At 43.4% G+C, this 56,341-nt stretch carries 70 protein-coding genes, 2 rRNA genes and 2 other annotated features (2 of these 74 running past the window's edge); all 72 genes read right to left on the bottom strand.

Features of this window, described 5'->3' with window-relative positions; translation table 11 throughout:
- On the bottom strand, positions 1–448 hold the 5' portion of the coding sequence (cwlD, locus tag P8596_RS00910) for an N-acetylmuramoyl-L-alanine amidase CwlD (RefSeq protein ID WP_229597127.1). The gene continues 281 nt to the left of window position 1, outside the view; the window shows 448 of its 729 coding nt (coding positions 1–448); its start codon is at positions 446–448; the stop codon falls past the left edge of the window.
- A gap of 91 nt (positions 449–539) precedes the next feature.
- Positions 540–986 carry a DUF2521 family protein gene (locus P8596_RS00905; RefSeq protein ID WP_034765931.1) on the bottom strand — a complete coding sequence of 149 codons (447 nt, stop codon included), beginning with the start codon at positions 984–986 and terminating at the stop codon, positions 540–542.
- Between the two features lie 235 nt (positions 987–1,221).
- Entirely contained in the window at positions 1,222–1,614 is a 393-nt protein-coding gene (rpsI, locus tag P8596_RS00900) for a 30S ribosomal protein S9 (protein WP_034765933.1), read from the bottom strand.
- Between the two features lie 22 nt (positions 1,615–1,636).
- Positions 1,637–2,074 (bottom strand): 50S ribosomal protein L13, encoded by a 438-nt coding sequence (gene rplM / locus P8596_RS00895; protein WP_034765935.1) that lies wholly within the window; start codon positions 2,072–2,074, stop codon positions 1,637–1,639.
- A 182-nt stretch (positions 2,075–2,256) separates the two neighbouring features.
- Positions 2,257–3,009 (bottom strand): tRNA pseudouridine(38-40) synthase TruA, encoded by a 753-nt coding sequence (gene truA / locus P8596_RS00890; protein WP_279725502.1) that lies wholly within the window; start codon positions 3,007–3,009, stop codon positions 2,257–2,259.
- 14 nt (positions 3,010–3,023) lie between these two features.
- A complete protein-coding gene (locus tag P8596_RS00885) occupies positions 3,024–3,821 on the bottom strand; it encodes an energy-coupling factor transporter transmembrane component T family protein (RefSeq protein ID WP_224522349.1) in 798 nt (265 codons plus the stop codon).
- The gene (locus tag P8596_RS00880; protein ID WP_224522350.1) at positions 3,818–4,687 is read right to left on the bottom strand and encodes an energy-coupling factor ABC transporter ATP-binding protein; all 870 of its coding nucleotides are present in this window, start codon (positions 4,685–4,687) and stop codon (positions 3,818–3,820) included. Before P8596_RS00880 ends, P8596_RS00885 begins: the two co-directional genes overlap by 4 nt.
- The gene (locus P8596_RS00875) at positions 4,663–5,499 is read right to left on the bottom strand and encodes an energy-coupling factor ABC transporter ATP-binding protein (protein ID WP_279725501.1); all 837 of its coding nucleotides are present in this window, start codon (positions 5,497–5,499) and stop codon (positions 4,663–4,665) included. Before P8596_RS00875 ends, P8596_RS00880 begins: the two co-directional genes overlap by 25 nt.
- 279 nt (positions 5,500–5,778) lie before the next feature.
- Positions 5,779–6,141, bottom strand: coding sequence for a 50S ribosomal protein L17 (rplQ, locus tag P8596_RS00870; protein WP_034765940.1), 363 nt, complete (start codon positions 6,139–6,141; stop codon positions 5,779–5,781).
- Positions 6,142–6,187: 46 nt separating this feature from the next.
- A complete protein-coding gene (locus P8596_RS00865; RefSeq protein ID WP_034765941.1) occupies positions 6,188–7,132 on the bottom strand; it encodes a DNA-directed RNA polymerase subunit alpha in 945 nt (314 codons plus the stop codon).
- Positions 7,133–7,302: 170 nt separating this feature from the next.
- Positions 7,303–7,692: a 30S ribosomal protein S11 gene (gene rpsK, locus P8596_RS00860; protein WP_032085294.1), complete on the bottom strand. Its 390-nt coding sequence runs from the start codon at positions 7,690–7,692 to the stop codon at positions 7,303–7,305.
- Positions 7,693–7,717: 25 nt separating this feature from the next.
- A complete protein-coding gene (gene rpsM / locus P8596_RS00855; RefSeq protein WP_034765943.1) occupies positions 7,718–8,083 on the bottom strand; it encodes a 30S ribosomal protein S13 in 366 nt (121 codons plus the stop codon).
- A 24-nt stretch (positions 8,084–8,107) separates the two neighbouring features.
- The gene (rpmJ, locus tag P8596_RS00850) at positions 8,108–8,221 is read right to left on the bottom strand and encodes a 50S ribosomal protein L36 (RefSeq protein ID WP_003156543.1); all 114 of its coding nucleotides are present in this window, start codon (positions 8,219–8,221) and stop codon (positions 8,108–8,110) included.
- A gap of 38 nt (positions 8,222–8,259) precedes the next feature.
- Positions 8,260–8,478 (bottom strand): translation initiation factor IF-1, encoded by a 219-nt coding sequence (infA, locus tag P8596_RS00845; RefSeq protein WP_034765945.1) that lies wholly within the window; start codon positions 8,476–8,478, stop codon positions 8,260–8,262.
- Entirely contained in the window at positions 8,471–8,794 is a 324-nt protein-coding gene (locus P8596_RS00840; RefSeq protein WP_034765947.1) for a KOW domain-containing RNA-binding protein, read from the bottom strand. Before P8596_RS00840 ends, infA begins: the two co-directional genes overlap by 8 nt.
- Positions 8,795–8,809: 15 nt before the next feature.
- Positions 8,810–9,556, bottom strand: coding sequence for a type I methionyl aminopeptidase (gene map, locus P8596_RS00835; RefSeq protein WP_034765949.1), 747 nt, complete (start codon positions 9,554–9,556; stop codon positions 8,810–8,812).
- Positions 9,556–10,206 carry an adenylate kinase gene (locus tag P8596_RS00830; protein WP_034765951.1) on the bottom strand — a complete coding sequence of 217 codons (651 nt, stop codon included), beginning with the start codon at positions 10,204–10,206 and terminating at the stop codon, positions 9,556–9,558. Before P8596_RS00830 ends, map begins: the two co-directional genes overlap by 1 nt.
- Positions 10,207–10,267: 61 nt before the next feature.
- Positions 10,268–11,560: a preprotein translocase subunit SecY gene (secY, locus tag P8596_RS00825; RefSeq protein WP_034765953.1), complete on the bottom strand. Its 1,293-nt coding sequence runs from the start codon at positions 11,558–11,560 to the stop codon at positions 10,268–10,270.
- Positions 11,560–12,000: a 50S ribosomal protein L15 gene (gene rplO / locus P8596_RS00820; RefSeq protein ID WP_034765954.1), complete on the bottom strand. Its 441-nt coding sequence runs from the start codon at positions 11,998–12,000 to the stop codon at positions 11,560–11,562. Before rplO ends, secY begins: the two co-directional genes overlap by 1 nt.
- 32 nt (positions 12,001–12,032) lie before the next feature.
- Positions 12,033–12,215, bottom strand: coding sequence for a 50S ribosomal protein L30 (rpmD, locus tag P8596_RS00815; RefSeq protein WP_034765956.1), 183 nt, complete (start codon positions 12,213–12,215; stop codon positions 12,033–12,035).
- 13 nt (positions 12,216–12,228) lie between these two features.
- A complete protein-coding gene (rpsE, locus tag P8596_RS00810) occupies positions 12,229–12,729 on the bottom strand; it encodes a 30S ribosomal protein S5 (protein WP_034765958.1) in 501 nt (166 codons plus the stop codon).
- Between the two features lie 23 nt (positions 12,730–12,752).
- Entirely contained in the window at positions 12,753–13,115 is a 363-nt protein-coding gene (rplR, locus tag P8596_RS00805; RefSeq protein WP_034765960.1) for a 50S ribosomal protein L18, read from the bottom strand.
- A 33-nt stretch (positions 13,116–13,148) separates the two neighbouring features.
- Positions 13,149–13,688 (bottom strand): 50S ribosomal protein L6, encoded by a 540-nt coding sequence (gene rplF / locus P8596_RS00800; RefSeq protein ID WP_034765962.1) that lies wholly within the window; start codon positions 13,686–13,688, stop codon positions 13,149–13,151.
- A 30-nt stretch (positions 13,689–13,718) separates the two neighbouring features.
- Entirely contained in the window at positions 13,719–14,117 is a 399-nt protein-coding gene (gene rpsH / locus P8596_RS00795; protein ID WP_034765964.1) for a 30S ribosomal protein S8, read from the bottom strand.
- 30 nt (positions 14,118–14,147) lie between these two features.
- A complete protein-coding gene (locus tag P8596_RS00790; RefSeq protein WP_010191505.1) occupies positions 14,148–14,333 on the bottom strand; it encodes a type Z 30S ribosomal protein S14 in 186 nt (61 codons plus the stop codon).
- Positions 14,334–14,357: 24 nt separating this feature from the next.
- Entirely contained in the window at positions 14,358–14,897 is a 540-nt protein-coding gene (gene rplE / locus P8596_RS00785; RefSeq protein WP_034765967.1) for a 50S ribosomal protein L5, read from the bottom strand.
- A 26-nt stretch (positions 14,898–14,923) separates the two neighbouring features.
- Positions 14,924–15,235: a 50S ribosomal protein L24 gene (rplX, locus tag P8596_RS00780; RefSeq protein ID WP_034765969.1), complete on the bottom strand. Its 312-nt coding sequence runs from the start codon at positions 15,233–15,235 to the stop codon at positions 14,924–14,926.
- Positions 15,236–15,274: 39 nt separating this feature from the next.
- Positions 15,275–15,643, bottom strand: coding sequence for a 50S ribosomal protein L14 (rplN, locus tag P8596_RS00775; RefSeq protein ID WP_032085280.1), 369 nt, complete (start codon positions 15,641–15,643; stop codon positions 15,275–15,277).
- 44 nt (positions 15,644–15,687) lie between these two features.
- The gene (gene rpsQ / locus P8596_RS00770) at positions 15,688–15,951 is read right to left on the bottom strand and encodes a 30S ribosomal protein S17 (RefSeq protein WP_032085279.1); all 264 of its coding nucleotides are present in this window, start codon (positions 15,949–15,951) and stop codon (positions 15,688–15,690) included.
- A 20-nt stretch (positions 15,952–15,971) separates the two neighbouring features.
- The gene (rpmC, locus tag P8596_RS00765) at positions 15,972–16,175 is read right to left on the bottom strand and encodes a 50S ribosomal protein L29 (protein ID WP_032085278.1); all 204 of its coding nucleotides are present in this window, start codon (positions 16,173–16,175) and stop codon (positions 15,972–15,974) included.
- Positions 16,165–16,599 (bottom strand): 50S ribosomal protein L16, encoded by a 435-nt coding sequence (rplP, locus tag P8596_RS00760; RefSeq protein WP_034765971.1) that lies wholly within the window; start codon positions 16,597–16,599, stop codon positions 16,165–16,167. Before rplP ends, rpmC begins: the two co-directional genes overlap by 11 nt.
- 2 nt (positions 16,600–16,601) lie before the next feature.
- The gene (rpsC, locus tag P8596_RS00755) at positions 16,602–17,258 is read right to left on the bottom strand and encodes a 30S ribosomal protein S3 (RefSeq protein WP_034765973.1); all 657 of its coding nucleotides are present in this window, start codon (positions 17,256–17,258) and stop codon (positions 16,602–16,604) included.
- 3 nt (positions 17,259–17,261) lie between these two features.
- On the bottom strand, positions 17,262–17,603 hold the full coding sequence (gene rplV, locus P8596_RS00750) for a 50S ribosomal protein L22 (RefSeq protein ID WP_034765976.1): 342 nt from the start codon (positions 17,601–17,603) through the stop codon (positions 17,262–17,264).
- 19 nt (positions 17,604–17,622) lie between these two features.
- Positions 17,623–17,901, bottom strand: a complete 279-nt coding sequence (gene rpsS / locus P8596_RS00745) for a 30S ribosomal protein S19 (RefSeq protein ID WP_034765978.1) — start codon at positions 17,899–17,901, stop codon at positions 17,623–17,625.
- 60 nt (positions 17,902–17,961) lie between these two features.
- On the bottom strand, positions 17,962–18,792 hold the full coding sequence (gene rplB, locus P8596_RS00740) for a 50S ribosomal protein L2 (RefSeq protein WP_034765980.1): 831 nt from the start codon (positions 18,790–18,792) through the stop codon (positions 17,962–17,964).
- Positions 18,793–18,823: 31 nt separating this feature from the next.
- Complete coding sequence (rplW, locus tag P8596_RS00735) at positions 18,824–19,108, bottom strand: 50S ribosomal protein L23 (protein ID WP_034765982.1); 285 nt, start codon at positions 19,106–19,108, stop codon at positions 18,824–18,826.
- Entirely contained in the window at positions 19,108–19,731 is a 624-nt protein-coding gene (rplD, locus tag P8596_RS00730; protein ID WP_034765984.1) for a 50S ribosomal protein L4, read from the bottom strand. The genes rplW and rplD overlap by 1 nt, the downstream gene beginning before the upstream one ends.
- Before the next feature lie 30 nt (positions 19,732–19,761).
- The gene (gene rplC, locus P8596_RS00725) at positions 19,762–20,391 is read right to left on the bottom strand and encodes a 50S ribosomal protein L3 (protein WP_060674124.1); all 630 of its coding nucleotides are present in this window, start codon (positions 20,389–20,391) and stop codon (positions 19,762–19,764) included.
- Between the two features lie 35 nt (positions 20,392–20,426).
- Positions 20,427–20,735 carry a 30S ribosomal protein S10 gene (gene rpsJ / locus P8596_RS00720; RefSeq protein WP_007085291.1) on the bottom strand — a complete coding sequence of 103 codons (309 nt, stop codon included), beginning with the start codon at positions 20,733–20,735 and terminating at the stop codon, positions 20,427–20,429.
- Between the two features lie 1,007 nt (positions 20,736–21,742).
- A complete protein-coding gene (gene tuf, locus P8596_RS00715; RefSeq protein ID WP_034765989.1) occupies positions 21,743–22,933 on the bottom strand; it encodes an elongation factor Tu in 1,191 nt (396 codons plus the stop codon).
- Positions 22,934–23,061: 128 nt separating this feature from the next.
- Complete coding sequence (gene fusA / locus P8596_RS00710) at positions 23,062–25,140, bottom strand: elongation factor G (protein WP_034765991.1); 2,079 nt, start codon at positions 25,138–25,140, stop codon at positions 23,062–23,064.
- A gap of 51 nt (positions 25,141–25,191) precedes the next feature.
- Entirely contained in the window at positions 25,192–25,662 is a 471-nt protein-coding gene (rpsG, locus tag P8596_RS00705) for a 30S ribosomal protein S7 (RefSeq protein ID WP_034765993.1), read from the bottom strand.
- Between the two features lie 44 nt (positions 25,663–25,706).
- Complete coding sequence (gene rpsL / locus P8596_RS00700) at positions 25,707–26,129, bottom strand: 30S ribosomal protein S12 (protein WP_034765995.1); 423 nt, start codon at positions 26,127–26,129, stop codon at positions 25,707–25,709.
- 99 nt (positions 26,130–26,228) lie between these two features.
- Positions 26,229–26,477 carry a 50S ribosomal protein L7ae-like protein gene (locus P8596_RS00695; RefSeq protein WP_279725500.1) on the bottom strand — a complete coding sequence of 83 codons (249 nt, stop codon included), beginning with the start codon at positions 26,475–26,477 and terminating at the stop codon, positions 26,229–26,231.
- A gap of 160 nt (positions 26,478–26,637) precedes the next feature.
- Entirely contained in the window at positions 26,638–30,237 is a 3,600-nt protein-coding gene (rpoC, locus tag P8596_RS00690; RefSeq protein WP_034765999.1) for a DNA-directed RNA polymerase subunit beta', read from the bottom strand.
- A 51-nt stretch (positions 30,238–30,288) separates the two neighbouring features.
- Positions 30,289–33,846, bottom strand: coding sequence for a DNA-directed RNA polymerase subunit beta (rpoB, locus tag P8596_RS00685; RefSeq protein ID WP_034766001.1), 3,558 nt, complete (start codon positions 33,844–33,846; stop codon positions 30,289–30,291).
- Between the two features lie 232 nt (positions 33,847–34,078).
- Positions 34,079–34,687, bottom strand: coding sequence for a class I SAM-dependent methyltransferase (locus P8596_RS00680; RefSeq protein ID WP_061811079.1), 609 nt, complete (start codon positions 34,685–34,687; stop codon positions 34,079–34,081).
- Positions 34,688–34,809: 122 nt separating this feature from the next.
- Positions 34,810–35,169 (bottom strand): 50S ribosomal protein L7/L12, encoded by a 360-nt coding sequence (gene rplL, locus P8596_RS00675; RefSeq protein WP_034766003.1) that lies wholly within the window; start codon positions 35,167–35,169, stop codon positions 34,810–34,812.
- Positions 35,170–35,227: 58 nt separating this feature from the next.
- Complete coding sequence (gene rplJ, locus P8596_RS00670; RefSeq protein WP_034766005.1) at positions 35,228–35,728, bottom strand: 50S ribosomal protein L10; 501 nt, start codon at positions 35,726–35,728, stop codon at positions 35,228–35,230.
- 42 nt (positions 35,729–35,770) lie between these two features.
- Positions 35,771–35,915 (bottom strand) — a sequence feature (ribosomal protein L10 leader region).
- Between the two features lie 51 nt (positions 35,916–35,966).
- Positions 35,967–36,668 carry a 50S ribosomal protein L1 gene (rplA, locus tag P8596_RS00665; RefSeq protein WP_034766007.1) on the bottom strand — a complete coding sequence of 234 codons (702 nt, stop codon included), beginning with the start codon at positions 36,666–36,668 and terminating at the stop codon, positions 35,967–35,969.
- Between the two features lie 125 nt (positions 36,669–36,793).
- A complete protein-coding gene (gene rplK, locus P8596_RS00660; RefSeq protein WP_032085258.1) occupies positions 36,794–37,219 on the bottom strand; it encodes a 50S ribosomal protein L11 in 426 nt (141 codons plus the stop codon).
- Between the two features lie 177 nt (positions 37,220–37,396).
- Positions 37,397–37,930, bottom strand: coding sequence for a transcription termination/antitermination protein NusG (nusG, locus tag P8596_RS00655; RefSeq protein ID WP_034766009.1), 534 nt, complete (start codon positions 37,928–37,930; stop codon positions 37,397–37,399).
- 170 nt (positions 37,931–38,100) lie between these two features.
- On the bottom strand, positions 38,101–38,280 hold the full coding sequence (secE, locus tag P8596_RS00650; RefSeq protein ID WP_044340513.1) for a preprotein translocase subunit SecE: 180 nt from the start codon (positions 38,278–38,280) through the stop codon (positions 38,101–38,103).
- Positions 38,281–38,326: 46 nt separating this feature from the next.
- Complete coding sequence (gene rpmG, locus P8596_RS00645) at positions 38,327–38,473, bottom strand: 50S ribosomal protein L33 (RefSeq protein ID WP_224522353.1); 147 nt, start codon at positions 38,471–38,473, stop codon at positions 38,327–38,329.
- A gap of 72 nt (positions 38,474–38,545) precedes the next feature.
- A complete protein-coding gene (gene sigH / locus P8596_RS00640) occupies positions 38,546–39,205 on the bottom strand; it encodes an RNA polymerase sporulation sigma factor SigH (RefSeq protein ID WP_397545354.1) in 660 nt (219 codons plus the stop codon).
- 62 nt (positions 39,206–39,267) lie between these two features.
- The gene (locus P8596_RS00635) at positions 39,268–39,777 is read right to left on the bottom strand and encodes an NYN domain-containing protein (RefSeq protein WP_224522355.1); all 510 of its coding nucleotides are present in this window, start codon (positions 39,775–39,777) and stop codon (positions 39,268–39,270) included.
- A gap of 5 nt (positions 39,778–39,782) precedes the next feature.
- Complete coding sequence (rlmB, locus tag P8596_RS00630) at positions 39,783–40,526, bottom strand: 23S rRNA (guanosine(2251)-2'-O)-methyltransferase RlmB (protein WP_034766014.1); 744 nt, start codon at positions 40,524–40,526, stop codon at positions 39,783–39,785.
- On the bottom strand, positions 40,523–40,948 hold the full coding sequence (locus P8596_RS00625; protein WP_034766015.1) for a Mini-ribonuclease 3: 426 nt from the start codon (positions 40,946–40,948) through the stop codon (positions 40,523–40,525). The genes rlmB and P8596_RS00625 overlap by 4 nt, the downstream gene beginning before the upstream one ends.
- Positions 40,948–42,348 (bottom strand): cysteine--tRNA ligase, encoded by a 1,401-nt coding sequence (gene cysS / locus P8596_RS00620; RefSeq protein ID WP_279725499.1) that lies wholly within the window; start codon positions 42,346–42,348, stop codon positions 40,948–40,950. The genes P8596_RS00625 and cysS overlap by 1 nt, the downstream gene beginning before the upstream one ends.
- Positions 42,345–42,995 (bottom strand): serine O-acetyltransferase, encoded by a 651-nt coding sequence (gene cysE / locus P8596_RS00615; protein WP_279725497.1) that lies wholly within the window; start codon positions 42,993–42,995, stop codon positions 42,345–42,347. The genes cysS and cysE overlap by 4 nt, the downstream gene beginning before the upstream one ends.
- Positions 42,996–43,062: 67 nt before the next feature.
- Positions 43,063–43,280: a binding site (T-box leader), on the bottom strand.
- A 43-nt stretch (positions 43,281–43,323) separates the two neighbouring features.
- Positions 43,324–44,781, bottom strand: coding sequence for a glutamate--tRNA ligase (gene gltX, locus P8596_RS00610; protein WP_279725495.1), 1,458 nt, complete (start codon positions 44,779–44,781; stop codon positions 43,324–43,326).
- An 85-nt stretch (positions 44,782–44,866) separates the two neighbouring features.
- Positions 44,867–45,343 (bottom strand): 2-C-methyl-D-erythritol 2,4-cyclodiphosphate synthase, encoded by a 477-nt coding sequence (gene ispF / locus P8596_RS00605; RefSeq protein WP_229597117.1) that lies wholly within the window; start codon positions 45,341–45,343, stop codon positions 44,867–44,869.
- Positions 45,336–46,040: a 2-C-methyl-D-erythritol 4-phosphate cytidylyltransferase gene (ispD, locus tag P8596_RS00600; protein ID WP_254652760.1), complete on the bottom strand. Its 705-nt coding sequence runs from the start codon at positions 46,038–46,040 to the stop codon at positions 45,336–45,338. The genes ispF and ispD overlap by 8 nt, the downstream gene beginning before the upstream one ends.
- Positions 46,041–46,120: 80 nt before the next feature.
- On the bottom strand, positions 46,121–47,212 hold the full coding sequence (locus P8596_RS00595; protein WP_279725494.1) for a PIN/TRAM domain-containing protein: 1,092 nt from the start codon (positions 47,210–47,212) through the stop codon (positions 46,121–46,123).
- Positions 47,213–47,425: 213 nt separating this feature from the next.
- Positions 47,426–48,499, bottom strand: coding sequence for a DNA integrity scanning diadenylate cyclase DisA (gene disA / locus P8596_RS00590; RefSeq protein WP_034766024.1), 1,074 nt, complete (start codon positions 48,497–48,499; stop codon positions 47,426–47,428).
- Between the two features lie 3 nt (positions 48,500–48,502).
- Entirely contained in the window at positions 48,503–49,879 is a 1,377-nt protein-coding gene (gene radA / locus P8596_RS00585) for a DNA repair protein RadA (RefSeq protein WP_034766026.1), read from the bottom strand.
- 455 nt (positions 49,880–50,334) lie between these two features.
- Positions 50,335–52,782 carry an ATP-dependent protease ATP-binding subunit ClpC gene (gene clpC, locus P8596_RS00580; RefSeq protein ID WP_254652759.1) on the bottom strand — a complete coding sequence of 816 codons (2,448 nt, stop codon included), beginning with the start codon at positions 52,780–52,782 and terminating at the stop codon, positions 50,335–50,337.
- Position 52,783: 1 nt separating this feature from the next.
- On the bottom strand, positions 52,784–53,866 hold the full coding sequence (gene mcsB, locus P8596_RS00575) for a protein-arginine kinase McsB (RefSeq protein WP_079534447.1): 1,083 nt from the start codon (positions 53,864–53,866) through the stop codon (positions 52,784–52,786).
- Positions 53,863–54,411, bottom strand: a complete 549-nt coding sequence (mcsA, locus tag P8596_RS00570; RefSeq protein ID WP_224522363.1) for a protein-arginine kinase activator protein McsA — start codon at positions 54,409–54,411, stop codon at positions 53,863–53,865. Before mcsA ends, mcsB begins: the two co-directional genes overlap by 4 nt.
- A gap of 20 nt (positions 54,412–54,431) precedes the next feature.
- On the bottom strand, positions 54,432–54,893 hold the full coding sequence (locus tag P8596_RS00565; protein ID WP_034766034.1) for a CtsR family transcriptional regulator: 462 nt from the start codon (positions 54,891–54,893) through the stop codon (positions 54,432–54,434).
- A 309-nt stretch (positions 54,894–55,202) separates the two neighbouring features.
- Positions 55,203–55,319, bottom strand: a 5S ribosomal RNA gene (gene rrf / locus P8596_RS00560).
- A gap of 102 nt (positions 55,320–55,421) precedes the next feature.
- A 23S ribosomal RNA gene (locus P8596_RS00555) occupies positions 55,422–56,341 on the bottom strand; it runs 2,016 nt beyond the window's last position.

The following is a 56,341-nucleotide window of genomic DNA, read 5'->3' as shown; positions in this document are numbered from 1 at the left end:
ACTTTGGATTGTAGAAAGTTTGTGCCCCACTCCATTTCGCAGATGGAATGGAGTTCAAGTGGACACTAAGAAACAGATCTGCTTGGGATTCATTGATCAAGCTCAGCCTTTTCTTTAGATCTTCCACTTTTCTTCGGCTGTATCCTCTCGTCCCTTCATCTGCAAGATCTTCATCCTTCTCACGCGTCAGGATCACGAGGGCCCCTTGTTCCTGAAGATAATCCCTTATCATCAGTGAGACATTCAATGCGATGTCCTTCTCAAGTGCATTCTGATCCCCGGCCCCGCCGTCCGGTCCACCATGTCCCGGATCTATATAGATGATCTTTCCTGATAAGGGAAGGTTCCAGGAATCCCATGTATCTTTGTCTAATATTTTATATTGAATGATGAATAATAAAATAGCCAGTGCAGAAATTATCCCGATAACCTTCAGTTTCTGAACCATTCCAGTCCTCCTATTTCAAGTCTTGGCGACGGAAGAAGCCCCGAGGCCTTTACTAAAAAATATGGGACAAGAATGGGTTTTAGAACTGAAATTAATGCAACCGTAATTTGTGACGCTTAATGCCTTTTTCGTATCCTTCTGACCACCATGTTTCCACAAAGTGCTCACAACAGAAATAAAAGGACTCATCTACTTCATTCGATACACCCATCTCGGACCAATAAAGCCAGAAATTATAAAGTGTATCAATAAAATGCTTCATTTCTTCCTCACAACGCTTTTTCACTAATGTGGTATCTTCACCTGAGTATCCGAATTTGCTGATTTTCCCTCCAAGGAGATAAGCTTCTATGGCAACATCAAAACATGCCTCATCAAATCCCTGCTGCATGAACACGCCGCCTTGAACCTTTATATATCCAAAATGCCGCCGGACACTCTCCTGCAGCATCTTAATTGAAATTTCTTTCAGTAACGTTCTTTCCGTCTTGATCTGCTTCTCTCTTCTCTTTGTATTGAAAGTTGTAATAACGTTCAAAAATCATTCACCCCTTTGAACGTATTTTCCTACTTAACCCACCACTTCATTCGAGTAACTGTTACCAATTTTCTTTGAGGGACGGACCTCCATATCGACCCTTCTGGGAGTTGTCATGTCCTGATATAAAGGGACTCTGCAGCTGAATGATATGCAAAATGGAGGTCCGTCCCTCCAACCCATATAAAAAAAGCCCAGCCGACAGAATCGGCTGAGCTTTTGTGTGAAATAATAATTAACGCTTAGAGAATTGTGGCGCGCGACGTGCACCTTTAAGACCGTATTTTTTACGCTCTTTCATACGAGAGTCACGAGTTAATAATCCAGCGCGTTTTAGAGTTCCACGGTATTCAGGGTCTGCTTGTAGTAAAGCACGAGCGATTCCGTGACGGATCGCACCAGCTTGACCAGCATAGCCTCCACCATTAACGTTAACTAAAACGTCATAGTTACCAAGAGTTTCAGTTGCAACTAGTGGTTGCTTAATTACTTCTCTTAGTGCTGCGAATGGGATATAAACTTCTACTTCACGATCATTGATAACAATGTTTCCGTTACCTGGTACTAAACGTACACGAGCTACTGAGCTCTTACGACGACCAGTTCCGTAATATTGAACTTGAGCCAAGATAATAACCTCCTCTTATTAATTATCCACGAAGTTCGTAAACTTCAGGTTGTTGTGCTTGATGTGGATGCTCTGCTCCAGCATATACATGTAATTTCTTGAACATTTGACGACCTAGAGAACCTTTTGGAAGCATACCTTTGATAGTAAGCTCAAGCATTTTCTCTGAGTAGTTTGTACGCATTTCTAATGCTGTACGTTGTTTTAAACCACCAGGGTGATTAGTGTGACGGTAGTAGATCTTGTCCGTTAACTTCTTCCCAGTAAGTTCAATTTTTGAAGCATTAAGAATGATTACATGATCACCAGTGTCAACATGTGGTGTGAATGTTGGTTTGTGTTTTCCGCGTAGAATTGAAGCAACTTCACTGGATAGACGTCCAAGAGTTTTACCTTCAGCATCTACAACGAACCATTTACGATCGATTTGGTTGGCTTTTGCCATATACGTTGTACGCATGATTTAACCTCCTATTTAATGAATCCGTAGTATTTATTTTCTAATCACAATAAGTTTCCGGGGCTTATCGTGGGGTTAATAACATACCATATGCTATATTATCTTGTTCCCAGTCTATTGTCAAGAGAATGTTACACCAGGATTAGTTGTTTTAATAATTTTTTATTAAATTCCATAACTTCTTATTTCTCATCAGATCCATAATCCACCTTCCACAAATACAATCCATGGGGCGGTGCGGTCTTTCCTGCCTTGTTTCGGTCCCGCGCTTCCAGTATTCCAGGTACCTCATCTACAGGAATATTCCCAGTGCCTACCTCTAACAAAGTACCGACCAATATCCTCACCATATTATATAGAAAACCGTTCCCCACAAAAGAAAAAATGATTTCTTCTTCATGTTCCTGAATGTCAATGCGGTGAATGGTTCTTACTTTGTCTTCGACTTCCGTTTTTGCTGAACAAAAACTTGTGAAGTCATGCTCCCCGATCAGGTGCCGGGCAGCACGCTCCATATCAGGTACGGAAAGCGTATGGGGATAGTGAAGGGCAAAATGCCGGTTGAACGGACTTCTTGCTTCACCTGTATAGATTCGGTAACGGTATTCTTTCTGCTCCACAGAAAACCGCGAGTGGAAGTCCGTTGAAACAAACACGGCTTCTTTCACGGTCACTTCATCCGGTAACCTTGTATTCAGTACGATCGCCCATTTCTCTTCCGGAATGGATAAAGGTGTGTCAAAATGAAAGACTTGACCGTTAGCATGGACACCTGCGTCGGTCCGGCCAGACCCGCTGATCCGGACCGAAACGCCTTTATGGATAGTGGACAGGATGCTTTCTATCAGTCCCTGGACGGTACGCTCTCTAGGTTGTACCTGATAACCATGAAAATATGTTCCATCATATGCGATGGTACACTTCACTCTCTGCATACATGACACTCCCATTATCCTCTGAAAATAATTAATACCGTTGTGAGGAGGGCAAGAACGATTAACGCTCCCGTATCCTTCTTATGCCAGGATAACAGGCGGTATTTAGTCCTGCCCTCCCCTCCTTGATACCCTCTTGCTTCCATGGCCGTTGCCAAGTCTTCGGCGCGTTTAAATGCACTGACGAAGAGAGGAATCAATAGAGGGATGATCGCTTTGATCCGATCTTTGATGGGACCTGATGAAAACTCTGCCCCCCTGGCAATCTGTGCCTTCATGATTTTATCCGTTTCCTCCATCAGCGTTGGTATGAACCGCAGGGAAATCGACATCATGAGTGCGAGTTCATGTACAGGGAATTTCACTTTCTTCAATGGATTCAGAAGCGTTTCAAGCCCGTCTGTTATCGTGATGGGTGAGGTCGTAAGCGTTAATAATGAAGTAACAAGGATTAGATAAAAGAATCGTAATGATATAAAGATCCCCTGTCTCAGCCCTTCCTCATGCACCGACAAGATACCCAGGTCCAAAATGACGGGACCTTCCTTTGTGAAAAACACATGTAAGAAAAATGTAAACAAAATCAGCCATAGAATGGGCTTCAGTCCTCCGATGATAAAACGGATGGAAAGGTTGGATAGTATGAGTGCGCTAAACGTAAAAAGACCGAGCAGTGCGTAAGTGACAGCATTATTGGCCAAAAAGACGACACCTATAAAACCAAAAATAAATAAAAGCTTTGCCCTCGGATCCATTTGGTGAAGAATGGATTTGGCCGGCACATAACGACCGAAGATCATTTTTTCCATCATAGTCCTTCACCTCCGTCCTGTATTGCACGGATGGCTGAAGCCAATTCATCTATTGTCAGACACGTCTTCGGAAGTTTCTTTCCGGTCTTTTTTTCAAACCGGTATTGAAAACGAACCACATCCGGTACGTCCAGCCCCATCTCGAACAGTTCGTCCGTCTGGGAGAAGATTTCAGCAGGGGTCCCTTTCCGTTTTAAACGACCCTTTTGCATGATGACGATCTCTTCTGCATAGTGAGCGGCGTCTTCCATGCTATGAGTGACGAGAATGGTGGTCAGCCCTTTTTCCTTATGAAGGGCATAGAACATGTCCATGATCTCCCTCTGCCCTCTTGGATCAAGTCCTGCTGTAGGCTCGTCCAGGACAATGACGTCTGGATCCATAGCCAATACACCAGCAATGGCAACCCGTCTCATTTGTCCACCTGAAAGATCGAATGGGGATTTCTGCAGTACATCGTGAGACAAACCAACCTTTAGAATCAAGTCTTTCGCTCTTTGTATCGCTTCTTCCTCGGATACACCAAAGTTCATCGGACCATAACAAATATCTTTAAGAACGGTTTCTTCAAACAGTTGATGTTCAGGAAATTGAAAGACAATCCCTACCTTCTGTCTAACAGGCTTTAAATTCTTTGCCTTTTCCTTTGCCTTGATCTGGTGCTCGCCTACTTGCACAAGCCCTTCAGTAGGCTTTAATAATCCATTGAGATGCTGCAACAGTGTAGACTTGCCTGAACCGGTATGACCGATCACCGCGAGAAACTGACCGGTTGGAATTGAAAGGTTGATATCTTGAAGGGCAAGTTTTTCGAATGGAGTGTTGAATGAATATCGGTATTCTACCTGTTGAAATGTGATCTGCATAATTCATCCACCAACTCTTCTTCTGTAAAGTATGTTTTAGACAGGGGAATCCCTGCTTCCTTCAGTGCCCCGGCAAGCTTGATCGTGAAAGGGGAATCCAATCCAAGCTTTATAAGCTCATCCTCTAATAGGAAAATTTCTTCCGGTATCCCTTCCTTAAAAACACTGCCTTGATTCAAGACAATCATACGATCTGCCTTCGTTGCTTCCTCCAGGTCATGGGTGATGGAGATCACCGTCAGGTTCTCTTTTTCTTTCAGTTTCCTGACTGTTTCAAGAACTTCCAGTCTTCCCTTAGGGTCTAGCATCGAAGTGGCTTCATCCAATATGATGATAGATGGCTGCAGTGCTACTACCCCTGCAATCGCCACACGCTGCTTTTGACCCCCTGATAAATGGTGCGGCTCTTGATCAAGAAAATCTTCCATATGGACACTTTTTAAAGCATCATTGACTCTCTGTACCATCGATTCATAAGGTACCCCATGGTTTTCTAACCCAAAAGCCACATCATCCTCTACTGTAGCACCAACAAATTGATTATCGGGATTCTGAAAAACCATACCCAGCTTTGAACGGATGTCCCAGATAGAACTTTCCTCAAGAGTGATCCCGTCCACCGTCACTAGTCCCTTCTCGGGGAAATGAAGCCCATTCAGCATCTTGGCAAGGGTGGATTTACCGGATCCGTTATGTCCGACGATCGCGAGCCACTCACCTTGATTGACCGTCAGGCTGATGCCTTTTAAGGCATACGTATTCTGATCAGGGTATCTGAAGTGCACATCGTCCACTTTAATGATTTCCTTCAATTCTGTAACCTCCTCTACGCTATCCTTACTCAGCTCTGCTAAAACCTTTGCATATAAAAAAAAGCCTGCACCCCGACCAAAGAAAAGAACATCTTTTCTTGTTCATCCATTGAACAGCTTCTATGAACATAGAAGTTGGAAGGGGTGCACGAGCTAGACGAGTCAGACAGCGCTGCTCATCGTAACGCTCTGCTTTTCATCACATGCACTTATACAAAAAGGGCAAAGAAGCAGTTAAGGATTAACTGTCCCGCCCTTAATGTTAGAAGTCACGAATTATTAAACTAATTCGATGATTGCCATTGGAGCACCGTCACCACGGCGAGGACCAACCTTCATAATGCGAGTATATCCGCCTTGACGCTCTGTGTAACGTGGAGCGATGTCAGAGAATAACTTTTGTAAAGCATCTTGGTTGTTTTCAGCGTTTGCAACTTCTTTACGAATGAATGCACCAGCTTGACGACGCGCGTGAATGTCACCACGTTTACCTAGTGTGATCATTTTTTCCACAACTGAACGAAGCTCTTTCGCACGAGTTTCAGTTGTTTCGATGCGCTCGTTAATGATTAGGTCTGTAGCTAAATCACGTAGCATTGCTTTACGTTGAGCACTGGTACGTCCTAACTTTCTGTAAGCCATTAAGGGTTCCCTCCTTTGTTGAATCTATATATGAAAGAAGATGTTATCAGTCGTCTTTACGTAATCCAAGTCCAAGGTCTTCAAGTTTAACTTTAACCTCTTCAAGGGATTTACGTCCTAGGTTACGCACTTTCATCATATCTTCTTCAGTCTTGTTAGCAAGCTCTTGAACAGTATTGATTCCAGCACGCTTCAGGCAGTTATAAGAACGAACAGAAAGATCTAGTTCTTCGATAGTCATCTCAAGAACTTTTTCTTTTTGGTCTTCTTCTTTTTCTACCATGATTTCAGCATTCTGCGCTTCATCTGTAAGGCCAACGAAAATATTTAAGTGTTCTGTTAGAATCTTAGCACCTAAAGAAATCGCTTCTTTCGGTCCAATACTTCCATCAGTCCATACATCAAGAGAAAGTTTATCGTAGTTCGTCATTTGACCAACACGAGTATTTTCTATTTGATAGTTAACGCGTGAAACTGGAGTGTAAATAGAATCGATTGGGATCACGCCAATAGGAAGATCCTCACGTTTGTTTTGGTCTGCTGGTCTGTACCCACGACCACGGGATGCACTTAAACGCACACGGAAATGACCACTCTTGGATAACGTTGCGATGTGTAAATCAGGATTTAACACTTCAACATCACTATCATGAGTAATATCCGCAGCCGTTACGACTCCTTCACCCTGTACATCAATCTCTAGCGTTTTTTCTTCATCAGAGTAGATCTTCAACGCCAGCTTCTTGATATTCAAAATGATGGATGTAACATCCTCTACGACGCCTTCAATTGTTGAAAACTCATGCAGTACTCCATCTATTTGAATAGATGTGACAGCAGCACCTGGGAGTGACGATAATAGGATACGACGTAAGGAGTTACCCAAAGTTGTACCATATCCACGCTCAAGTGGTTCTACGACGAACTTTCCATATGTGGCATCATCGCTGATCTCAACCGTTTCAATTTTTGGCTTTTCAATTTCGATCATTAATATTTACCCTCCTTCAAAACGTCGAAACTCCGGGCTAAATAAGATAAAGTCCGAAATTCCCCATGTTTACGTTCCCTATTGTGCACCAACAACTGGTTACTTTTCTGAATGAACGTATCTTGTATCATATCCCATTATAGACAACGATACAAAATTTATACAGAAAATTAAACGCGGCGACGTTTTGGTGGACGGCATCCATTATGAGGAACTGGAGTAACGTCTCTAATTGCAGTAACTTCTAGACCTGCTGCTTGAAGAGCACGGATAGCTGCTTCACGACCAGCACCAGGACCTTTAACTGTTACTTCAAGAGTTTTTAAACCGTGTTCCTGAGAAGCTTTAGCTGCTGTTTCAGCTGCCATTTGCGCTGCGAATGGAGTGGATTTACGAGAACCTCTGAATCCTAGTGAACCTGCACTTGACCATGCAACAGCGTTTCCGTGAACATCAGTAATAGTTACGATTGTGTTATTGAATGTAGAACGAATGTGTGCAATACCAGCTTCGATATTCTTTTTCACACGACGTTTACGAGTATTAGTTTTACGTGCCATACTAAGAAGTAACCTCCTTTACCTATTATTTTTTCTTGTTAGCTACAGTCTTACGAGGACCTTTACGTGTACGAGCATTGTTCTTTGTATGTTGTCCACGAACAGGTAGTCCACGACGGTGACGAAGACCGCGGTATGAACCGATTTCCATAAGACGTTTGATGTTTAGTGATACTTCACGACGAAGATCACCTTCTACTTTTAATTTATCAACGATATCACGAATCTTTCCTAGTTCGTCGTCAGTTAGATCGCGAACGCGAGTATCCTCAGATACACCAGCTTCAGATAAGATTTTCGCTGCAGTATTTTTACCAATACCGTAGATGTATGTTAATGAAATGACAACACGTTTGTCACGTGGAATGTCTACACCAGCAATACGTGCCATAGTGATAGCGCACCTCCTTTAAGATTAGCCTTGTTTTTGTTTGTGTTTAGGGTTTTCACAGATAACCATGACTTTACCTTTTCTACGAATAACTTTACATTTTTCGCAGATTGGTTTAACAGATGGTCTAACTTTCATCTTATTCTAACCTCCTTAATAGTACGGAGTGCAATAGATTATTTATAACGATAAGTGATTCTACCACGAGTTAAGTCATACGGTGATAATTCCACTGTTACCTTGTCACCAGGTAGGATACGAATGAAATGCATACGGATCTTTCCTGAAACATGTGCCAGTACTGTATGACCATTTTCTAATTCTACCTTAAACATCGCATTGGGCAAAGTCTCGGCGACCTTACCTTCAACTTCAATTACATCATCCTTAGCCATCGAACATGTCTCCCTTCTTCTCATCATTTAATACTTCGTTAACAAACTTTGAAACAGCATAACGCAGTTTACCGTTCGTTACTCTGCCTGATTCTATAATACTGTTTTGAACTTCTGGAGAAACATAGTCACACAAGTGAAGATGAGCGATGTTCTTTCGCTTGGCGCGATCGAACTTTCGTCTATCCCCATCTGCTATCAGTACAAAACGTTCATCCAACTGCTGAATAACGACCGAGTAGCTTCCAGTCTCTCGCCCTTTGAGGGTTTGAACAATCTGGCCTATCCTCGGAACCGTTGATTCTGACTCGATCAATCCAATCACCTTCACTTAGGCTTTCGTCAATATCTCATAGCCGTCTTCAGTAATTGCTATGGTGTGTTCAAAGTGCGCACACATTTTATCATCTACTGTGACGACTGTCCAGTTATCTGATAACGTCCTAACATATCGACTTCCTGCATTAACCATTGGTTCAATAGCCAGTACCATGCCAGGCTTTAAACGCGGACCTTTGTTGGGTGGTCCATAATGAGGGATTTGCGGGTCCTCATGTAAGTCTTGACCAACTCCGTGTCCCACATACTCCCGAACGATTGAAAAGCCATTAGCTTCAACAAAAGTTTGTATACTATGAGAGATATTCGACAGACGCTCGCCTGGTTTCGCTTCTTTGAGGCCCAGAAATAATGATTCTTCCGTTACATCAAGAAGCTTCCGGGTTTCATCATCTATTGTTCCAACTGGATATGTCCAAGCCGAGTCACCGTGATAACCATTATATTTAGCACCGATATCGATGCTGATTATATCGCCATCTTTCAATACCCGATCGCCTGGAATTCCATGTACCAACTCATTGTTGACTGAAGCACAGATGCTGCCACGAAACCCATTATACCCTTTAAAAGATGGAATTGCATCATGTTTACGAATGAATTTTTCAGCAATTGCATCCAATTCCTTCGTCGATATTCCCGGAGAAATATACTTTTGCAATTCCGCATGAGTCAATGCAACAATCTTACCAGCATGCCGCATAATCTCAATCTCTCTCGGAGTTTTAGAAATGATCATTATGAAAGGCCTCCAAGTAGTTCATCAATGTCATCAAACACTCTATGGATGTCTTGTTGACCGTCAATGTTTTTCAGATAGCCTTTATCTTCGTAGTAAGCCAATAGTGGTTGGGTTTGTTTGATGTTTACGTCCAAACGGTTTTGAACCGTTTCTTCGTTATCATCTGCGCGTTGATATAACTCGCCGCCGCAGCGATCACAAACGCCCTCTTCTGTTGGCGGATTAAAGACAAGATGATAAGTAGCGCCGCACTCTTTACAGATCCTGCGACCTGTCAAGCGCTCCATCAGGATGTCCTTATCTACATTTATATTAATGACATAATTCATTTTTTTACCAAGATCAGCTAGGATGTTTTCAAGTGCTTCTGCCTGAGCAACCGTTCTTGGAAACCCATCCAGTAAGAAGCCTTTTTCACAGTCCTCTTTGCTTAATCGCTCACGGACGATACCGATTGTCACTTCATCAGGAACAAGGTCGCCATTATCCATGAATGATTTAGCCTTCAAGCCTAGTTCAGTACCTTCTTTGATAGCTGCACGGAACATATCACCAGTAGAGATATGGGGGATACCATATTTATCTACGATTTTTTCAGCTTGAGTGCCTTTTCCTGCGCCTGGTAAGCCCATAAGAACTATATTCACTCGTACTCCCCCTAATTGTCTATAAAATGGTTTCAGGAACAAGATGTTCCCGAAAACCCTCTTATTTAATAAATCCTTTGTAGTGACGTTTCACTAACTGTGCCTCTAGTTGCTTCATTGTCTCTAGTGCAACCCCTACTACGATCAGTAAGCTTGTTCCACCGATTTGAGCTGCAGGTGGTAATCCTGCAAAGTTAATGAAGAAAACTGGAAGGACTGCGATAACAGCTAAGAAAATGGCCCCAACAAATGTTAGACGATACAGAACGCGAGTGAGATACTCTTGTGTGGTTTTACCTGGACGAATACCAGGGATATATCCACCTTGCTTCTTCAAGTTTTCAGCCATTTGTTCCGGATTCACTTGAATGAAAGCATAGAAATACGTAAAGGCAATGATCAGAGCTACATAGATGATCATACCAACTGGCTTGGTGTAATCAAAGATGTACTGAATCGTACTGGTCACATCATTGTCTCCAAAGAACGATGAAATGGTCTGTGGCGTGATAATGAAAGAAATCGCAAAGATAACTGGAATAACACCCGCAGCATTCACCTTTAATGGTAGATGTGTTGATTGTCCACCAACCGGACTACGCCCCACTAAACGTTTTGCATATTGAATCGGAATCTTACGAAGTGCTTGTTGGATAAACACGACACCAACCACGATTGCAATAACTGCTAAAACAAGAAGTGCAAGAACCACAATACGAAGGAAGAGCTGTTCGCCTGCTCCCTCGATTTGTTGAGCATAGATTTGGTTTACAGTGTTGGGGATTGCAGCAACGATACCTGCAAAGATCAGGATCGAAATACCATTCCCAACGCCTTTAGCCGTGATTTGTTCACCCAACCACATAAGAAAAGCCGTACCAGCTGTTAGAACTAAAGCTATTAGTAGGTACGTACTGACTCCGGGGCTTTGGATAAGCATTCCACCGTAAATTCTATTGAAGCCATAGGACATTCCTAAAGCCTGGATGAATCCAAGAATGATAGTGAAATAACGTGTGAACTGAGCTAATTTACGGCGCCCGACTTCACCCTGCTTAGACCACTCAGTAAACTTCGGTACAACATCCATTTGCAGGAGCTGCACGATGATCGAAGCCGTGATATAAGGCATGATTCCCATCGCGAAAATGGAGAAGTTCTTTAACGCACCGCCACCAAATGTATTCAGGAATCCAAGGATCCCTGCCTGGTCTTGCATTTTCAATACATTAGCGTCTACGTTTGGTACCGGAATGAAGGTACCAAGACGAAAGACTATTAACATCAGAAGGGTGAAGATAATTTTGTTTCTTATATCACCCACGCGCATAAAATTGGAGACAGTTTGAAACATTAGATCACCTCGGATGTACCGCCAGCAGCTTCGATAGCTTCTTTAGCAGTGGTTGAGAATTTTTGTGCTTTTACTGTAAGCTTTTTCTCGATTTTACCTTTACCAAGAATCTTAATTCCTGCTTTTTCGTTACTCACTACACCAGATTCTACAAGTAGAGCTGGAGTAACTTCTGTACCATCTTCGAAGCGATTCAATGCGTCAAGGTTGACGATTGCATATTCTTTACGATTGATGTTCGTGAATCCACGTTTAGGTAGACGTTGGAACAATGGTGTTTGACCACCCTCGAAGCCAGGACGAGTTCCGCCACCTGAACGGGCGTTTTGTCCTTTATGACCTTTACCAGCAGTCTTTCCATTACCTGAACCAATACCACGTCCTACACGATTGCGGACTTTACGTGAACCTTCTGTAGGCTTTAACTCATGTAATTTCATGTCGGCACCTCCTTCTTTTTAAACGTTAAGAATTATTTTTCAGTTACAGTTACAAGGTGAGCGACTTTGTTGATCATACCGCGGATAGCAGCATTATCTTGTTGCTCAACCGTTTGGTGCATTTTGCGAAGTCCTAAAGCTTCAACCGTTTTGCGTTGATCTTGAGGACGGCCAATGATGCTGCGAGTGAGGGTAATTTCTAGTTTGTTAGCCATCGTTATCCCTCCCTTAACCTAAGATCTCTTCTACTGATTTACCACGTAGTTTAGCTACGTCTTCAGCACGCTTTAATTGTTTTAAACCTTCGATAGTAGCGCGAACCATGTTGATTGGAGTGTTAGATCCTAATGATTTAGATAGGATATCTTGAACACCAGCTAATTCAAGTACGGCACGAACAGGTCCACCGGCGATGATTCCTGTACCCGCAGAAGCAGGTTTGATCAGGATCTGACCAGCACCAAATCGTCCAGTTACTAGGTGAGGTGTAGTACCTTCAACCATAGGAACTTCAATTAGATTCTTTTTCGCATCTTCAATCGCTTTACGGATCGCATCAGGTACTTCCTGTGCTTTCCCAGTTCCGAAACCAACGTGACCGTTTTTATCGCCCACTACTACAAGAGCAGCGAAACGGAAACGACGTCCACCTTTAACTACTTTCGCAACACGATTGATTGTAACTACGCGTTCTTCAAATTCTAGTTTGCTTGAGTCAATACGACGCATCTGGATTGTCCCTCCTTTTTTTATTAAAATTCTAAGCCGTTTTCACGAGCTGCTTCAGCCAAAGCTTTGATACGGCCATGATATAAATATCCACCACGGTCAAATACTACAGATTTTAATCCTTTTTCTACTGCACGTTTCGCAACTAGTTCTCCAACTTTTGCTGCTGCATCAGTTGTTGCAGAAGAATCTAGGTTGAAATCTTTATCTTGAGAAGATGCACTAACTAGAGTAACACCATTCATATCATCGATAAGTTGAGCGTAGATATTTTTGTTAGAACGGAAAACGTTCAAACGAGGACGAGTTTCAGTTCCAGTAATCTTTGAACGGACACGAGCATGTCTCTTCTTACGTGTTTTGTTCTTATCTGGCTTAGTAATCACCTACGGTCACTCCTTTCTTTTGCCTACGCGGCATTATTTACCTGTTTTACCTTCTTTACGACGAACATATTCACCTTCGTAGCGAATACCTTTTCCTTTGTAAGGCTCAGGAGAGCGTACAGCACGAATGTTAGCAGCTAATGCTCCAACACGTTCTTTGTCGATACCTTTGATAGATATCTTTGTATTAGCCGGTACTTCGATCTCGATACCTTGTTCTGGTTCGATCTCAACTGGGTGAGAGTAACCAACGTTAAGGACAAGCTTAGTACCTTGCTTTTGAGCACGGTAACCTACACCGACTAGCTCAAGATTTCTTTGGAATCCTTTAGATACACCTTCAACCATGTTCGCGATTAGGGCACGAGTTGTACCGTGTAACGCGCGGTGTTCTTTTGCATCAGAAGGACGAGTAACTGTCGCTACGTTTCCTTCTAATTCAACTTTAATATCAGAATTGAATGTACGAGAAAGTTCCCCTTTAGGTCCTTTTACAGTTACAGTGTTATCTTCACCTACTGTTAGAGTAACGTCAGATGGAATTTCTACTGGTAGTTTTCCTACACGTGACATCCTGTTGCACCTCCATTCATATAAAAAATATTACCAAACGTAAGCTAGTACTTCTCCGCCTACTTGTTGAGCACGAGCTTCTTTATCAGTTAAAACACCTGTAGAAGTAGAAACAAGTGCGATACCTAAACCGTTTAGTACTTTAGGTACCTCTGTTGATTTTGCATATACACGTAAACCAGGTTTAGAGATACGCTTTAATCCAGTAATTACTCGTTCGTTGTTTGCTCCATATTTTAAGAAAATGCGGATAACACCTTGCTTGTTATCTTCTACATATTCAACGTCACGTACGAAACCTTCACGTTTAAGGATTTCTGCAATTTCTTTCTTGATGTTAGAAGCAGGAACTTCTAATCTTTCGTGACGAACCATGTTCGCATTACGGATGCGAGTTAGCAAATCTGCAATTGGATCTGTCATTGTCATAATAATTTACCTCCTTCCCAATATAGGGTATTACCAACTAGCTTTCTTAACGCCAGGAATCTGACCCTTGTATGCAAGTTCACGGAAACAAATACGGCAAAGCTTGAATTTACGGATAACTGAATGAGGACGTCCGCAACGTTCGCAACGAGTATACGCTTGAACATTATGCTTTGGCGTGCGTTTTTGTTTCGCAATCATAGATTTTTTAGCCACATTTTCGCCTCCCTTATATAGCGATTACTTTTGGAATGGCATTCCGATTTGTGTCAACAATTCACGAGCTTCTTCGTCTGTGTTCGCAGTTGTTACGATTACGATATCCATACCACGTACTTTAGACACTTTATCATAGTCAATCTCAGGGAAAATCAATTGCTCTTTAACTCCTAATGTGTAGTTACCGCGACCGTCGAATGCTTTTTTAGAAACACCACGGAAGTCACGTACACGTGGAAGTGAAACAGAAATTAATTTATCTAAGAATTGGTACATACGCTCTCCGCGTAGAGTAACTTTTGCACCGATTGGCATACCTTCACGAAGACGGAAGCCTGCGATTGATTTCTTAGCTTTTGTTACAACTGGCTTTTGACCAGTGATTTGAGTTAATTCATCAACAGCTACATCAAGAGCTTTTGAGTTTTGAACAGCATCACCGATACCCATGTTGACAACGATCTTTTCAACTTTAGGTACTTCCATTACTGATTTGTAATTGAATTTGCTAACTAGAGCTGGACTGATTTCTTGTTGGAATTTTTCTTTTAGGCGGTTCATTCAGAATACCTCCCTTCTTAATCGTACTATTTATCTAGAACTTCACCTGATTTTTTTGCTACACGTACTTTTTTGCCGTCTTCTGTCTTATAACCTACACGAGTTGGCTCGTTAGATTTCGGATCTAGAAGCATAACATTTGATACATGGATAGATGCTTCCTGGCTGATGATTCCACCTTGCGGGTTCATCTGTGAAGGCTTAGCGTGTTTTTTCACAACATTGATACCTTCAACTAGCACTCGGTCTTTTTTAGGGAATGAAGCAAGAACAACACCTGTTTTGCCTTTGTCTTTCCCAGTAATGACCATTACTTTATCGCCTTTTTTTACATGCATTTCATCGCACCTCCTTGAATGGCCCAATGCTAATATCTATTAAAGAACTTCTGGAGCTAAAGATACAATTTTCATAAAGTTGCTGTCACGTAGTTCACGGGCAACAGGCCCGAAGATACGAGTTCCACGTGGTCCCTTATCGTCACGGATAATGACACAAGCATTCTCGTCGAACTTGATGTAAGTACCGTCTTGACGACGTACACCAGACTTAGTACGAACAACAACTGCTTTCACTACGTCACCTTTTTTAACAACGCCACCTGGTGTTGCTTGTTTTACTGTACACACGATAACATCACCGATGTTAGCCGTCTTGCGTCCAGAACCACCAAGTACTTTGATAGTTAATACTTCACGAGCACCAGAGTTGTCAGCAACTTTTAAACGTGATTCTTGTTGAATCATGTAGGTAACCTCCCTTCGGAATATAAAATATCCGAACAAATATATTAGATAATAACTGCTTTTTCAACAACTTCTACTAAACGGAAACGTTTTGTAGCAGATAGTGGACGAGTCTCCATGATACGTACGATATCGCCTACTTTTGCTTCGTTGTTCTCATCATGAGTTTTAAACTTCTTAGAGTACTTAACGCGCTTGCCGTATAGAGAATGCTTTTTATAAGTTTCTACCATAACCGTTACTGTTTTATCCATTTTGTCGGAAACAACACGGCCAGTGTATACCTTACGTTGGTTGCGGTCACTCATTTAAGCAAACCTCCTCTCATTTATCGATTGTTAACCCCGATCTCTCTTTCACGGATTACAGTTTTCATACGAGCGATCCCTTTGCGGACTTCACGGATGCGAGCTGTGTTTTCTAATTGCCCAGTCGCAAGTTGGAAGCGAAGGTTAAATAACTCTTCTTTCAGAGTCTTTACTTTTTGTTCTATTTCAGCAGTGGTTAGGTCACGAATTTCATTAGTTTTCATTTGATTCACCACCAATTTCCTCACGTTTTACAAACTTCGTTTTGATTGGAAGTTTATGTGATGCCAGACGAAGCGCTTCACGAGCAACCTCTTCAGAAACACCAGCGATTTCAAACATGATTTTTCCAGGCTTAACTACTGCTACCCAACCTTCTGGAGCACCTTTACCTGAACCCATACGTACTTCTAAAGGTTTTGCAGTGTAAGGTTTATGAGGGAAGATTTTAATCCATACTTTACCGCCACGTTTCATGTAACGAGTCATAGCGATACGAGCTGATTCGATTTGACGGTTTGTGATCCAAGAAGCCTCAACTGCTTGTAAACCGTATTCACCGAACGCTACTTCTTGACCGCCTTTAGCACGTCCACGCATTTTTCCGCGGTGTTCGCGACGATGTTTAACGCGTTTAGGTAATAACATAATTATTTGCCTCCTTCCTCAGATTTCTTTCTTGTAGGAAGAACTTCTCCACGATAGATCCATACTTTAACGCCAAGCTTACCATAAGTTGTATCAGCTTCTGCATGAGCATAGTCAATGTCAGCGCGTAGAGTATGAAGTGGAACAGTACCTTCACTGTAATGTTCTGCACGAGCGATATCTGCTCCGCCTAAACGACCAGATACTTGTGTTTTGATTCCTTTTGCACCAGCACGCATCGCACGTTGGATTGATTGCTTCTGAGCACGACGGAAAGAAACACGGTTTTCTAATTGACGAGCGATGTTTTCAGCTACTAATTTCGCATCAACGTCAGCTCTTTTGATTTCAACGATGTTGATGTGTACACGTTTTGAAGTAAGTTCGTTCAATGCTTTACGAAGTGCTTCAACTTCTGTACCACCTTTACCGATAACCATACCAGGCTTAGCTGTATGAACGGTAATGTTAATACGGTTTGCTGCGCGTTCGATTTCTACTTTAGAAACAGATGCGTCAACTAAACGTTTTGCAATATATTCACGTACTTTAATGTCTTCGTGTAATAGATTAGCGTAATCTTTATCTGCGTACCATTTAGATTCCCAATCACGGATTATACCGACACGAAGTCCGACCGGATGTACTTTTTGACCCACAGCTTATCCCTCCTTCTTTTCTGATACGACAAGTGTAATGTGACTTGTACGTTTGTTGATTTGACTTGCACGTCCCATCGCACGAGGACGGAAACGTTTAAGTGTTGGTCCTTCATTTACATAAGCCTCAGTTACCACTAGGCTATTAATATCCATGTCAAAGTTGTGCTCTGCGTTCGCAATAGCAGACTTAAGTACTTTTTCGATTACTGGTGAAGCAGCTTTAGGTGTGTGCTTTAAGATAGCAACCGCTTCTCCAACTTGCTTACCTCGGATTAGATCAACGACTAAACGTACTTTACGAGGAGCAATACGTACTGTTCTTGCAACAGCTTTTGCTTGCATTAGGATACCCTCCTCTCAATTAGCGTCTTGTTTTCTTATCATCACTTGCGTGACCTTTGTAAGTACGAGATGGTGCAAATTCACCAAGCTTGTGTCCTACCATGTCTTCAGTGACGTATACAGGTACATGTTTACGACCATCGTAAACTGCGATCGTGTGACCGATGAATGCTGGGAAGATCGTTGAGCGACGAGACCAAGTTTTCACAACTTGTTTGCCTTCAGTTTCGTTCAATTTTTCGATCTTAGTCATTAAATGATCATCAACAAAAGGTCCTTTTTTTAAGCTACGACCCATGTTTGAACCTCCCTTCGTGATTGACCTACGGCTCTTTTCAGGAACCGTAGCACAATCCCGTTATTTTTTGCGACGACGCACAATAAATTTATCAGATTTGTTGTTTTTCTTACGTGTCTTGTATCCAAGAGTAGGTTTACCCCATGGAGACATTGGTGATTTACGTCCGATTGGAGCACGTCCTTCACCACCACCGTGTGGGTGATCGTTAGGGTTCATGACAGAACCACGAACTGTTGGGCGTTTACCTAACCAACGAGAACGTCCGGCTTTACCGATGTTGATAAGTTCGTGTTGTTCATTCCCAACTTGACCTACAGTAGCACGACAAGCAGAAAGAATCATACGAGTTTCACCAGAGTTCAAACGTACAAGTACATATTTACCTTCTTTACCAAGTACTTGAGCAGATGTACCAGCAGAACGAACTAGCTGACCACCTTTACCAGGTTTAAGTTCAATATTGTGTACGATTGTACCAACTGGGATGTTGATAAGTGGTAATGCATTACCTACTTTGATATCTGCTTCTGGTCCAGACATTACTTCCATACCCACAACAAGTGTTTTAGGTGCAAGGATGTAACGTTTTTCCCCATCAGCGTAGTTGATTAGTGCAATATTTGCTGAGCGGTTTGGATCATATTCGATCGTAGCAACGCGTCCAGGTATACCATCTTTTTCACGTTTGAAATCGATGATACGGTATTGGCGCTTATGGCCGCCACCTTGATGACGAACTGTTAACTTACCTTGGTTGTTACGGCCACCCTTTTTGTGTAGGGGTGCTAAAAGTGACTTTTCCGGAGAATCCGTTGTGATTTCAGCGAAATCAGAACTAGTCATGCCGCGACGACCATTAGAGGTAGGTTTATACTTTTTAATCGCCATGTTTTTCCCTCCTCTTCTTAATTAAAGAATTTTATACTTCAAAGAATTCGATTTCTTTACTGTCAGCAGTAAGCTTAACGATAGCTTTACGACGCTTGTTAGTGTAACCAGCGTGTTTACCCATACGCTTGAACTTACCTTTGTAGTTCATGATGTTTACTTTATCTACTTTCACGTCAAAGATTGCTTGAACGGCGTCTTTTACTTGAGTCTTGTTAGCTCTAGTATCAACTTCGAAAGTATACTTTTTCTCAGACATAAGATCAGTTGAAGCCTCTGTAATTACGGGGCGCTTAATGATTTCACGTACATCCATTATGCGAGCACCTCCTCTACTTTTTCAACAGCTGATTTAGTCATCACTAGTTTGTCATGTCCTAATACATCCAGAACGCTAATTCCTTCTGCAGTAACAACAGTTACACCAGGGATGTTACGAGCTGAAAGTGCTACGTTTTCGTCAAGACCGTCAGTGATTACTAATGTTTTAGAATCAACAGAAAGACCTTTTAGAACGCTAGCAAATTCTTTTGTTTTAGGAGCATCGAATGATAATGCTTCTAATACTAAGATATTTTCTTCTACAACTTTAGAAGAAAGTGCAGATTTAATCGCTAAGCGACGAACTTTCTTAGGAAGTTTGTAGCTGTAGCTGCGTGGAACTGGTCCAAATACAGTACCACCACCGCGCCATTGTGGAGAACGGATTGACCCTTGACGAGCACGACCTGTTCCTTTTTGACGCCAAGGCTTACGCCCACCGCCACGTACTTCAGAACGATTTTTTACTTTATGATTACCTTGGCGTAAAGACGCTCTTTGCATCAATACTGCTTCAGTCATCACGTGTGTGTTTGGTTCAATACCAAAAACAGTGTCATTAAGTTCGATATCACCAACTTTAGAACCGCTTTGGTTAAATAATGCTACTTTCGGCATTCTTGTTTCCTCCTTTCTTGAAAAGTTCTATTAGTTTGCTTTAATAGCTGACTTTACTTTGATCAGTTGTTTCTTAGGTCCAGGTACATTACCTTTAACTAAGATAAGGTTACGTTCAGCATCAACTTTTACAATTTCAAGGTTTTGAATTGTAATTTGCTCTCCGCCCATACGTCCAGGTAGTAATTTACCTTTGAATACACGGTTTGGATCAACAGGACCCATTGAACCGGGACGACGGTGGTAACGAGAACCATGGGACATAGGTCCGCGTGATTGGTTGTGACGCTTGATAGCACCTTGGAAACCTTTACCTTTTGAAACTCCTGTTACATCTACGATTTCGCCTGCAGCGAAAATATCAACTTTGACTTCTTGACCAACTTCGTACTCTTCTACGTTTACACCGCGGATTTCACGGATGAAGCGCTTAGGAGCAGTTTCAGCTTTAGCAACGTGGCCTCTCTCTGGTTTGTTAGAAAGCTTTTCACGTTTGTCTTCAAAACCTACTTGGATAGCTTCGTAGCCATCAACGTCTGTAGATTTCTTTTGAAGTACCACGTTTTGAGCAGCCTCGATAACAGTTACAGGGATAAGATCACCGTTTTCAGCGAAAACTTGAGTCATACCAATCTTTCTTCCTAAGATTCCTTTGGTCATTAGTCACACCTCCTGATTATTATGGTTTTTATGAATTAAAGTTTGATTTCGATATCTACACCTGATGGTAAGTCTAAACGCATAAGCGCATCAACTGTTTGTGGTGTCGGATTTACAATGTCGATTAAGCGTTTGTGAGTACGCATTTCGAATTGCTCACGAGAATCTTTGTATTTGTGCACAGCACGTAGGATTGTGTAAACAGACTTTTCAGTCGGTAGTGGGATCGGTCCTGAAACCGCCGCACCAGAACGTTTTGCTGTTTCAACAATTTTCTCAGCTGATTGATCAAGGATTCTGTGATCATAAGCCTTTAAACGGATACGAATCTTTTGTTTTGCCATTATTTTCCCTCCTTTATCGCCTATTTTTGAATAGACATTCTCCACAGAAATTTCCCACACACTCGCCATGGCAAAGCGGCCGTGTGTGTCAGCAACCTTCTGTTTCATCGCAGTCAAAGACCAACATTGTCTATTATAACTAAAACACCCAGAAGAAGCAAGGGTTTCTTGCAATTTCTTTATGTTTTGCACACTTTCTCTATTATACAAACGAACCGTTATATTTTCAAGGTTATGTGGTATTTTCACAATATTTAATATAACGGGTAATAATATAATGGCATTGACCATTAGCCAGTGATAATACCATTTCAAAATGAGTGAGTGCATGTTGATTTCCACTTCAGGCAGCTCGCTTTCCGCGGGGTGGGCGGTGAGCCTCCTCGGCTTCGCCTGCGGGGTCTCACCTGTCCCACATTTCCCGCAGGAGTCGAACTGCCTTCCGTTGCAATCAACAATGGGTATTATATTTATTGGTATAGAGAATACAGTCACTAAAATCTTATAGGTATGTTGGAAGTTAGAATTCGTGCAATAGCCTTAATTGAGCTCGTGCATTACATTTATATAGAAGAAATTTGTAAAAATAATGATGAATCTAGATTCTTCATTATAAAAATGAAAGTGATTGGCATAAGGAAAAAACAGAAGTATCGTTTAACTTTCTTGGTTCATTATCTAAGTCATTCATTTTTTTATGGTTATTTAGGAAGGATATATTAGATAGTTTGCAGTCGCTAGCTGTTGATTGGAGGGCAAGACGGAGACTCCTACGGGAAAAGCGGAATAGGTGAGACCCCGCAGGAGCGCCAGCGACGAGGAGGCTCGCCTTCCGCCCGAGGAAAGCGAAGTCTTGCCCGGAAATCAACAGCGGTGTTACAAACTGAATCCATATTGATCTTAAGATTAGGTTCAGTTCGTTCGGTAAAGGCAATTATCTTCCTTCTCAAAAAATGAACATAAAAAAACAGATGGACACAAGGTCCATCTGTTTTTGATATCAATGATTACTCAGTGATTGTAGCTACTACTCCAGCACCTACAGTACGTCCACCCTCACGGATAGAGAACTTAGTACCTTCTTCGATAGCGATTGGAGCGATAAGCTCAACAGTCATTTCGATGTTATCGCCAGGCATAACCATTTCTACACCTTCAGGAAGGTTACAGATACCAGTTACGTCAGTTGTACGGAAGTAGAACTGTGGGCGGTAGTTAGTGAAGAATGGAGTGTGACGTCCACCTTCTTCTTTAGAAAGAACATAAACTTCTGCTTTGAACTTTGTGTGTGGAGTGATTGTACCTGGCTTAGCAAGTACTTGTCCACGTTGGATATCTTCACGAGCTACACCACGAAGTAGTGCACCGATGTTGTCTCCAGCTTCAGCATAGTCAAGAAGCTTACGGAACATTTCTACACCTGTAACAGTTGTAGATTTAGGCTCTTCAGAAAGACCGATGATGTCGATAGTGTCTCCAACTTTAACTTGTCCACGCTCAACACGACCAGTAGCAACTGTTCCACGACCTGTGATTGAGAATACGTCCTCAACAGGCATCATGAATGGCTTGTCAGTGTCACGCTCTGGAGTTGGGATGTAGCTATCTACAGCTTCCATAAGTTCGAAGATTTTCGCTTCCCACTCAGCATCTCCTTCAAGAGCTTTAAGAGCAGAACCTTTGATTACTGGTACGTCATCGCCAGGGAAATCGTACTCAGAAAGAAGGTCACGTACTTCCATTTCTACTAATTCAAGTAGTTCTTCGTCGTCTACCATGTCACATTTGTTCATGAATACAACTAGGTATGGAACACCTACTTGACGAGAAAGAAGGATGTGCTCACGAGTTTGTGGCATTGGGCCGTCAGCAGCAGATACTACTAGGATCCCACCATCCATTTGTGCTGCACCAGTGATCATGTTCTTAACATAGTCAGCATGTCCTGGGCAGTCAACGTGTGCATAGTGACGAGTATCAGTTTCGTACTCAACGTGTGCAGTAGAGATTGTGATTCCACGTTCTCTTTCTTCTGGAGCACCGTCGATTTGGTCATAAGCCATTGCAGTTCCACGACCATACTTCTTGTGAAGTGTAGTTGTGATTGCAGCTGTTAGAGTTGTTTTACCATGGTCAACGTGACCGATTGTACCGATATTCGCATGTTGCTTGGAACGATCAAATTTTTCCTTACCCATTTGAAAATCCTCCTTTGATTTTAAAGAAAATAAGTATATTTTGGGTGCCTCAGAGACGGTTAAAAACCCTCTCTGACACAACAATTGCTTACATTAGTATTTATACTTTATAAAAGCGAATAAATCAATTATTCACCTTTATTTTTTTTGATGATTTCTTCAGAAATCGATTTAGGTACTTCTTCGTAGTGATCGAAGTGCATGGAGTATGTTCCACGTCCTTGTGTGTTAGAACGTAATGAAGTTGCATATCCAAACATTTCAGATAGAGGTACGAACGCTTTAACGACTTGAGCGTTACCGCGTGCTTCCATACCTTCTACACGTCCACGACGGGAAGTAACGTCACCCATGATATCTCCAAGGTATTCCTCAGGGATAACAACCTCAACTTTCATCATTGGCTCAAGGATGACTGGCTTACATTTAGAAGCAGCATTCTTAAGGGCCATTGATGCAGCGATTTTGAACGCCATTTCAGAGGAGTCGACGTCATGGTATGAACCATCGAATAATCTTGCCTTAACATCAACAAGTGGGAAACCAGCTAAGACACCATTTTCTAAAGCGTCAGATAGACCGGCTTGTACAGCAGGGATGTATTCACGAGGAACTACACCACCGACGATACCGTTCTCGAATTCGAATCCTTTACCTTCTTCGTTAGGTGAGAATTCGATCCAAACGTGTCCGAATTGTCCACGTCCACCAGATTGACGGGCGAACTTACCTTCAACTTTAGCCGTATCACGGAAAGTCTCACGGTAAGATACTTGAGGAGCACCTACGTTTGCTTCTACTTTGAATTCACGTCTCATACGGTCAACGATGATATCTAAGTGAAGCTCACCCATACCTGCGATGATAACCTGTCCAGTTTCCTGATCAGTATGCGCACGGAATGTTGGATCTTCCTCTTGAAGTTTTTGTAGAGCAGTAGTCATTTTATCTTGGTCAGCCTTTGACTTAGGCTCAACAGATAAAGAGATAACCGGCTCTGGGAATACCATTGATTCTAAGATAACAAGGCTCTTTTCATCACATAGTGTATCTCCAGTAGAAGTATCTTTAAGACCAACAGCTGCTGCAATGTCTCCAGCGTATACAGTAGAGATCTCTTCACGGGAGTTAGCGTGCATTTGCAGGATACGTCCTACGCGCTCACGTTTACCTTTAGAAGAGTTTCTTACGTATGAACCAGAATCTAATGTTCCTGAGTACACACGGAAGAATGTTAATTTACCAACATAAGGGTCAGTTGCAACTTTGAACGCTAATGCAGAGAATGGAGCATCGTCAGCAGATGGACGAGTTACTTCTTCTTCTGTATCAGGTACAAAACCTTTGATATCTTCAACATCTGTTGGTGCTGGAAGATAATCGATAACTGAGTCAATTAGTAATTGAACCCCTTTGTTTTTGAATGCAGATCCACATACTACCGGGTAGAACTCGACAGTTAGTGTAGCCGCACGGATAGCAGCTTTGATTTCTTCGTTAGAAAGCTCTTCACCTTCTAAGTACTTCATCATAAGCTCTTCATCAAGTTCAGATACAGCTTCAATTAATTTTCCGCGGTATTCTTCAGCTTGATCTTTGTACTCTTCAGGAATGTCACGAGCTTCTGCGCGAGTTCCAAGGTCATCTTCATAGAAATATGCTTTCATTTCTACTAAGTCGATGATTCCTTCGAAGTCATCCTCAGCACCGATTGGAAGCTGAATAGGATGTGCATTAGCTTGTAGACGCTCATGTAGTGTACCTACAGAGTAAAGGAAGTCAGCACCGATTTTGTCCATTTTGTTAACGAACACTACACGGGGAACCCCGTAAGTAGTTGCTTGGCGCCAAACAGTTTCAGTTTGAGGCTCAACACCAGATTGAGCATCAAGTACTGCTACTGCACCATCAAGTACGCGCAGGGAACGTTCAACTTCAACAGTGAAGTCTACGTGACCCGGTGTATCGATGATGTTGATACGATGGCCTTTCCATTGAGCTGTTGTCGCAGCAGAAGTGATAGTGATACCACGTTCTTGCTCTTGCTCCATCCAGTCCATTTGAGAAGCACCTTCGTGAGTTTCTCCAATTTTATGGATACGACCTGTATAAAATAGGATACGCTCAGTTGCAGTTGTTTTACCGGCATCGATGTGAGCCATGATACCGATATTACGAGTGTTTTCTAAGGAGAACTCTCTAGGCATGCGGTCTTTCTCCTTCCTTATATAAGAATGATTTGTTTGATTAAGGTCAGATTACCAACGATAGTGAGCAAACGCTTTGTTCGCTTCAGCCATCTTGTGTGTATCTTCACGCTTCTTGACAGAAGCTCCAGTGTTGTTAGCTGCATCAAGGATTTCGTTAGCTAAACGCTCTTCCATTGTCTTCTCACCGCGAAGACGAGAGTAGTTTACTAACCAACGAAGACCTAATGTAGTACGACGCTCTGGACGCACCTCTACAGGTACTTGATAGTTTGAACCACCTACACGACGAGCTTTAACTTCTAATACCGGCATGATATTTTTTAGAGCTGCATCGAATACTTCCATTGCATCTTTACCTGAACGCTCGCTAATGATATCAAACGCTGCGTATAATTTCTTTTGAGCTTTACCTCTTTTACCGTCAATCATGATTTTGTTGATTAAACGAGTAACTAGTTTAGAATTGTACATTGGATCAGGTAAAACGTCTCTTTTTGCTACAGGACCTTTACGTGGCATGTGATTTCCTCCTTTCAACGAGAAATGAATTTATAGTTGTTTTATTATTTTTTAGCTGCTTTAGGGCGCTTAGTTCCGTATTTAGAACGTCCTTGCATACGGCCGTCAACTCCAGCTGTATCAAGCGCACCACGTACGATGTGATAACGTACTCCCGGTAAATCCTTTACACGTCCTCCACGGATAAGAACAACACTGTGCTCTTGAAGGTTGTGTCCGATACCAGGGATGTAAGCAGTAACCTCGATTCCATTTGTCAAACGAACACGTGCATATTTACGTAGCGCCGAGTTCGGTTTCTTTGGAGTCATTGTACCAACACGAGTACATACACCACGTTTTTGTGGAGAAGACAAGTTCGTGTGCACCTTCTTAAAGCTGTTATAACCTTTGTTAAGAGCTGGTGACTTTGATTTAGTTGATTTTGACTGACGAGGCTTGCGAACTAATTGGTTAATAGTTGGCATTTTGTTTTCCTCCCTTCTTATTTGGTAAGCCCACACATCCAGGTGGTTCTTTTTTGGGTAAAAGTAAAGTTTTTGTAGATCGCTTCTACAAAAACTATTTTACTGTATAATCGCAACAGCTGCTGCTCCAACATCTATTCCGCACGATTTACCAAGTTTCTTCATTGAATCCACTTTGTTAACCGGTACATTAAGATCAATCGCGGCCTGGACTACTTTTGATGTAACCTTGGGATCAGCATCATCCGCAATTACAACTTCGAGTACATGACCTGTTTTTAGAGCTTTCACTGCTTGCTTTGTTCCTACAATAATTTCTTTAGCCTGCGCTACTTTTTCATAAGACATTTCATATCCTCCAAAGTAACAGGTTATTAATAGGAGCAACCTTGAATATATTATCATCTTAAAATCTCTATGTCAACAAAGATTTAAAAGATTTATAAAAGCTAACTCTTAGAGCTGTTGTTTGAGCAATCAAACCCGCCTAAGAGTTAGCCTAAATAGATTACTCTACTGTTACTGTTTCTTCACTAGTGTCTTCTGCTAAAACCGGTTCTGCTTTACGGTAACGTTGCATACCTGTTCCTGCTGGAACCAGCTTACCGATGATAACATTTTCTTTCAATCCTAGTAACTCATCACGTTTTCCTTTGATCGCAGCGTCCGTTAACACACGAGTTGTTTCCTGGAATGATGCTGCGGATAAGAAGGAATCTGTTTCAAGTGAAGCTTTGGTGATCCCGAGCAGAACAGGGCGTCCCGTTGCCGGAAGCTTACCGCCGAACAATGCTTTCTCGTTCGCATCTCTGAATTGGTGGATATCCATAAGAGTACCTGGTAGTACTTCAGATTCACCAGCATCGATGACGCGGACTTTACGTAACATTTGACGGACCATGACCTCAACGTGTTTGTCGCCGATTTCAACCCCTTGCATACGATATACCTTTTGTACTTCGCGTAGCAAGTATTCTTGAACGGCAGACACATCACGGACTTTAAGAAGTTCTTTCGGATCGATCGAACCTTCAGTGATTTCCTGACCTCGTGCGACCTTATCGTTTACAGCGAACTTCAAGCGCGCTGTGTAAGGAGCTGTGTAACTTCTCGTTTCCACATCACCTTGTACGGTAATTTCGTACTGACGATCTTTTCCTTCACTGATTGAAGTGATCACACCATCGATTTCAGAGATGACAGCTTGACCTTTAGGATTACGCGCCTCGAAGATCTCTTGGATACGCGGTAAACCTTGAGTGATATCGTCTCCTGCTACCCCACCTGTATGGAACGTACGCATCGTTAACTGAGTACCCGGTTCCCCGATGGATTGAGCAGCGATGATACCGACAGCTTCCCCAACTTCGACTTTTTGACCTGTCGCAAGGTTCGTTCCGTAACATTTTTCACACACACCGTGTCGTGTGTTACATGTGAAGGCAGAACGGATCGAAACATGTTCGACGCCAGCGTCAATGATCGTCTTAGCCAAGTCTTCTGTGATCAGCTGGTTTTCTGTAATGATGATTTCATCTGTTTCAGGGTGACGTAATGTCTTACGTGAATAACGACCGAGTAAACGTTCTTCAAGAGGTTCGATGATTTCCGTACCCTCTTTAATGGAGCCTACAAGTAAGCCTCTGTCCGTTCCACAGTCTTCCTCACGAACGATAACGTCCTGTGCAACGTCAACGAGTCGACGCGTCAGGTAACCTGAGTCAGCTGTTTTCAGTGCTGTATCGGCAAGACCTTTACGGGCACCATGGGTAGAGATGAAGTACTCAAGAACCGTCAGACCTTCACGGAAACTTGATTTGATCGGTAACTCGATGATACGACCAGCCGGGTTGGCCATTAGTCCACGCATACCGGCAAGCTGAGTGAAGTTAGATGCGTTACCACGGGCACCTGAGTCACTCATCATGAAGATCGGATTGCGTTTATCCAATGTTGCCATTAACTTACCTTGAATCGTATCTTTCGCAGCACTCCAGATGGAAATGACACGATCGTATCTTTCATCTTCTGTAATAAGACCGCGTTTGAATTGTTTCAATACGTTGTCTACTTTACTTTGCGCTTCGATCAAGATCTCTTCTTTTTCCGCTAGTACGACGATATCTGCGATACCCACCGTAATACCGGCTTTTGTAGAATATTTGAATCCAAGGTCCTTCATCTTATCAAGCATACGAGACGTTTCCGTTATGGCAAACTTCTTGAACACTTCCGCGATGATATTCCCTAAGAAACCTTTTTTGAACGGATTGATTAACTCACGGCTTTGGAATACTTCCTTCACGTCCGTTGACGGATCAACAAAGTAGTTCTCAGGAGTCGCAACTTCCAAGTTCGTTCTTGTTGGTTCGTTGATGAACGGGAATGTATCAGGTAAGATCTCGTTGAAGATTACTTTACCTACCGTTGTTAATAATAATTGTTTGTTTTGCTTCTCGGTGAACGTTTTGTTGTTAATGGTGCTTGCATGGATCGCAATACGGGTATGCAAGTGTACATAACCATTTTGATATGCAAGGATGACTTCATTCGCATCATTGAAGATCATACCTTCACCAACAGCATTTTCACGTTCAAGTGTCAGGTAATAGTTACCTAATACCATATCCTGGGACGGTGTAACAACAGGTTTACCGTCTTTCGGATTTAGGATGTTTTGGGCAGCAAGCATGAGCATGCGCGCTTCAGCTTGAGCTTCAGAAGATAGTGGTACGTGAACCGCCATTTGGTCACCATCAAAATCCGCGTTGTATGCTGTACATACAAGTGGGTGAAGACGGATCGCTCTACCTTCGACAAGCGTTGGTTCAAATGCTTGAATACCAAGTCTGTGAAGTGTAGGTGCACGGTTTAACAGTACCGGATGTTCTTTGATGACGCCTTCTAATACATCCCATACTTCCGGCTGGACGCGTTCAATCTTGCGCTTGGCACTCTTGATGTTGTGAGCCAATCCTTTTTCAACGAGTTCTTTCATAACGAATGGTTTGAATAACTCAAGAGCCATTTCCTTAGGAAGACCACATTGATACATCTTAAGGTTAGGTCCAACAACGATTACAGAACGGCCGGAGTAGTCAACACGTTTACCAAGAAGGTTCTGACGGAAACGACCTTGCTTCCCTTTAAGCATATGTGAAAGGGATTTTAACGGACGGTTACCCGGTCCAGTAACTGGACGGCCACGACGACCATTATCAATTAAAGCATCAACCGCTTCTTGTAGCATACGCTTCTCATTTTGAACGATGATGCTTGGGGCACCAAGGTCCAATAAACGCTTAAGACGGTTATTACGGTTAATAACACGACGGTATAAATCATTCAGGTCAGAAGTCGCAAAGCGTCCACCGTCAAGTTGAACCATTGGGCGAAGCTCTGGAGGAATGACAGGAAGAACATCAAGGATCATCCAGTCCGGATCATTCCCTGAGTTTCTGAAAGATTCCACTACTTCCAATCGTTTGATTGCACGGGTACGGCGCTGACCTTGAGCTGTTTTCAGTTCTTCTTTCAAGAAATCAGCTTCTTTATCCAGGTCAATGTCCTGCAGAAGCTTTTTAATGGCTTCCGCTCCCATTGCAGCTTGGAATTTCACTCCGTACTTCTCACGGTATGCACGGTATTCTTTTTCAGAAAGAAGTTGTTTTCTTTCAAGAGCCGTGTCACCTGGTTCCGTTACAACATAGGAAGCGAAATAGATGACTTCTTCCAAAGCACGCGGGGACATGTCTAAAACAAGACCCATACGGCTTGGGATTCCTTTGAAGTACCAGATGTGAGAAACAGGTGCGGCAAGTTCAATGTGACCCATACGTTCACGACGAACTTTAGCCTTTGTTACTTCGACACCACAGCGGTCACAAACGACGCCTTTATAACGGACACGCTTGTATTTACCACAATGACATTCCCAGTCCTTCGTAGGACCGAAAATACGTTCACAGAACAAACCATCTTTTTCTGGTTTTAACGTACGATAGTTAATCGTCTCGGGCTTTTTAACTTCCCCGAAAGACCATGAACGGATCTTATCGGGAGAAGCTAAACCAATTTTCATATACTCAAAATTATTTACATCTAGCAAGGGGCCTACCTCCCTTTTAATCTACAGGCTCTAACCCTAATTGCTCTAAATTTATTCTTTAGACCCTACTGTCTCGGATTCTTGTGCATTAGATTCAGAGATATTTAGCGTGTCTGCTTGTTGTACTTCTTCTTCGTCCTCTAAGTCCCGCATTTCGATTTCTTCTTCGTTACTAGAGAGGATCTTAACATCCATACCTAAACTTTGAAGCTCTTTGATCAGAACTTTGAATGATTCCGGAACACCAGGTTCAGGAACGTTTTCACCCTTGACGATGGCTTCGTATGTTTTCACACGGCCCACAACGTCATCGGACTTAACTGTAAGAATTTCTTGTAGAGTGTAAGCAGCACCATAAGCTTCAAGTGCCCATACCTCCATCTCACCGAAACGCTGTCCACCGAATTGGGCTTTACCACCGAGTGGCTGTTGCGTAACAAGTGAATAAGGTCCGGTTGAACGTGCGTGAAGTTTGTCATCAACCATATGAGCAAGTTTGATCATATACATGATTCCAACTGATACACGGTTATCAAACGGTTCACCCGTTCTACCATCGTAAAGAACGGTTTTGGCATCGCGTGCCATACCTGCTTCTTCAATTGTTGCCCATACATCTTCCTCACGTGCTCCATCAAATACTGGTGAAGCGACATGAATGCCGAGGTATCTTGCTGCCATTCCCAAGTGAAGCTCAAGCACCTGACCGATATTCATACGTGATGGTACCCCTAGTGGGTTAAGCATGATATCGATTGGTGTGCCGTCTGGTAAGAACGGCATGTCTTCTTCAGGAAGGATTCTTGAGATAACACCTTTGTTACCGTGACGACCAGCCATTTTGTCACCTTCAGAGATCTTACGTTTCTGAACGATGTATACACGTACAAGCTGGTTCACACCTGGTGGTAATTCATCGCCATCTTCACGGTTGAAGACTTTTACATCAAGGATGATTCCGCCGCCACCGTGTGGTACGCGAAGGGATGTATCCCGGACTTCACGGGCCTTCTCACCGAAGATTGCATGTAATAGACGCTCTTCAGCTGTCAGTTCCGTTACACCTTTAGGCGTTACTTTACCAACAAGCAGGTCGCCATCTTTTACTTCAGCACCGATACGGATGATTCCACGCTCATCAAGATTGCGAAGTGCATCTTCACCAACGTTAGGAATATCACGAGTGATTTCTTCAGGTCCCAATTTCGTATCACGGGATTCTGACTCATATTCTTCAATATGAATAGAAGTATAGACATCGTCTTTTACAAGACGCTCACTCATGATGATCGCATCTTCATAGTTGTAACCGTCCCAAGTCATGAATCCAACCATGACGTTACGTCCCAAGGCTAACTCACCTTTTTCCATTGAAGGGCCATCAGCAAGGATTTCACCTTTTACTACACGGTCGCCTTCACTTACGATTGGACGCTGGTTGTAACATGTACCTTGGTTAGAACGGATGAATTTCTGCATACGATACTTATCGAGGTCACCTTTTACTTCCTGACCGTCGATTTCTTTCACACGACGCACCCAAACTTGTTTCGCTTCAACCTTCTCCACAATACCTTCGTATTTACAGATCACAGCTGCACCGGAGTCTTTCGCAGATACGTGTTCCATACCCGTTCCGACGATCGGTGATTCCGGATTCATCAAAGGTACTGCTTGACGCTGCATGTTCGCTCCCATTAGAGCACGGTTGGAGTCATCGTTCTCTAAGAACGGGATACATGCTGTCGCAGCTGATACTACTTGTTTAGGAGATACATCCATGTAGTCGAGACGTTCACGCTTGATGACCGTGTTCTCACCGCGGAAACGGGAGATGACTTCTTCATCAAGGAATGCACCGTCGTCTCCAAGACGTGCGTTCGCCTGTGCCACTACATAGTTATCTTCTTCGTCTGCCGTCAAGTAATCGATGCGATCGGTTACTTTCCCGGTATCGGGGTCGACACGACGATACGGCGTTTCGATAAAGCCGAATTTATTCACCTTCGCAAAGGAGGAAAGTGAGTTGATCAGTCCGATGTTCGGACCCTCAGGTGTTTCAATCGGACACATACGGCCATAGTGGGAATAATGGACGTCACGTACTTCGAATCCAGCACGTTCACGCGTTAATCCACCGGGCCCTAAAGCAGAAAGACGGCGTTTGTGCGTTAATTCTGCAAGAGGATTCGTTTGATCCATGAATTGAGACAATTGAGAGCTTCCAAAGAACTCTTTAATGGATGCAATAACAGGACGGATGTTGATCAGTTGTTGAGGAGTGATCGTGTTCGTGTCCTGAATGGACATTCTTTCACGGACCACACGCTCCATACGTGATAAACCGATACGGAATTGGTTCTGTAGCAATTCACCAACCGAACGTAAACGACGGTTACCTAAATGGTCAATATCATCTGTCAGTCCTACTCCATGTAACAAGTTAAAGAAGTAAGAAATGGAAGAGATGATATCAGCAGGTGTAATGTACTTAACCTCTTCTTCAACATACGCGTTGCTGATTACGTTGATTTCAAAATCTCCCTCTTCGTTAGGAGAATAGATTTTGATAGATTGAAGAACTACGTCTTCTTCTAATACGCCGCCGGACTGTTGGTAGTTTTTGAAACCAATGCCGTTTTCTAAATAAGGGATGACCTTATCCAGGGCGCGACGGTCAAGAACCGTGCCTTTCTCTGCCAGAATCTCGCCCGTTTCCGGATCTGCTAGAGTTTCTGCTAGAGTTTGACCGAATAAACGATTCTTAATGTGAAGCTTTTTGTTCATTTTGTAACGTCCAACGTTTGCTAAGTCATAACGCTTAGGATCAAAGAAACGAGAAACGAGTAAACTTTTTGCATTTTCTACTGTAGGAGGCTCTCCCGGACGCAGACGCTCATAAATCTCGAGCAATGCCTTGTCGATACCTTCCGTGTTGTCTTTCTCGAGCGTGTTACGAATGTACTCATTATCACCGATCAAATCGATGATTTCTTGATCAGAGCCAAACCCAAGGGCACGTAAAAGAACCGTTACCGGTAGTTTGCGAGTTCGATCAATTCGCACATATACAACATCTTTTGCATCTGTTTCATACTCAAGCCAAGCTCCGCGGTTTGGTATAACGGTAGCAGTAAACCCTTTCTTTCCGTTTTTATCTACTTTTCCGCTAAAGTAAACACTAGGGGAACGCACTAGCTGAGATACGATAACGCGCTCAGCACCATTGATGACAAACGTACCTGTGTCTGTCATTAATGGGAAATCACCCATAAATACGTCTTGATCTTTCACTTCTCCTGTTTCCTTGTTCACAAGACGGACTTTTACTCTAAGCGGTGCAGAGTAAGTAACATCTCTTTCCTTTGATTCTTCCACCGAGTACTTTGGCTCTCCCAGACTATAATCAATAAATTCCAAAGAGAGATTACCAGTGAAGTCCTCAATCGGAGAAATGTCACGGAACATTTCTCTTAACCCCTCATCAAGAAACCATTGATACGAGGAAGTTTGAATTTCGATTAAATTCGGTAATTCTAAAACTTCACTGATACGCGCAAAACTTCTGCGTTGGCGGTGTCGTCCATACTGAACTAGTTGACCTGTCAACTGATTCACCCCTCAAATCAAGCGTTTTGGTTGTGTCTATATGCCTTAAAGTAGGATTACTACTCTACACAAGACAAAAAGAAAAAGGGTTTTAATGATAAAACCTCATTTTCATATGACGAACTATTATTTTATAATCTTTTCCAATTTATCCAACATGTATACATATGGACATAATACCGGAAAATAATATTTTTGCATTTTATAATGTTATCATAGCAGTTAAGCTACGTCAACGGATTTCTTTTACCGATTTCAAGATGTAGTATCCCTTTTTTCTGATGACGATTTCTACATTCGAAAAGATTTTTTCCATTTTCTCCATCGCAGAGGGAGCACCTTGCTTTTTCTGAATAACGACCCACAATTCTCCTCGTTCCGTCAGATGTTCGTAACTACTCTCAAGAATCGAATGAACCGTTTCTTTCCCTGCTCGTATCGGAGGGTTCGTTAAAATAGCGGCAAATCCCTTTTCAACTACATTGGTATACCGGTCACTTTGATAGACTTTAACGTTTTGAACTTTATTTACTCCAGCATTTTCTTTCGCTAAAGATAGAGCCCTCTCGTTTACATCGATCATGTGGACCATCCGATCACCAAAGTCTTTGGCCAAGGATAATCCGACCGGGCCATAACCGCAGCCAACATCAAGTATCGGCCCCTTTACATCAGGTAATTCAAACGATTCAATCAAGGCTCTTGAACCGAAGTCCACTTCCTTTTTTGAGAAGACGCCCTGGTCTGTTTTAAAACGGAATGTCTGTCCCCTTAATTCAAAGGCAATCATACCCGGGTTACTTTCCACATCGGGGTTACGGGAATAATAGTGATTGGTCATTATATCATCTCCATCCATTGATAGATCCTCATGGTAACCATCTCTTCCAAAATCGGGTAAAGATAGATGCCAGACAAGAAAAAAGCCCGCCAAATATAGCGAGCTTTTCATCTATACAATCATTACTTAACTTCTACGCCAGCTCCAACTTCTTCAAGTTTAGCTTTAAGTTCTTCAGCTTCCTCTTTAGAAATACCTTCTTTAAGAGCTTTAGGAGTGTTATCAACCATTTCTTTCGCTTCTTTAAGGCCAAGACCTGTGATTTCACGAACAACTTTGATAACCTTGATTTTTTGAGAACCAGCGCTCTCAAGGATTACGTCGAATTCAGTTTGTTCTGCAGCAGCGTCAGCGCCACCAGCAGCAGCAGCTACAGGTGCAGCAGCAGTTACTCCGAATTCTTCTTCGATTGCTTTAACTAGATCATTTAGTTCAAGAACTGACATTTCTTTAATCGCGTCAATGATTTGCTCTTTACTCATTTTAAATTTCCTCCTTGTGATGTTTGCTTAATTTTTTATTTAAACGACTTGCTTTAGCTTACGCGCCTTGCTCTTCTTTTTGATCTGCAACGGCTTTTGTTGCCAACGCGAAGTTGCGCATTGGTGCTTGTAGCACGCTGAGTAGCATAGAAAGAAGTCCTTCGCGGTTTGGAAGTTCAGCGATTGCTTTAACATCCTCAACTGAAGTGATCGTTCCTTCGATGACACCCGTTTTGATTTCAAGTGCTTCGTGTTCTTTAGCGAAGCTGTTAAGGATCTTTGCAGGTGCAACTACTTCTTCTGAACTGAACGCGATTGCGTTAGGACCAGTTAAGAATTCGTTTAACCCTTCAAGACCAGCTTCTTCTGCTGCACGACGTACCATAGTGTTTTTGTACACTTTGAACTCGATGCCAGCTTCACGAAGTTGTTTACGAAGTTCAGTTACTTCGGAAACGTCTAGGCCACGGTAATCTACAACGATTGTAGATACACTGTTTTTTAGCTTGTCAGAGATTTCTCCAACGATGTGTTTCTTTTGATCTAGAATGCTGCTCATCATTACACCTCCTGTAGATTGACTGATGAACATTTATACCGTCATCCAATAAAAAATGCCCTTATATCAAGGTAGACATAAGGGCATTGCAAACACGCTATAAGCGGTTATTTTATCGCAATTACCTCGGCAGGATATTAAGCTCGTCATGAGCCCCTACTGTCTACGGTACAAATGTATTCGTTTTTTAACAACAGAACTAATTATAATCACTAGTTCCTAGTAAGTCAATACCAAATTATGCCTTAACTGCGAAAGTGGAAGGATCGACTTTAACGCCAGGTCCCATTGTAGAAGTTACAGAAACATTTTTCATGTAAGTTCCTTTTGCAGCAGCAGGTTTAACTTTAAGCATTGTTTCATACATTGTAGCAAAGTTTTCAACAAGCTTTTCGTTGTCGAATGAAATCTTTCCAACAGGAACGTGAACGTTACCTGATTTGTCAGCACGGTATTCAACTTTACCAGCTTTGATTTCATTAACGGCTTTCGTTACGTCGAATGTCACTGTTCCAGTTTTAGGGTTTGGCATTAAACCTTTAGGTCCCAATACGCGACCAAGTTTACCAACTTCACCCATCATATCTGGAGTTGCAACGATTACGTCGAACTCGAACCAACCTTGGTTGATCTTGTTGATCAGTTCTGCATCACCTACGAAATCAGCGCCAGCAGCTTCTGCTTCTTTTGCTTTATCTCCTTTAGCGAATACAAGAACCTTTTGAGTTTTACCAGTTCCATGAGGAAGTACAACTGCTCCACGGATTTGCTGGTCGTTTTTACGAGTATCTACACCTAAGCGGAACGCTACTTCAATCGTTGCGTCAAACTTAGCGAAGTTTGTTTTCTTAACTAGTTCGATTGCTTCTTCCACTGAATAAGCTGTAGTACGATCTACAAGCTTTTGAGCTTCAAGAAACTTTTTACCTTTTTTAGCCATTATAAATTTCCTCCTATATGTGGTTTTAGCGGAATAACCTCCCACGAAATAAGGTTGCGAGTGAAACGTACATTTCATCATCGCAACCTCGTTCAACAGGAACCTCTACTTTAACGAAGCAGGGATTAGTCTTCGATGACGATACCCATGCTGCGTGCAGTTCCTTCTACCATGCGCATAGCTGATTCAACACTAGCTGCATTTAAGTCAGGCATTTTTGTTTCAGCAATTTCACGTACTTTATCGCGTTTAAGTGTTGCCACTTTCTTGCTGTTTGGTTCGCCTGAACCAGACTCGATACCTGCAGCTTTCTTAAGAAGAACAGCAGCGGGTGGAGTTTTTGTGATGAATGTAAATGAACGGTCTTCAAATACCGTGATTTCAACAGGAATGATTAAGCCAGCTTGATCTGCTGTACGAGCATTGAATTCCTTACAGAATCCCATGATGTTAACACCTGCTTGACCTAGTGCAGGACCAACTGGTGGAGCTGGATTAGCTTTACCGGCAGGAATCTGCAATTTAACCATTTTGATAACTTTTTTAGCCACGAGACACACCTCCTTAAGTCCGTGATGTGGTTATTGGGTTTTTCACCCTCCCACTCAAATGTAAAAAATGTCTTTATCAACATAAAGAACGTCTATTAGGTTCAGTATCTCTTTGTGGAGACGCACTGACTTATGAAATAGTACCATTTTTTCAGAATGATTTCAAGTTCTTTTCCATTATAATTTATCAATTTGGGAGAAATCCAGTTCTACCGGGGTATCTCTACCAAACATATTAACGTGTACCTTCACTTTTGCTTTAGCATTGTCAATCTCTTCGATCGAGCCGGTGAAGTTCGCAAACGGACCTTCGTTCACCCTTACTGTTTCTCCTAATTCGAAGTCGATCTCTACCTTTTTCTCTGTCATGCCCATTTGTTTCAGAAGGTTTGTTACTTCTTCCGGCAATAATGGTGTAGGTTTTGATCCTGAGCCTGATGAACCGACGAAACCGGTCACTCCAGGTGTGTTACGGACAACATACCAAGAATCATCCGTCATGACGATTTCCACGATCACATAACCGGGAAATACCTTCTTCTTAATTACTTTCTTCTTGCCGTTCTTAAAATCCGTCTCTTCTTCTTCAGGCACGATCACGCGGAAGATCTTATCTTGCATCCCCATCGTTTCAACACGCTTCTCAAGGTTCGCTTTTACCTTATTCTCGTATCCTGAATAAGTATGGACTACATACCAATTCTTCTCCATTTCATAGGACTAAACGTCCGTCCCTCCTCGCTATTTAAGAATACTCATTCGCCTTTTTTCTCCAAATGAAAAAACCCGTAAAAAGATAACGGGCTCTAAGGTCATGTACTCTATTAACATTCATTATACCATGCTTTCATGGTATATATACAACTAATTCTATGTTTCTCTTACTTAGAACCAATGATCAATCGCATAAGTTCTGAGATGCCCAGGTCGATAACAGCAAAGAAAAGGGCAACAAATACCACTGTTGTAATAACCGTGATCGTATAGCGCGTTAACTCTTTACGTTTAGGCCAGCTGACCTTTCTCATTTCCGATGCAACATTGCGAAAGAATTTAAACATCCGTTAGTAACCTCCAACTAATATCAATACGCAAGACTTCTACACTCTATTTAGTCTCTTTGTGTAGGGTATGAGCATTACATGTATTACAGAATTTCTTTAGTTCTAATCGAACGGCCTGATTACGGTTTCCCGGCACGGAATAATTCCTGGTACCGCATACCGTACAAGCCAGTATTAGTTTAGTAGTCATATATTCCACCTATACTATACATAGTAAGTCCTATCAAAAATAACACGACCACCAAAATGTGTCAATATGGCTTTACATCGTTATTTCGCGAACTTCCAAGTATCGTTCAAGCTTCCGTTTTACTCGCTGTAATGCATTGTCGATGGATTTCACATGGCGGTTCAGCTCTTCTGATATCTCCTGATAGGACTGCCCGTCCAAATAAAGGGCCAGTACTTTCCTCTCAAGATCGCTTAACAGCTGGGCCATCTTATCCTCCATATTATCGAATTCCTCGCGATTGATAATCAGCGCTTCCGGATCCATTACTTTCGCACCTGAAATGACATCTAATAGCGTTCGGTCAGATTCATCATCATAAATGGGTTTATCCAGTGAAACATACGAATTCAGTGGTATATGCTTCTGTCTCGTGGCTGTCTTAATGGCTGTAATGATCTGTCTTGTGATACAAAGCTCTGCAAACGCTTTAAAAGAGGTCAGCTTGTCCTCCTTATAATCACGGATTGCCTTGTACAATCCAATCATACCCTCCTGGACGATATCTTCCTTATCTGCCCCGATTAAAAAATACGAGCGGGCTTTCGCTCTCACAAAATTACGGTATTTCCTGATCAAAAAATCGAGCGCTTCGCTGTGACCCTGATGGACGGCTTCTATGATCTCTTCATCATCCATGCCTTCTAATCGATTATCAAATGCTTCTGTTCTGATGATATTGCTCACACGCATCCCCCCGAGCAAAACAATAGATAGAAATATTATACATTACAGAAAATTCAATCGTCAACCTATCATTGTTCCCCGCGGCGCCATTTTTCGAAAATTTCAGCAACTTCTTCTGATAATTGGATCTTGGAAGCCGGCCTTTTCTCGCTCGAATTCCTTACTTTTCTTTCAATCTTTTTTTCAATGACTTCCACCTCGGTCAAGAGCTCCCTCGCTGATTTGCGAAGGGCTCCCTGCCCAAAGATGGCCCATTGCTCTGTGAAATCAGAAGTGGCTACATGAATCTGCGTTTTAATATTGCTTAATTCAATGGCCAATCTTTCAATTCGTTCATCTGCCGTTTCATTTTCTCTTGTGAAAAGCACTTCCACTTTATAATTTTGATATTTCCGGGCGATTCCCTGTACGTAGTATGCATCAAATACAACAATGACACGGTAGCCCGTATACCCCTGATATTCTGCCATTTGTTCCACCAGGCGGTCTCTCGCTGCGGCTAGGTCCTTATGCTTCAAATCATTCAATTCCGGCCAGGCACCGATTATGTTATAGCCATCCACAAGGAGGATATCCATCTTCCCTATTCTCCCAATGGGTGGCGTTTACGATATACCTCATACATTAAAATACTAGCTGCCACCGAGGCGTTTAGTGATGTAACATGACCAATCATAGGCAACTGAACAAGGAAATCACATTTATCCCGCAAAATACGGCTCATCCCTTTTCCTTCACTGCCAATAATCAGACCGATCGGAAGCGTACCGTCCAGCTGGCGGAAATCCTGCTTCCCCTTCGCATCGGTCCCAGCGATCCAAACACCGCGCTCTTTCAATTCATCCACCGCTCTCGACAGATTCGTCACACGTGCGACGGGAATATGTTCAATCGCTCCAGTGGAAGCCTTGGCTACTGTAGAAGTAAGTCCCACCGCTCTTCGCTTCGGGATGATGATCCCATGGGCACCCGCTGCATCAGCCGTCCTCATGATGGATCCAAGGTTATGGGGATCCTCCAGTTCATCCAGGATCAGAATAAAAGGATCCTCCCCTTTTTGTTCTGCCTTTTGAAATAGATCATCCAGTTCAGCATACTGATAAGCAGCAACGGAAGCGACGACCCCTTGGTGATTCTCCGATACCATCTGCTCGATTTTCTTCTTCGGGACATACTGGACCATGACATTGGATTCCTTGGCAAGGCCGACGATTTGCTGGATCGAGCCTTTCTGAGAACCTTCCGCTATCCAAATCTTATTGATGTCCCTTCCTGACTTTAATGCTTCTATGACAGGATTTCTTCCTCCGATAAAATCTTTACTCATTTCTGTTCCTCCTTTCCTGCCTGGGCTTGTTCAAAAATGATCTTCAACAGTTCCTCTAATCGATCCGTCCGATTAAGTAAAAACAAATATCCAATAAGAGCCTCAAAAGCAGTGCTGTGTTTATACGTCTGTACATCCGTGTTTTTAGGCGTTGTCCCCGATTTCGCATTCCGGCCGCGCTTGACGATCGATATCTCCTCTTCCGATAAGAGGTCCTGATCGAACAGCGTTCTGAGAATGGCCGCCTGCGCTTTAGCAGACACATACTTCGTCGCAGCCCTGTGCAGTTGATTCGGTTTGATCTTCCCCTTGGTCAACAGGAGCTGCCGTACATATGTTTCATATACAGCATCCCCCATATAAGCAAGTGCAAGTGCATTGATTTGTTTCGCATCGATTTGTTCATTTGTCTCGTACAGCATTAAGATCCCCTTTTCCAGCGGGTACCTTGAGGAGTATCTTCCAAAATGATATCCATATCCTTCAATGTGTCCCGGATCTCATCGGCCAGTTGGAAGTTTCGGTCTTTACGAGCTTGAATGCGCTTTTCGATCATCTCTTCCACTTCTTCGTCCAATATTCCCGCTTCCTGCAACGTCAGACCGAGTACAGAGAAGAAATCTTCAAACTGGTGTAAGAACCCGTCAATGACTTCTGTTGATGTATTTTTCTCCATCAAGTAATAGTTCGCTTGTCTGGATAGTTCGAATAGAATGGAAATCGCATTTGCCGTATTGAAATCATCGTCCATATCAGCAATGAATTGAGCTTTCAACTCACGGATTTTCTCCAGCCATTCCTGATTATTGTCCGTTAAGTTTGTACTTGATTCCTTGCGATGCTTCAAGTTCTCATACGCTGTCTTGATTCGATCCAAAGAAGTCTCTGCATTCTGCAGAAGCTCAAGATTGTAGTTGATCGGATGACGGTAATGAACGGACAGCATGAAGAAACGCAGTACCTGCGGATCTTGTTCTTTAATAATATCGTGCACCAATACGAAATTACCGAGTGATTTCGACATCTTCTCGTTATCGATATTAATATACCCATTGTGCATCCAGTAATTGGCGAATGCCTTACCTGTAAGGGCCTCTGACTGGGCGATTTCATTCTCATGATGAGGGAAGGTCAGATCCTGTCCCCCGGCGTGGATGTCGATGGTATCCCCCAAATAGCGCTTAGCCATGGCTGAACATTCAATATGCCAGCCTGGACGTCCCTCACCCCACGGGCTCTTCCAGGAAATCTCCCCTTCTTTCGCCGCTTTCCATAAAACGAAATCAAGGGCATCTTCTTTTTTGTCCCCCACATCGATGCGGGCTCCCGCTTTCAGTTCATCGATCGGTTGATGAGACAGCTTACCGTACCCATCAAACTTTCTGGTACGATAATAAACGTCTCCCTGGGATTCATAGGCATAGCCTTTTTCTACAAGGGCTGAGATGAAATCAACAATGGTGTCAATATTCTCTGTCACTGTCGGATGTACATCGGCTTTCCGGCAACCGAGGGCTCCCGTATCTTCGAAGTAAGCATCGATAAAGCGCTTGGCAATCGTCGGGACATCTTCTCCCAGTTCCTTGGCCGCTCTAATTAATTTATCGTCCACATCCGTGAAGTTAGAGACGAACTGCACATCATATCCCCTGTATTCCAGATAACGTCTCACTGTGTCAAACACAATCGCTGGACGGGCATTCCCTATATGAATATAGTTATAAACCGTCGGACCGCACACATACATTTTGACTTTACCCTCTTCCAGGGGTTTGAATTCCTCTTTCTGCCTTGTCAGTGTGTTATATAAACGAATCGTCATGATGATCGACTCCTTCCCTCATATTCCCTTAATAATGATTTCAATTCATTCACTTCTTTTTCAAGCAGTTTCATTCGGTCGTTCATCGGATCGGGCAGATCACAGTGATTCAGATCCTTCTGTATCTTCACACCGTCCTGAATGACCACCTTACCTGGGATACCGACTACGGTTGAATTGGGCGGAACATCTTTCAGGACAACGGATCCTGCCCCTACCTTAGAATTTTCCCCAACAACGATCGATCCTAATACTTTTGCACCTGTCGCAATCAACGCATTATCCTGGATCGTCGGGTGACGTTTACCCTTTTCCTTCCCGGTTCCACCGAGGGTGACCCCTTGAAAGAGCGTGACATTGTCTCCGATTTCACACGTCTCTCCTATCACCACACCCATTCCATGATCGATGAAAAAGCGGCGGCCGATCTTAGCTCCGGGGTGAATCTCCACACCGGTGAAGAAACGGCTGACCTGTGAAATGACCCGGGCAATGAAAAAGAATTTCCGTTTAAAAAATGCATGGGCAACACGATGGGCCCAAATGGCATGGAGACCCGAATACGTAAGGATGACCTCCACATAATTCCTCGCAGCCGGATCCTGATCAAACACCACATCTATATCTTCCCTAAACGACTTAAACATTCGGATCCATCCCCCTTCCTTTTTTAAAAAACTGATAACAATAAAAAAACGCCCCTGTCAATAAACTGACAGAGACGCTTGTAGGCGCGGTTCCACTCTGATTGAGAAGACAAACCTTCTCCAACTCGAATCCTGTTAACGGTAGGAAACCGCCTTTACCTACTTTATTTCAGTAACGGGCTCAGAGGTGCATTTCAGAATCGGAGGGGCTTAAACCACTTTCAGCCGGTGATGGTTCTCTCTACTAAGCATCCTTTTCTTACTTCTCCTCATCAACGCGATATCATTTAACGTGATACTCTTACTATATTACAAACCCTTCAAAATGTTAACCTAAAAGACTTTGAAGACGATGTTTAACTGTATCTTTCCCTAAAAGCTCAATGGCATTCGGCAATTCAGGACCGTGTGTCTGGCCTGTAACGGCTACACGGATCGGCATGAACAGCTTCTTCCCTTTATGGCCCGTCGATTTCTGGACAGCTTTGATAGAAGATTTGATTTCTGCCGCTTCGTACGTTTCAAGTGCTTCAATTTCATTCAAGAAAGCTTGAAGGACTTCTGGTACTTGCTCTTCTTCGAGTACCGCTTTCGCCTCTTCATCATATTCAAGATCTGTCTTGAAGAACATTTCGGACAGCTCCACGATTTCAGCACCGAAGCTCATTTGCTCCTGGTATAAAGAAATGACTCTGCTCGCCCACTCGCGCTGTTCATCGGACATGTTCTCATCCAATTTACCCGCACTGATTAAATGAGGGAGGGATAGCTCCACCACTTGAGCCAATTCCAAGTTCTTCATGTACTGATTGTTCATCCATGTAAGCTTCTGATTATCAAACAGGGCAGAAGAAGTGGATAAACGTTCAGGATCAAAGATTTCAATGAACTCCTCTTTCGAAAACAGCTCTTCTTCTCCTTTTGGAGACCAGCCGAGTAGTGCGATGAAGTTGAACAACGCTTCTGGAAGATACCCCAATGCTTCGTATTGCTCGATGAACTGAATGATGCTCTCATCCCGCTTACTCAACTTTTTACGGCTTTCATTGACGATCAATGTCATATGTCCGTAAACAGGTGCTTCCCAACCAAGTGCTTCAAAGATCATCAACTGCTTCGGTGTATTGGAAATATGATCTTCTCCGCGAAGAACATGTGTGATTTTCATCAGATAATCATCCACTGCAACGGCAAAGTTATACGTCGGTGTACCGTCTTTTTTCGCAATGACAAAATCACCGATACCATCTGATTCAAATGAGACATCCTCTTTCACGATATCGTTGAAGGAATATACTTTCCCTGCCGGTACACGGAAACGGATGCTCGGCTTGCGGCCTTCTGCTGCCAATTTCTCCTGATCCTCTTTCGTCAGGTTACGGCATTTACCGGAGTAGCGGGGCATTTGACCAGAGGCTGATTGTGCTTCACGTTCCGCTTCCAGCTCTTCCTCCGTACAGTAACACTTATACGCCTGTCCACTTTCCAGCAGCTCATTTAAATACTGCTCATAAATATGATTACGCTCGGATTGACGATAAGGCCCGTATTCACCCGGCTTATCTGTACTTTCATCCCATTCGATCCCCAGCCACTGAAGATACTTGAGCTGACTTTCTTCTCCACCTTCGATATTACGTTTCTTATCCGTGTCTTCAATACGGATGATGAACTTTCCACCTGTGCTGCGGGCGTAAAGGTAATTAAATAAAGCGGTTCTTGCATTTCCAATATGTAAATGACCCGTTGGACTCGGGGCATAACGGACGCGTACTTCCTTTGTCATGTATGTTCCTCCTATAATGATTACTCTTTAAAGTCTAAGACCTATTTTAACACCGTTAAGTACGGGAATAAAGCGAATTTCTCCCCTACTTCTTTTTAATCAATATGGTGGTTTGGGCGGCAATCCCCTCGCCTCTTCCGGTAAAGCCAAGCTTCTCGGAAGTAGTGGCTTTCACGTTCACTTCCCCTATATCCGCTTCCAGTAGCGCAGCGATACTTTGTCTCATTTCGTCAATATAAGGAGCCATCTTAGGCTTCTGGGCAATGATCGTGCAATCGATATTCCCTAATTCATAGCCTTCCTTTTTCACAAGGGCCCATACGTGCTGGAGAAGCTTTGCCGAATCAGCATCCTTGAACTCCGGGTCTGTGTCAGGAAAATGCTTCCCGATATCCCCGGCCGCAATGGCACCCAGACACGCATCCGCTACAGCATGTAACAGGACATCTGCATCAGAGTGCCCCAATAGTCCCTTTTCATACGGAATCGTAATCCCCCCCATGATAAGGGGTCTCCCTTCCACTAACTGATGAACATCAAATCCTTGTCCGATCCTAAACATGTTTCTCTCCTCCACTCATTTCCTCTCGCTTCTTCAAAATCGCCTCGGCAAAATATAAATCCTCAGGGGTTGTCAGTTTAATATTGTCATAATCACTTTCAACGACAGCGACCTCAACATCAGACCTTTCCACCAGTGAAGCATCATCTGTACCGAGGAAACCATCTTGATCGGCTTCTTTATGTGCCTGTGTTAAAACGGAAACGCGAAAAGCTTGTGGGGTCTGAACCATCCACAAGCTTGAGCGTTCAATCGTTTCCTCGACTTCGCCATCCAGTACTTTCTTGATCGTATCTTTAACAGGAACCGCCGCAATGGCAGCCCCTGTTGAATATGTCTTTTCGACTAATTGGTGAATCGTGGATTCTTTAATAAATGGTCTTGCTCCGTCATGTACCAGAACAATCTCATGATCAACCTCAAGCAATGCATTGTATACACTATGCTGTCTTTCTTCCCCACCATCGACAAGCTTCACGACCTTCTTGATGCCGTAGCGCTCCAAGAGTCCTTGAAACACTTGTCGCTCTGAAGGATGGATGGCTAAATAGATTCCCTTACAAAGGATGTCATGCTCGAACACACGCAATGTATGAATGATGACAGGACAGCTATTCAACTCAAGGAGCAGTTTGTTTTTGCCCGCTTTCATCCGTTTTCCCTGCCCTGCAGCCGGAATGATCACTACATATTCCATAATATAACTCCTTTAACACACAAGTAATACTATTCATTATACCTTACTGCATCAATGGAGTCAGGCTGCAAACCGTTTTCTTACAGTGCTTTTTCCAGTTGCTTCGGTTTCGCAAAGATCATCCTGCCTGCAGATGTCTGAAGAACGGATGTGACAAGGACATCGATATACTTACCGATGTAATTACGCCCTTCTTCCACGACGATCATCGTACCATCATCCAGGTAAGCAATTCCCTGGTTATGCTCCTTACCATCTTTGATGACCTGTACCTTCAATTCTTCTCCAGGAAGAACAACCGGCTTGACGGCGTTGGCCAGGTCATTGATGTTCAATACTTGTACACCTTGAAGGTCACATACTTTATTCAGGTTGAAATCATTCGTTACAACGATACCATTCGTAAGCTTCGCTAATTTCACAAGCTTCGAATCCACTTCCTGAATTTCCTCGAAGTCCCCTTCATAAATCTGGACCTCAACAGGAAGCTCTTTTTGGATGCGGTTTAAAATATCCAGACCCCGGCGTCCGCGATTTCGTTTCAATACATCGGAAGAGTCGGCAATATGCTGGAGCTCTTCCAGTACGAATTGCGGAATCACCACGATTCCTTCTAAAAATCCTGTTTGACAGATATCCGCGATACGGCCGTCAATGATCACACTCGTATCCAATATCTTAAGGGTCTTCACACCCTCTTCATCCAAATCATCTTCCGACCCTTTTTTCTTACCTCGGTTTGCCGTGCCGAATAGATTGACCAATTCGTCCCTTTTCTTAAATCCAACCTGGAACCCTAAATATCCAAGAAGCAATGTTAATAGAATGGGAATCACCGTATTGACGATCGGAATCTCCATTTGATTGAAGGGGATCCCAAACAAATACGCAACAAATAAACCGATAATCAGGCCTAAACTGCCAAATAACAAATCCGTTACCGGTGCCTTTACCAAGCTATCTTCAAACCACTTGACGAAATTGACGACATACTCGACTGCCCAAAACGTAAGAATATAAAAAATGATGGCACCAAATATAGCAGTCATATAAGGGTTATTAATTAAAGGAATGTCCGATAGATTTATGACGGTAAATAATTCGGGAAGTAGAAATATCCCAAGTGTTCCCCCGACAATGAGGAAGCACGCTTGAACGATTCTTTTTAACATTCCCTCACCTCCTCCTACTCATTATAAACAATTTACTATTTTTGAAACGTCTAAGGCCTTGAAAATTTGAATTTAATACAACGGATACGATTTTGATACACTTATCCCAGCTTACTAGCTTCCTTACATGAAGGCTAACACGTCTAAATCGAACTGTCAATTTTTTGAAAACGATACAATTATCCCATTTCTGCCATATATAGGCCTCTCTGCCTACAGCTGTCGATCTGCAAACGTCTGTTCCTTGATCAGTTTTAACCCCTCTTTGATTTTCCTTGCCCTTACTTCACCGATCCCCTCGACTTCATCCAAATCATCGACTGAAGCCCTCACTACATGGTGGAGGGTTTCAAATCTCGTGATAAGATTTTCAATGATGACGATCGGCAACCGGGGAATCTTATTCAACACGCGGTATCCTCGGGGATAAATCGCATCATCATGGTGGACATATCCGTGGTACCCCAGTAATTTTAATAGGACATTATCCTCTAACACTTCAGAGTGAACAAGCTCCTGGAATTTATAGAGAAGTTCGAACGGTTTGATATTCCTTTCCTGGGAATAGTCCCTGATGATGAGCATCGCCTCATCCTCAATATCCGCCAACAGTTCATTCATCTGAAGGCGGATCAATCTGCCCTCGACACCGAGCTCGCTGAGATACGTCAATAGCTCATTCTTGATCCTGAGAACCATCTCGAAGCGGTGAAGAACCTGCAGTAAGTCGCTTTGGGTGACAAGCTCCTCAAACTCAAGGACGGATAAATTAGAAATGCTTTGATCGAGAACCACCTTATATTTCTCCAAGGTTTGGATCGCCTGGTTGGCTTTCGTCAAGATGACAGAGATGTCCTTTAGTGCATATCGGAAATTCCCTTGATACAGGGTGATGACGTTTCTCCGTTGAGAGATGGCAATGACAAGGGCATTTGTTTGCCTCGCAACCCGCTCTGCCGTCCGATGTCTCATACCCGTTTCCGTGGAAGGCACGTACACATCAGGAGCCAACTGTGCATTCGCCAAAATGATCTTCGTTCCCGCTTCATTCAGGATGATGGCCCCATCCATCTTGGCCAGTTCATACAGATAGCTGGGAGAGAATGCACAATTGATATGAAAGCCCCCGTCCAGAACAGACTTCACCTTATCATTGTACCCAACAACAATAAGTCCCCCCGTATTGGCTCTCAGCACATTATCAATGCCGTCCCTGATCGGGGCACCCGGAGCAACGAATTGCAGTATATCCGACATGGACTTATCTCTTGCCTTCTTATCTTCCATTTCTTATCCTCCTAAAATAATTGACAGTGCTTCATTAATATTCGATACCCCTTTGACCTCTATATCAGAAGGAGGCTGCCATCCGCTTAAGTTATTCTGGGGAATAATCACTCTCTTAAACCCTAACTTGGCTGCTTCCTGTACGCGCTGCTCAATTCTTGATACCCTTCTGATCTCACCTGTTAAACCGACTTCACCGATAATGCAATCATGGGCACTGGACGCCCTGTCACGAAAACTGGAAGCGATACTTGCAGCAACGGCCAAATCAATCGCCGGTTCATCCAGTTTCACCCCGCCAGCCACTTTCAGATACGCATCTTGCTGTTGCAAGAGCATGCCTGCACGCTTTTCCAACACAGCCATGATCAGTGAAACCCGGCTATGATCAATCCCTGTTGCCATCCTTCGGGGGTTGTTAAAACTGGTTGGGGTCACAAGAGCTTGAATCTCCACAAGAACCGGCCTCGTTCCTTCCATCGAGGCAACGACCGTTGAACCCGCCGCACCTTGTGAGCGCTCTTCCAGGAATATCTCAGACGGATTGGCCACTTCCTCAAGGCCCAATTCCTTCATTTCAAAAATCCCCATCTCATTCGTAGATCCGAAACGGTTCTTCACCGCTCTTAAAATACGATAGGAGTGGTGTCGTTCCCCTTCAAAATACAGTACGGTATCGACCATATGCTCCAATAATCTAGGTCCTGCAATCGAGCCTTCCTTGGTAACATGCCCTACAATAAAGATGGCAATGCCCTTTGTTTTCCCGATTCTCATCAGTTCTGCCGTACACTCCCTTACCTGGGATACGCTTCCGGGAGCAGACGTCACATCAGGATGAAAGACTGTCTGAATCGAGTCGATGATGACGAAATCCGGTGAGATTTGCTCAATCGTTTGATGAATCAGCTCAAGATTTGTTTCCGCAAATATATATAAATCATCTGATTTCACATGCAGTCGATCTGCCCGCAGCTTGGTTTGCTTGATGGATTCCTCTCCGGAAATGTATAAAACCTTCTGCTTCTGATCAGCAAGCTGGGCCGAAACCTGCAGCAACAAAGTGGATTTTCCGATCCCCGGGTCTCCACCAATCAATATCAGCGACCCTGGTACTACTCCTCCCCCAAGCACCCGGTTCAACTCTTTCGACTCGGTCAATACCCTTGGCTCCTGCTTGGTTTCAATGGAGATCAGCTTCTCTGCTTTAGATGGACCGGTATTTTCTGAGTGCATAAACGACGTCCGGGGTTTCTTCCCTGTCATTTCAACCTCTTCCACCATCGTATTCCACTCGTTACACCCCGGACATTTCCCCATCCATTTAGCAGACTCATATCCACAAGATGAACACACAAACTTAGTCTTTTTCTTTGCCAATCTATTCTTCCCCTCTATTATCCTATTTGTACTCTTAACTATTCACGATAATACCATTTGGAATGATTGTATCGGTTTTATGTACTAGATTCAATTGAAAAGCGGAGGTGGCTTGGTCAGGCCCGACAAGCATAAGACGAGCTCGCTGAAAAGGCGGTCTTTGCCTTTTTGGCGAGATTGACTTATGACCTCGAGGGACTAGCCGGCGGAGCTAGACAATCAGAAAAGCGGAGCCGGCTTGGGTAGAGGCGACAAGCATAAGACGAGTGAACCGGAAAGGCGCCCTTTGCCTTTTTGGTTCACTTGGCTTATGACCTCGAGCCTCTAGCCGGCGGAGCTAGACAATCAAGAAAAGCGGAGCCGGCTTGGTCTGGCCCGCCACCACGTAAGGTAACCATTATGATAAAAGAGGTACACGAAAAACATATACGTGTACCTCTTCATCATCCTTGCTATTATGTCGGTGTATTGGCTGCTTCCTCTTCTTTAACCTTTACAACAAATTCACTATCTTCTACGTCGATCAATATATTCTGTCCTGTCAGCACTTTTCCTCTTAACAATTCTTCCGACAGTTTATCCTCAACATATTTCTGGATAGCGCGACGGAGAGGTCGTGCACCGTATTCAGGATCAAATCCTTCATCTGCTATCTTCTCTTTGGCAGCAGGTGAAAGCTCTAAATGAATATCCTGCTCTTTCAAGCGGGTTGTCAATTGGTTCGACATCAATGTCACAATCTCTTTCAAGTGGTCTTTTTCAAGGGAATGGAACACGATGATTTCATCGATACGGTTAAGGAATTCAGGTCGGAAAGCACGTTTCAGCTCTTCCATGACCTTTCCTTTCATATCTTTGTAATCCTGTTTTCCGTCCTGAATATTGAACCCTACGTATTTATTGCTCTTAAGGGACTGTGCACCAACGTTTGAAGTCATGATCAGGACTGTATTCCTGAAGTCTACCGTTCTTCCTTTAGAGTCTGTTAAACGGCCATCCTCTAAAACTTGAAGGAGAATATTGAATACATCCGGATGTGCTTTTTCAATTTCATCTAAAAGAACGACCGAATATGGCTTGCGGCGAACCTTTTCCGTTAACTGACCGCCTTCCTCGTATCCCACATATCCTGGAGGTGAACCGACCAAACGGGAGGTCGAATGCTTTTCCATGTACTCGGACATATCAATGCGGATCATCGCATCTTCATCACCGAACATGGACTCTGCAAGTGCTCGTGCCAATTCCGTTTTCCCGACTCCAGTAGGTCCTAAGAAAATGAAGGAACCGATCGGACGCTTCGGATCTTTCAAGCCGGCCCGTGCACGGCGCACGGCTTTCGAAACCGCAACGACTGCTTCTGATTGCCCGATGACTCTGGAATGAAGGATTTCCTCTAATTTGAGTAAGCGATCCGTTTCCGTTTGAGCCAATTTCGATACCGGTACTCCCGTCCAGTTCGAAACAACCTTCGCAATATCTTCAACGGTCACTTCTGTATTTTCCTGTCCTTGCTTTTCTTTCCATGTGTTCTTTGTTTCTTCCAGCTCTTCACGAAGCTTTTGTTCTGAATCTCTTAGAGAAGCTGCTTTTTCAAATTCCTGGCTCTGAACCGCTGCATCCTTCTCTTTGCGGATTTCTTCCAGCTTTGCTTCAAGCTCTTTCAAGTTTGGCGGCGTCGTATAAGAACGTAAGCGCACCTTCGAACCTGCTTCATCAATTAAATCGATGGCCTTATCCGGTAAGAAGCGGTCTGAAATATAGCGATCAGAAAGCTTCACTGCCGCGTCAATCGCTTCATCCGTAATCGACACGCGGTGATGTGCCTCGTAACGATCACGTAATCCTTTAAGGATCTGGATGGACTCTGAAGCTGTCGGCTCATTGACTTGGATTGGTTGGAAACGGCGCTCTAGCGCTGCATCTTTTTCAATATATTTACGGTACTCATCTAATGTCGTGGCACCGATACACTGCAATTCTCCACGTGCAAGGGATGGTTTTAAGATGTTGGAGGCATCAATCGCCCCTTCAGCCCCTCCTGCTCCGATTAACGTATGGAGCTCATCGATGAAGAGGATGATGTTACCCGCCTGACGGATTTCATCCATGACCTTCTTCAGTCGGTCCTCGAATTCCCCGCGGTATTTCGTACCGGCTACAACTGTACCCATATCAAGGGTCATCACGCGTTTGTCGCGCAGGATTTCAGGCACTTCATTGGCGATGATCTGTTGTGCGAGGCCTTCTGCGATTGCAGTCTTACCTACTCCGGGCTCACCGATCAACACCGGGTTGTTTTTCGTACGACGACTCAGCACTTCAATGACGCGCTGAATTTCCTTGCTTCGACCAATGACCGGATCTAAGCTGCCTTCACGGGCAATGGCTGTCAAATCACGGGCTAAGCTGTCAAGTGTAGGTGTATTGGCATTGGCGTTGCCTCCACCCTGATGGTTGCTTGAATCATTGCTTCCAAGCAATTGCAATACCTGCTGTCTCGCTTTATTCAAGCTCACACCAAGATTACCGAGTACCCGGGCTGCCACTCCTTCACCCTCGCGGATCAACCCCAGTAAAATATGTTCCGTTCCAACATATGAGTGACCCAGCTTACGGGCTTCATCCATGGAAAGTTCAATCACTTTCTTTGCACGAGGTGTGTAATGGATTGTTTGAGATTTCTCGGTTCCTTTCCCGATTAACCCTTCAACTTCCTTCTGGATCTTTTCAGGGCTCAGTCCCAATGCCGTAAGTGCCTTGGCAGCGATTCCTTCACCTTCGCGGACAAGTCCCAATAAAATATGTTCAGTACCAATATTACTGTGCGACAAACGAATCGCTTCTTCTTGAGCTAATGCCAATACTTTTTGGGCTCTTTCTGTAAATCGACCAAACATCATATTATTTTTCCTCCTCACATGTATCTTTATCTAACTTAATTCGCTCCCGAATCAAAGAAGACCTTCTTATATCTCGTTCATTTGGTCTCAGTGGACCTCCAGAATATTGTTGTAAAAAACCAGGTTGGGTTAAAATCATTAGTTCATTCAATATATTCTTAGATATCACTTTGATGTATCCTAAATCAATTCCAAGCCTGACATCCGATAAACATTTCGCAGCTTCCTTGGACTCAATGATCCTGCTGTGCTCCAGCACCCCTAGAGAACGGAAGATCCTATCCTCTAATTGTATGTTTGACGTTTGAACTAATGCGTCCCTTGCCGATTGCTCTTTTTCAATGATCTGCTTCACAACGCTTAACAAATCTTCTACGATATCTTCTTCCGACTTACCAAGTGTCGTTTGATTGGAGATTTGAAAGATGTTCCCCAGCGCTTCGCTGCCTTCTCCGTAAATCCCTCTCACCACTAACCCCAGTTGATTGATGGCGGGAATGATACGGTTTAACTGCTGCGTCAACACCAGTCCCGGCAAATGCATCATGACGGAAGCCCTGAGACCCGTCCCCACGTTGGTAGGACAAGTCGTTAAGTAGCCATGCTTCTCATCAAACGCAAAGTCAAATTCACTTTCAAACCAATCGTCGATCTGATTGGCTTTCTGTAAAGCTTCCTTCAATTGCAGACCTGGATATAAACACTGTATTCGAATATGGTCTTCTTCGTTTACCATTATGCTAATATCTTCCTCACTTGATAAAAGGACAGCTCCATAATTCGTTTCCTCTGCCAAATTCGGACTTATAAGGTGTTTCTCCATTAATACCCTCTTTTGGAGAGGCTGAATCTCACTTGTAGGTAAAAATTCTAATTCTCCTAAATTCTTCGGGTATGATGTGAGCTTCTCCCTTACCCGATCCACGATTTCCCTGGCTTCCTCTGAAGAATAAAGTGTGGAAAAACGGAAGTCTGTCAGATTCCTCGCAAGCCTTACCCTGGAGCTGAGGACAATATCCGAATTCGGTCCCTCTTCACTCATCCAGGAACTGACGGCATTACTCAAGAACTTCTCAAGACTCATTCTTTATCGCCTCCCTCTTTCTTTATCTCCTTTTCCAGGGAGCGGATTTCGTCTCGGATCTCGGCTGCTTTCTCAAACTCTTCATCCGCAATCATAGCTTGCAATTCAGACTTCAACTGTAAAACCTTCTTTTTCACATGGATGGCTCCGCCCATACGCTCCGGAACCTTTCCATGATGCTCGACATTGCCATTATGAACACGCTTTAATAATGGAGTGAGTTCATCTTTAAACGTCTCATAACAATGGGCACAGCCGAAGCGTCCCACATTAATGAACTGATGAATCGTCATTTTACATTTTTCACACTGCAAAACTTCTGTCTTAGGAATCTCGGTTTCCTTTGCCTGCTTAAATGCAGGAGCTATATTAAGAAGACCTGCCAATAAATTGTTCACTGAAAAGCCGGGAGAAGAATCAAACATAAACATCTCACCCTTATCCTGAGCGCATTGCTCACATAAGTGAACCTCTGTCTTTTCCCCGTTTACCACCTTGGTAAAATGAAGGGTCGCAGGTCTTTCATTACACTCTTGACAAACCATCCCATTCACCTCTTTAACCCTTACTCATACTTCAATGTATCCAGCATGGCTCTAAGCATTCTTCCTCTCAGGATATCCCGTTCCGGTAATTCGACCATGATGACCGATCGATCCATCACACTCAGCATGATCTTGGCTTCTCTTTCGGAAATGATCTCTTCTTCCACTAACCGAAAAACAATATCAGCTGCCGTATTCTGACTGATCGTTTGTGTAATCAATGCCACTAACTGGTCGATCAAGTGAACCTGATCGTGGGCCTTCACCTTCATGATCCGGATGTATCCACCGCCGCCACGTTTGCTTTCTACTACATACCCTCGTTCTACAGTAAAGCGGGTATTAATCACATAATTAATTTGAGAAGGAACACATTGAAACTTATCAGCAATCTCGCTTCTTTTAATCTCGACTATCTCACTTTCACTCAGTTCTAACACATTCTTTAAATAATTTTCAATGATGTCGGATATGTTCCTCATCAAACCTCCTCCTCATTTTGACTTTGACTATATTTGACTATAATTATACAACCGCGTTTTAAACTTTGCAATTATGAAGTTTGACCTTAGAAGTTTTCCTGTTTAAGGAAGGTTTTAAACGTGTGAATATGAGATTGTTGGATAGAAATTTGGAAATGGGGCACAGCGTAGGTGAGAAGTATTAGGATGTGGTGCCGTGGTGAGTGGGTTTAAGCGGAGGATGGATACGTAAAACACTTATGTTCTTTGAACAAATTTAATTAAAACCAAAAAAAGAGTAACTCCTAAGAGCTACTCTTTTTCCTATTTGCCTGGCGACGTCCTACTCTCACAGGGGGAGATCCCCCAACTACCATCGGCGCTGAAGAGCTTAACTTCCGTGTTCGGCATGGGAACGGGTGTGACCTCTTCGCCATTATCACCAGACGAATATTCAATTGAAGGGTTGTTCCTTCAAAACTAGATAAAGAATTGATGTCAAGAAAGCCGAATACCGACCAATTGTTGTTCATATAAATATGACTCTTTGTGGTTAAGTCCTCGATCGATTAGTATCAGTCAACTCCACATGTCGCCATGCTTCCATCTCTGACCTATCTACCTAGTCATCTTCTAGGGATCTTACTCACTTACGTGATGGGAAATCTCATCTCGAGGGGGGCTTCATGCTTAGATGCTTTCAGCACTTATCCCTTCCGCACATAGCTACCCAGCGATGCCTTTGGCAAGACAACTGGTACACCAGCGGTGCGTCCATCCCGGTCCTCTCGTACTAAGGACAGCTCCTCTCAAATTTCCTGCGCCCACGACGGATAGGGACCGAACTGTCTCACGACGTTCTGAACCCAGCTCGCGTACCGCTTTAATGGGCGAACAGCCCAACCCTTGGGACCGACTACAGCCCCAGGATGCGATGAGCCGACATCGAGGTGCCAAACCTCCCCGTCGATGTGGACTCTTGGGGGAGATAAGCCTGTTATCCCCGGGGTAGCTTTTATCCGTTGAGCGATGGCCCTTCCATGCGGAACCACCGGATCACTAAGCCCGACTTTCGTCCCTGCTCGACTTGTAGGTCTCGCAGTCAAGCTCCCTTGTGCCTTTACACTCTGCGAATGATTTCCAACCATTCTGAGGGAACCTTTGGGCGCCTCCGTTACTCTTTAGGAGGCGACCGCCCCAGTCAAACTGCCCACCTGACACTGTCTCCCACCCCGATAAGGGGCGCGGGTTAGAATTTCAATACAGCCAGGGTAGTATCCCACCGATGCCTCCACCGAAGCTGGCGCTCCGGTTTCCAAGGCTCCTACCTATCCTGTACAAGCTGTACCAAAATTCAATATCAGGCTACAGTAAAGCTCCACGGGGTCTTTCCGTCCTGTCGCGGGTAACCTGCATCTTCACAGGTACTATAATTTCACCGAGTCTCTCGTTGAGACAGTGCCCAGATC

Origin of the sequence: Rossellomorea sp. DA94 (genome assembly GCF_029834455.1) — a bacterium.
In the GTDB taxonomy this organism is placed as follows: domain Bacteria; phylum Bacillota; class Bacilli; order Bacillales; family Bacillaceae_B; genus Rossellomorea; species Rossellomorea vietnamensis.
This window is presented reverse-complemented; position numbering and strand designations above follow the sequence as displayed.

Bases quoted from the DNA above. Each gene is read 5' to 3' on its own strand.
- rplM (WP_034765935.1), bottom strand. From the start codon at position 2,074: ATGCGTACAACGTATATGGCAAAAGCCAACCAAATCGATCGTAAATGG.
- truA (WP_279725502.1), bottom strand. From the start codon at position 3,009: ATGCAGAGAGTGAAGTGTACCATCGCATATGATGGAACATATTTTCAT.
- P8596_RS00885 (WP_224522349.1), bottom strand. From the start codon at position 3,821: ATGATGGAAAAAATGATCTTCGGTCGTTATGTGCCGGCCAAATCCATT.
- P8596_RS00880 (WP_224522350.1), bottom strand. From the start codon at position 4,687: ATGCAGATCACATTTCAACAGGTAGAATACCGATATTCATTCAACACT.
- rplQ (WP_034765940.1), bottom strand. From the start codon at position 6,141: ATGGCTTACAGAAAGTTAGGACGTACCAGTGCTCAACGTAAAGCAATG.
- P8596_RS00865 (WP_034765941.1), bottom strand. From the start codon at position 7,132: ATGATCGAAATTGAAAAGCCAAAAATTGAAACGGTTGAGATCAGCGAT.
- rpsK (WP_032085294.1), bottom strand. From the start codon at position 7,692: ATGGCACGTAAAACTAATACTCGTAAACGTCGTGTGAAAAAGAATATC.
- rpsM (WP_034765943.1), bottom strand. From the start codon at position 8,083: ATGGCACGTATTGCTGGTGTAGACATTCCACGTGACAAACGTGTTGTC.
- rpmJ (WP_003156543.1), bottom strand. From the start codon at position 8,221: ATGAAAGTTAGACCATCTGTTAAACCAATCTGCGAAAAATGTAAAGTT.
- infA (WP_034765945.1), bottom strand. From the start codon at position 8,478: ATGGCTAAGGATGATGTAATTGAAGTTGAAGGTAAGGTCGCCGAGACT.
- map (WP_034765949.1), bottom strand. From the start codon at position 9,556: ATGATCATTTCTAAAACTCCGAGAGAGATTGAGATTATGCGGCATGCT.
- secY (WP_034765953.1), bottom strand. From the start codon at position 11,560: ATGTTTCAAACTGTCTCCAATTTTATGCGCGTGGGTGATATAAGAAAC.
- rplO (WP_034765954.1), bottom strand. From the start codon at position 12,000: ATGAAATTACATGAGTTAAAGCCTACAGAAGGTTCACGTAAAGTCCGC.
- rpmD (WP_034765956.1), bottom strand. From the start codon at position 12,215: ATGGCTAACAAACTAGAAATTACCCTCACTCGCAGCATCATTGGCCGT.
- rpsE (WP_034765958.1), bottom strand. From the start codon at position 12,729: ATGCGTCGTATTGACTCAAGCAAACTAGAATTTGAAGAACGCGTAGTT.
- rplF (WP_034765962.1), bottom strand. From the start codon at position 13,688: ATGTCACGTGTAGGAAAACTACCAGTAGAAATTCCATCTGACGTTACT.
- rpsH (WP_034765964.1), bottom strand. From the start codon at position 14,117: ATGACAATGACAGATCCAATTGCAGATTTGCTAACTCGCATCCGTAAT.
- rplE (WP_034765967.1), bottom strand. From the start codon at position 14,897: ATGAACCGCCTAAAAGAAAAATTCCAACAAGAAATCAGTCCAGCTCTA.
- rplX (WP_034765969.1), bottom strand. From the start codon at position 15,235: ATGCATGTAAAAAAAGGCGATAAAGTAATGGTCATTACTGGGAAAGAC.
- rplN (WP_032085280.1), bottom strand. From the start codon at position 15,643: ATGATTCAACAAGAATCACGTTTAAAAGTTGCTGACAACTCTGGTGCT.
- rpsQ (WP_032085279.1), bottom strand. From the start codon at position 15,951: ATGAGTGACCGCAACCAACGTAAGGTATACACTGGCCGTGTTGTTTCC.
- rpmC (WP_032085278.1), bottom strand. From the start codon at position 16,175: ATGAAAACTAATGAAATTCGTGACCTAACCACTGCTGAAATAGAACAA.
- rplP (WP_034765971.1), bottom strand. From the start codon at position 16,599: ATGTTATTACCTAAACGCGTTAAACATCGTCGCGAACACCGCGGAAAA.
- rplV (WP_034765976.1), bottom strand. From the start codon at position 17,603: ATGCAAGCAAAAGCTGTTGCAAGAACAGTACGTATTGCTCCTCGTAAA.
- rpsS (WP_034765978.1), bottom strand. From the start codon at position 17,901: ATGGGTCGTAGCTTAAAAAAAGGACCTTTTGTTGATGATCATTTAATG.
- rplB (WP_034765980.1), bottom strand. From the start codon at position 18,792: ATGGCGATTAAAAAGTATAAACCTACCTCTAATGGTCGTCGCGGCATG.
- rplW (WP_034765982.1), bottom strand. From the start codon at position 19,108: ATGGATGTACGTGAAATCATTAAGCGCCCCGTAATTACAGAGGCTTCA.
- rplD (WP_034765984.1), bottom strand. From the start codon at position 19,731: ATGCCGAAAGTAGCATTATTTAACCAAAGCGGTTCTAAAGTTGGTGAT.
- rplC (WP_060674124.1), bottom strand. From the start codon at position 20,391: ATGACCAAAGGAATCTTAGGAAGAAAGATTGGTATGACTCAAGTTTTC.
- rpsJ (WP_007085291.1), bottom strand. From the start codon at position 20,735: ATGGCAAAACAAAAGATTCGTATCCGTTTAAAGGCTTATGATCACAGA.
- tuf (WP_034765989.1), bottom strand. From the start codon at position 22,933: ATGGGTAAGGAAAAATTTGATCGTTCCAAGCAACATGCGAATATCGGT.
- fusA (WP_034765991.1), bottom strand. From the start codon at position 25,140: ATGCCTAGAGAGTTCTCCTTAGAAAACACTCGTAATATCGGTATCATG.
- rpsG (WP_034765993.1), bottom strand. From the start codon at position 25,662: ATGCCACGTAAAGGTCCTGTAGCAAAAAGAGACGTTTTACCTGATCCA.
- rpsL (WP_034765995.1), bottom strand. From the start codon at position 26,129: ATGCCAACTATTAACCAATTAGTTCGCAAGCCTCGTCAGTCAAAATCA.
- P8596_RS00695 (WP_279725500.1), bottom strand. From the start codon at position 26,477: ATGTCTTATGAAAAAGTAGCGCAGGCTAAAGAAATTATTGTAGGAACA.
- P8596_RS00680 (WP_061811079.1), bottom strand. From the start codon at position 34,687: ATGACCAATCACTATTATTCCCGTAACCCCGATGTGGAAAGTAACCCG.
- rplL (WP_034766003.1), bottom strand. From the start codon at position 35,169: ATGAGTAAAGAGCAAATCATTGACGCGATTAAAGAAATGTCAGTTCTT.
- rplJ (WP_034766005.1), bottom strand. From the start codon at position 35,728: ATGAGCAGCATTCTAGATCAAAAGAAACACATCGTTGGAGAAATCTCT.
- rplA (WP_034766007.1), bottom strand. From the start codon at position 36,668: ATGGCTAAAAAAGGTAAAAAGTTTCTTGAAGCTCAAAAGCTTGTAGAT.
- nusG (WP_034766009.1), bottom strand. From the start codon at position 37,930: ATGGAGAAGAATTGGTATGTAGTCCATACTTATTCAGGATACGAGAAT.
- secE (WP_044340513.1), bottom strand. From the start codon at position 38,280: ATGTTTAAATTCTTTCGCAATGTTGCATCGGAAATGAGAAAGGTCAGC.
- rpmG (WP_224522353.1), bottom strand. From the start codon at position 38,473: ATGACTACTAAACTAATACTGGCTTGTACGGTATGCGGTACCAGGAAT.
- sigH (WP_397545354.1), bottom strand. From the start codon at position 39,205: ATGCGTGTGAGCAATATCATCAGAACAGAAGCATTTGATAATCGATTA.
- P8596_RS00635 (WP_224522355.1), bottom strand. From the start codon at position 39,777: ATGGATATCCTCCTTGTGGATGGCTATAACATAATCGGTGCCTGGCCG.
- rlmB (WP_034766014.1), bottom strand. From the start codon at position 40,526: ATGAGTAAAGATTTTATCGGAGGAAGAAATCCTGTCATAGAAGCATTA.
- P8596_RS00625 (WP_034766015.1), bottom strand. From the start codon at position 40,948: ATGCTGTACGAGACAAATGAACAAATCGATGCGAAACAAATCAATGCA.
- cysS (WP_279725499.1), bottom strand. From the start codon at position 42,348: ATGACGATTCGTTTATATAACACACTGACAAGGCAGAAAGAGGAATTC.
- cysE (WP_279725497.1), bottom strand. From the start codon at position 42,995: ATGTTTAAGTCGTTTAGGGAAGATATAGATGTGGTGTTTGATCAGGAT.
- gltX (WP_279725495.1), bottom strand. From the start codon at position 44,781: ATGACAAAGGAAGTACGCGTCCGTTATGCCCCGAGTCCAACGGGTCAT.
- ispF (WP_229597117.1), bottom strand. From the start codon at position 45,343: ATGTTTAGGATCGGACAAGGATTTGATGTTCATCAGTTAGTGGAAGGG.
- ispD (WP_254652760.1), bottom strand. From the start codon at position 46,040: ATGGAATATGTAGTGATCATTCCGGCTGCAGGGCAGGGAAAACGGATG.
- P8596_RS00595 (WP_279725494.1), bottom strand. From the start codon at position 47,212: ATGTTAAAAAGAATCGTTCAAGCGTGCTTCCTCATTGTCGGGGGAACA.
- disA (WP_034766024.1), bottom strand. From the start codon at position 48,499: ATGGAAGATAAGAAGGCAAGAGATAAGTCCATGTCGGATATACTGCAA.
- clpC (WP_254652759.1), bottom strand. From the start codon at position 52,782: ATGATGTTTGGTCGATTTACAGAAAGAGCCCAAAAAGTATTGGCATTA.
- mcsB (WP_079534447.1), bottom strand. From the start codon at position 53,866: ATGAGTCTTGAGAAGTTCTTGAGTAATGCCGTCAGTTCCTGGATGAGT.
- mcsA (WP_224522363.1), bottom strand. From the start codon at position 54,411: ATGGTTTGTCAAGAGTGTAATGAAAGACCTGCGACCCTTCATTTTACC.
- P8596_RS00565 (WP_034766034.1), bottom strand. From the start codon at position 54,893: ATGAGGAACATATCCGACATCATTGAAAATTATTTAAAGAATGTGTTA.